Source organism: Acidovorax sp. LjRoot117 (genome assembly GCF_964252695.1).
In the GTDB taxonomy this organism is placed as follows: domain Bacteria; phylum Pseudomonadota; class Gammaproteobacteria; order Burkholderiales; family Burkholderiaceae_C; genus Acidovorax.
Genome location: NZ_CAXUPO020000016.1, coordinates 1 through 56974 on the forward strand (window position 1 = coordinate 1; position 56974 = coordinate 56974).

The window sequence follows — 56974 nt, forward strand, 5'->3', positions numbered from 1 at the left end:
GCGTGATCCAAAGATGGGATGGCTCAGAACCGGTCGATGTTCTGGTGAATTGTTAGACGGTTTCGCCACCAAGCTGCTTTGATGCGCCAAGCGCCAAGCGCCAAGCCGCTTTGCCCTCCTAAGCCGTGGCTTTTGAGCAATACACCGCCTAGCCAGGACTAGATCGACAGCCTTCTACCCTGCTCGAAAACCAGCAGCTCCCCCTTGCCGAACGCTGTCCATTCTTCGTTCGTCGTCAGCGGGCTCGTCACGATCACTGCCACCTCGTCCCGCTCGTCCGTCTCGCGGGAAAAATCCAGTCGCACGTCCTCGTCGCTCAGCTGCGCCTCGCCGAACGGGTGCCGGCGCTCGATGTAATAAAGGCTGGTCGACGCATGGCTCCACAGGGCCTGGCCGTTGGAGAGCAAAAAGTTGAAGGTGCCGTGCGGGCTGATGCGCGCCGCCAGTTCCTTGAGGGTCAGGGTGAGCTCCCGCACGGTGGGAACACTGGCGTGCGACTTGGCGAGCTCCTGCATGATCCAGCAGAAGGCATGTTCACTGTCGGTGTCTCCCACCGGCCGGAAGTGCGAATGCAGCCGGGGCCGAAAATCCTTGAGGTCGCCGTTGTGCGCAAACACCCAGTAGCGGCCCCACAGTTCGCGCACGAAGGGGTGGCAGTTCTGCAGGCTCACCACGCCCTGCGTGGCCTTGCGGATGTGGGCGATGACGTTGCGGCTCTTGATGGGGTAGCGCCGGATCAGCTCGGCCACCGGGGAATCCACGGCGGGCAGGTGGTCCACGAAGTGCCTGAGGCCCTTGTCCTCGAAGAACGCGATCCCCCAGCCGTCGCTGTGGTGGTCGGTCTTGCCGCCGCGCTGTGCGAAACCTGTGAAGCTGAAGGTCACGTCCGTCGGGACGTTGCAGTTCATGCCGAGCAATTGGCACATGACTTGATTTCCATTTCGGCAATGTTCCTGAAAGTGTGGCCGGGCCTACGGAGGCCCGGCACTGTGCCACGCAGGCGGCAGAGGTGGCGTTCCTGCCAGCCACCCCATTTATAGCGCTCCAGGCTGCGCCACGGAGCGTCTGCCCGCTGATCAGGGTTCAAACATGCGTGGGTGGGTGGCGTGCAGCGCCTCGTCCAGACCGCGCACACCCGCTGAAGGGCCAGGGTGGCTGCTACTCCCACGTGGCGCGCCCGCCAGTGTGTTCCCGATGCGATCGACAGGCCGTGGCCGTTCAAACAGCCCCTGCGGAGTCCGGCTTGGCTGGCGCTTCCTTCAATTGCCAGGCAGCGACCAGCGCCAGACCGCACAGCAAGGTCAGCATCAGAAACGTCTCGCCGAATGCCGCGATGCGCGCCGGGTTGCTGACCCCCGCGGCCAGCGCTGCGCCATGCGCGCCGAGCCGCCATTCGAGCACGATGCCGCACAGGCTGACCCCGGCAGCGCCGCCCAGCATGCGCAAAAAGCCGATGGTGCTGGAGCCTTGTGAGATCAGCGATTTGTCTAGGGGCCGCATCGAGCCCAGGTTGAGCGACGGCAGGATGAACCCCAGGCCGATACGCCCCAGAATCGCCAGCGCCACCAGGATCCACAGCGACACCCCCAGGCCCACGAACACCATCAGCCCGAACGACAGGGCCAACAGCGCCAGACCGATGCTCACGAGCAGATGGGTGGGTTGCCGGTCAGCCAGTCGGCCCACGAAGGCAATGGTGGCGGCCAGCACAAAGCCTGCCGGCAGCATCAGCGTGCCCACATGCGATGCCGACAGCTCCAGGCCAAGTTGCATGAACACGGGCAGGAGATAGGTGGAGCCGAAGAGGGCGGTGCCGTAGATGAACGCCACCACGCTGCCCATCGCGAACTGCCGGTATTGGAACAGGCGCAGGTCCATCAACGGCTTTCGACCCTGCTGCAACTGCCGGCGTTGCCACGCGATGAAAAGCCCGACCGACACGGCGGCACCCAGCAGCAGGGCGCCGGCCTCGGCCACGGAGCCGCCGTGCAGCGACACCAGCCCGTTGAGCAGGCACAGCGTGCCCACGGTGCCGAGCAGCAGGCCGCGCCAGTCCAGCGCCTGCCCCTGCCGGTTGGCCTCGACCCCGCCCGGTGCGGTGACGGGCACGTATTTGTAGGCCAGCGCGATGGACGCCAGGCACAGCGGCACCACCATGAAGAAGATGGAGCGCCAGCCGAACCAGTCCACCAGCAGCCCGCCGATGCTGGGCCCGATGGCGGGGGCCAGCACCACGCCCATGCCGAAGATGCCGCTCGCGCGGCCCTGCTCGTGCGGCTTGAAGGCGTACAGGATGATGACGGCCGGGATGGGCTGCACCACGCCGGCCGCCAGGCCCTCGGCCACACGGGCGACCAGCACCAGACCGAAGTCGCGCGCCAGGCCCCCGCCGATGCCGCCGGCCAGCAGCAGCAGCATCGCGCCCACATACGTGGCACGGTAGCCATAGCGCGACAGCAGCCACGGCGTGGTGAGCATGGAGACGGTGGTGGCGACCATGAACCCCGAGGTCACCCACTGCGCCCGCTCCTGGCCCAGCGTGAAGTAGTGGCTCATGTCCGGGATGGCCACGTTCACGATGGTGGACGACATGATCGATGCCATCGTGCCCACCATGACGGACAGCAGCACCAGCCAGCGGTAGCGCTCTCCGTAGCGTTCACGCAGTACGGCCAGGGAACCCGAGGTCTGGGAGTTGTTCATGGGCTGTTCGGTGCAATGAGGCCGGCGGCGCGACGGCGGATGGGCGGACGGCGTGGTGAACGCTAGGAGCGGGCCGGTGATGCGGTCACCGCGCCTGTGGTGTCGCGCGGGCGGCGATCACCGCAGGCACTGGTGGCCGGTGCCCGGCCCGGGCCACGGTGCGTGCAGGCCGGCCAGGGCACGCGGATGCGCTGGCGGGGCACCGCACCGTCAGGCTGCACCCGCGCCGGGTGGTGCGGCGATGCCGCCCGTCCCGTCACGGGTGCGACCCAGCTGCCAACGCAGCCGGATGGCGCCATGTCAGGTCCGCTCGGACCAGAGCTTGCCGCCCGTGGCCCAGTTCTCGCGCTTGATGTCGGTGATCAGGATGTCCACCGATTCGGGCGAGCCGCCCAGCACCTCGACGGAGACGCGGGTGATCTCTTCCACCAGCTTGCGCTTTTGTTCGACCGTGCGGCCTTCCATCATTTCAACGTGGTACGTCGGCATATCTGATTCCTTGTAGGCATTAAAAAGAAGAACTGCTGTTCAACGCTGAGCAGCGGCAAGCGCCAAATCATATCGGCGGGTTGGGCGGTACACCCGGCGCTGCCACGCCATCGGCTGCTGCGGGCGCGCCGCAGGCAGGGCAGATGCAGGCCCGCTCGCGTTGATCGGCCGGCACACGGGCCAACGCTGCACGGTCGATGGTCTGGGCCATGCACCAGCAACTCTCGGGCGCGCGCCCCGCCGCGATGGCGCAGACGTTGGGCTGGCCGCACAAGGGGCAGTGGGAGGTGTCGGGGTCCGAGGGGTGGGGCATGGCAGCGCAGGTGGGCCGCCTGTGGGGCGGCGCCCGCGGGCCAGTGTACGGCGGGTGCCCGCTGTGTGCCCGCGGCGGGTTATCCCGCTGACCGGATCTGGCGCGGGCGCAGCGGGCGTCGCGCATGACCCGTTCTCGCTGCCTGCCAACCCCGCCGCGTGCCTTGTGCGCATTCGCACGGCGGCGGTTTCGAGCAAAAATAGCCGCTATCGCTTGATAGGCAAGCGCTAGAAGCTATATTTTTTGTAGCGCCGGGCTGCGGTGTGTCAGCAGCCGATTGCACGCATCGGATCAGCACAGATCAGTACCGATCAGTACCGATCAGTACAGCCTTCCCAGGTCAGCCAGCCTGCAGAGGGGGCAGCTGCCTCGGGGAGGCCGTCACGCCCGCCCACTCATCAGGCCTGCGCGGCCTTGAGCTTCAGGCGCCAGGCGTGCAGCAGGGGCTCGGTGTAGCCGCTGGGCTGCGCCTGGCCCTGGAAGACCAGGTCGCAAGCCGCCTTGTACGCCATGCTGGTGTCGAAGTGGCCGGCCATCGGCTGGTACAGCGCGTCGCCCGCATTCTGGCCGTCCACCACCGCCGCCATGCGTTCGAAGGTCTCGCGCACCTGCGCTTCGGTCACCACGCCGTGCAGCAGCCAGTTGGCCATGTGCTGGCTGCTGATGCGCAGCGTGGCGCGGTCTTCCATCAGGCCCACGTTGTGGATGTCGGGCACCTTGGAGCAGCCCACGCCCTGGTCCACCCAGCGCACCACGTAGCCCAGGATACCCTGGGCGTTGTTGTCCAGCTCCTGCTGCTTCTCGGCGTCGCTCCAGTTGGGCGCGGCGGCCACGGGCACGGTCAGCAGGCCGGTCAGCAGGTTGTCGCGCTCGGCGTTGGCGTCGGTCTTTTCCAGCTCGATCTGGATGTCGCTCACCTTGACCTGGTGGTAGTGCAGCGCGTGCAGCGTGGCACCCGTCGGGCTGGGCACCCAGGCGGTGTTGGCGCCGGCCTTGGGGTGGGCGATCTTTTGCTTGAGCATCTCGGCCATCAGGTCGGGCATGGCCCACATGCCCTTGCCGATCTGCGCCTTGCCGCGCAGGCCGCACGACAGGCCCACGAGCACGTTGTTCTTCTCGTACGACTGGATCCAGGCGCTGGTCTTCATGTCGCCCTTGCGCACCATGGGGCCGGCGTGCATGGCGGTGTGCATCTCGTCGCCGGTGCGGTCCAGGAAGCCGGTGTTGATGAAGGCCACGCGGGCCGACGCGGCGGCGATGCAGGCCTTCAGGTTGACGGACGTGCGGCGCTCCTCGTCCATGATGCCCAGCTTCACGGTGTTGGCAGGCAGGCCCAGCAGTTGCTCCACGCGGCCGAACAGGTCGCTCGCAAAGCCCACCTCGGCCGGGCCGTGCATCTTGGGCTTGACGATGTAGACGCTGCCCTTGCGGGAGTTGCGGATGCCGTCTTCGCCGTGCCCTTGCAGGTCGTGCAGCGCGATGGCAGTGGTCACGACCGCGTCCATGATGCCTTCGGGGATCTCGCGCACCTGGCCCTGCGCGTCGGTCCACAGGATGGCCGGGTTGGTCATCAGGTGGCCCACGTTGCGCAGGAACATGAGCGAGCGGCCATGCAGGCGCACTTCGCCACCCGCCGGGCCGGTATAGACGCGGTCGGGGTTCAGGCCGCGCGTGATGGTCTTGCCGCCCTTGGCGACCTGCTCGGTCAGCGTGGCCTGGATGATGCCCAGCCAGTTGCTGTAGCCCAGCACCTTGTCCTCGGCGTCCACGGCGGCCACGGAGTCTTCCAGGTCCAGGATGGTGGACAGGGCCGCTTCCAGCACCAGGTCGCTCACGCCCGCGGCATCGGTCTGGCCGATGGGCGTTGCGCGGTCGATCTGGATATCGAGGTGCAGGCCGTTGTGCTGCAGCAGCACCGACTTGGGCGCGGCGGCATCGCCCTGGTAGCCCTTGAACTGCGATGGGTCCTTGAGGCCCGACGTGCTGCCATTGGCAAGAGACACCACCAGCTGGCCGCCTTCGACCTTGTAGCCGGTCGAATCCTTGTGCGAGCCGCTGGCCAGGGGCGCCGTGTCGTCCAGCACCTGGCGCGCGAACGCGATCACCTTGGCGCCGCGCACCGGGTTGTAGCCCTTGCCCTTTTCTGCGCCGCCTTCTTCACTGATGGCGTCCGTGCCGTAGAGCGCGTCGTACAGGCTGCCCCAGCGGGCGTTGGCGGCATTCAGCGCGTAGCGGGCGTTCAGGATGGGCACCACCAGTTGCGGGCCGGCCTGGGTGGCCAGCTCGTCGTCCACGTTGGCCGTGGTGGCCTTGACGTCGGCGGGCTGGGGCACCAGGTAGCCGATCTTTTCCAGGAAGCCGCGGTAGGCCACCATGTCCTTGATGGGGCCGGGGTTGGCCTTGTGCCAGGTGTCGAGCTCGGTCTGCAGGCGGTCGCGCTCGGCCAGCAGGGCGATGTTGCGCGGGGCCAGGTCGGCCACGATGGCGTCAAAACCCTTCCAGAACGCGCCGGCATCGACACCCGTGCCGGGCAGCACCTTGTCGTCGACAAAGCGGTACAGGGAGGTGGCCACTTGCAGGCCGTGGACGGTGGTGCGGTCGGTCATGGGAGAGCCTTGAAGGATGGATGAAATGGGAGGAACAAAAAAAACGGAGCCGCCCGCAGCGCGGGCCATGGGCACACTGTATTGCAAATGTTTGCCCACATAAATATGCAGAAAAGCTGGAAACCAGTGACTTTTACGCAAAGGTGGAGGGCTTGTTCACCCGGGTGCAGAGCGCGCAATTACTATAAAAATAATAGCTGCCAGCGCTGGATAGGTAAGCGACAGGGGCCTCTTTCGGTCATATTTCCGGCCCGGATCCTCCTGCCGACACCCGGGAGGGCGCGCGCCCGTTGTCCCCATAATCACCGCCCATGGACAAACTCAAGGCCTTCGAATCCTTCGTGTCGGTGGCCACGCGCGGCAGCCTCACGGCAGCGGCCAAGGCCGAGGGCGTGGCGCCGGCGATCATGGGGCGGAGGCTCGACGCGCTCGAAGAGCACCTGGGCGTCAAGCTCCTGGTGCGCACCACGCGCCGCATCAGCCTCACGCACGAAGGCAGCGCGTTTCTTGAAGACTGCCAGCGCCTGCTGTCCGACGTGGCCAATGCCGAGGCCAGCGTGTCCGAAGGCGGGGTCAAGGCCACAGGCCACCTGCGCATCACCGCGCCGGCGGGCTTTGGCCGCCGCCACGTCGCGCCGCTGGTGCCGCGGTTTCGCTCGGCGCACCCGGACGTGACGATCTCGCTCAACCTCAGCGACCGTGTGGTGGACCTGGCCGGCGAGGGTTTTGACTGCGCCGTGCGCGTGGGCGACCTGCCCGACTCGTCGCTCGTGAGCGTGCGCATCGCCGACAACCGCCGCCTGTGCGTGGCCACGCCGGAATACCTGGCGCGGCGCGGCACCCCCCGCGCGCCGGCAGAACTCGTGCAGCACGACTGCCTCACGCTGTCGAGCGACGCCTCGCAGACGCGCGGCTGGGCGTTTCGCGTGCCTCTGGGTGACGATGGTGGCACCGAGGTCATGCACCTCAAGCCCGGCGGGCCGCTCGACTGCTCCGACGGCCAGGTGCTGCACGACTGGTGCCTGGGCGGCTGGGGCATCGCCTGGCGCAGCACCTGGGAGGTCGAGGCCGAGATCGTCGCGGGCCGCCTGGTCGCGGTGCTGGAGGACTTCGCCGCGCCGCCCAACGGCATCTACGTGGTGTTCCCCCAGCGCAAACACCTGCCGCTGCGCGTGCGGCTGTGGATCGACTTCCTGAAACACCAGTACGCACAACCTGCGTTCTGGAAAGGCGCATGAGTCCCCCGGAACCGCTGCACGCCGTCCTCCGACGCGAAGCGGCGTGCCTACGGGCGCCAAGCCGGCTCCACGTTGGCGCTGGCCTGGGCGCGCCTCGTTCGTCCGCCCGCTCCGGGCGGCGTTTGGCACTGATGGGCCGCCCCGTGGCAGACTGCGCACTCCATGTCCGACCCCACCCTCCTGGTCGCTGACGACCACCCCCTGTTCCGCGCGGCCGTGCTGCACGTGCTGCGCGAGCGCCTGCCGCAGTTCCGCACGCTCGAGGCGGCCAGCGCGGCCACGCTGGGCACCGCGCTGCAGGAGCACCCCGAGGTGGAGCTGGTGCTGCTGGACCTGAGCATGCCCGGCGCCCGCGGCTTCTCGTCGCTGCTGCATGTGCGCGGCGAGTACCCCGAGCTGCCGGTGGTGATCATCTCCTCCAACGACCACCCGCGCGTCATCCGCCGCGCGCAGCAGTTCGGCGCGGCGGGCTTCATCCCCAAGTCCGCACCGGCCGAGTCCATGGGCGAGGCCATCGAGGCCGTGCTCGACGGCGGCAGCTGGTTCCCGCCCATGTCGGCCGAGCGCTCCGAGGCCGACGCCGAGCTGGCCGCACGGCTGGCGCAGCTCACACCGCAGCAGTTCCGGGTGCTGCTGTGCCTGGCAGACGGGCTGCTCAACAAGCAGATCGCCGCTGCGCTGGGCCTGGCGGAAAACACGGTGAAGGTGCACGTCACGGCCATCCTGAAGAAGCTGGCGTGCTACAGCCGCACGCAGGCGGCGGTGCTGGTCAAAAGCCTGGAGGCGGACGAGGGCGGGGCGGGGTAAAACGGATTGGGCGATGTGCGCTGCGTGGGGGGAGAATGGTCTCTGGCGCTTGCCTGGCAAGCGCTGGCAGCTATCAAATCTGAATATGTGAATGCGCACCGGGGCCATGCATCCGTGCAGACCGGGCCCGCCGAAGCCCGCTGCCTCATGACCCCGCTATTTCTCCCGCAGCCTGAGCAAGGTCTGGCTCACCAACGCCCGCAGCGCCGGCGCCCGCACCGGCTTGGCCAGAAAACCCCATCCCCGTTCCGCCGCCTGCCGGCGCAGCGTGGCGTCGCGCTCGGCGGTGACCAGGATCACGGCGGGGGTCTGGCCCCAGCGTTCGCACAGCTCTGTGTACACATCGGGGCCATGGTGGGTGGCGCCCAGGTGCACGTCCAGCAGCACCAGGTGCGGTGCCTGGCCGCGTTCGGCGTGCGCCAAGGCTTCGGGGGCGCCGCCGGCCAGGGGCACCTGGCAGCCCCAGCGCTCCAGCAGGGCGCGCGTGGCGGCGCAGGTGGGGCCGTCGTCCTCGATCACCCAGGCGGTGCTGCCTTGCAGCGGGGCGTCTTCCTGCGGCTGCTGCTGCACGGTGGCCGGTGCGGCGGCGGGCAACTGGGCGGCGGCGGGGTCGCCCAGCGGCACGCAGACCCAGAACACGCTGCCGCGGCCCAGTTGCGAGCGCAACCCGATCTCGTGGCCCAGCAGGCGGCCCAGGCGCTCGACGATCGCCAGGCCCAGGCCCGCGCCGCGGTCGTCGGCGCGGCCTTCGTCCAGGCGGCGGAACTCCTCGAAGATCTCGCGCTGCAGCGCCTCGGGGATGCCCGGGCCCTGGTCGTGCACCTCGATGCGCAGGTGGGTTCCGCCGGGATGGCCCACGCGCCGGCAGCCCACCACGATGCGCCCGTGCCGGCTGTAGCGGATGGCGTTGGAGACGAAGTTCTGCAGGATGCGGCGCAGCAGGTTTTCGTCGGTGCGCACCACGGCGCGCGTGGGCACGCAACTGAGCTGCAGGCCCTGGCTCTCGGCCAGCACACCGAAGTTGTGCGCCAGCACCTGCAGCAGCGGGCCCAGGGCCACGTCGTGGATGTGCACGTCCAGCTGCCCCGACTCCATGCGCGAGATGTCGAGCAGGCTGCTCAGGATCGCATCCTGCGACGCGAGCGCACCGTCGATGCTGTCCACCGTGCGGCGCTCGGCGTCGTCGTGCAGGTGGCTGCGCAGCAGCGAGGTGAACATGCGCGCGGCGTTCAGCGGCTGCAGCAGGTCGTGCACCGCCGCCGCGACGAAGCGGGTCTTGTAGCGGTTGGCGCGCTCGGCCTCGCGCCGGGCGGCGTCCAGGTCGCGCGTGCGGTCGGCCACGCGCTGCTCCAGCGCATCGGCGAGGGACCGCAGCTCGCGCGCGGCGTTCTTGTAGCTGGTGATGTCGGCGTAGCTCGTCACGAAGCCGCCCTCGGGCAGCGGGTTGCCGCGGATCTCGAGCACCGTGCCATCGCCCTTGGCGCTCTCGTGCAGATGGGGCAGGCCGCTGCGCAGGTGCGACAGGCGCCGCTCGATGGCCTCGTCGGCCGGGCCGGGGCCCAGCAGGCCGCGGCGGGCGTTGTGTCGTAGCAGGTCTTCGATGGGCTGGCCCACGCGCATCAGGTCGGCGGGGTAGCGAAACAGCTGCACGTAGCGCGAGTTCCAGGCCACCAGGTTCAGGTCGGCGTCGATGATGACCACGCCCTGGGGCAGGTGTTCCAGGCTGCGCGACAGGCCCGTGTCGGTCTGCTGCGCGGCCTGCTGCGCCGCCTGCACGATGCCGTCCTGGGCGGTGCGCAGCTCCTGGGCGTGCTGCTGCAGGACGGTCTCCAGCTCCTGGCGGCTGCGCTGGCGCAGGTGGGCCAGGCGTTGCCGCTGGCGCACGAACAGCACCAGCAGGGCCAGCGCCAGCCAGCCGCCGCCACCGGCCGCGGCGGCCCAGCGGCTGTCGGCGATGCTGCTGTGCGTCTCGTGCACCAGGTGCAGCTGCCAGGGCGTGCCGGGCAGCGGCTGGGTCTGCCACAGCACGCGGCCGGGCAGGGGCGGCAGGTCGGACGACAGCATGCGCACCAGGCGGCCGCCGTTGTCCATGTGGTCGTCCACGCGCCAGGCCAGCGGGCGCAGCGGCTGGTTCGAATACTGGCGCGTGGCGTTGAGTTCGCGGCGCTCCTCGTCGCCCAGGGGTTCGAGCAGGCGGTAGCGCCACGCGTCCTGGCTGGCCAGGAACACCACGCCGTGCGCGTCGGAGGCCAGCACGATGTCCGGCGTCTGCAGCCACTCGCGCTCGAGCTCCTGCAGCGCGATCTTGATCGCCACCAGCCCCAGCAGCTGGCCCCCCGCGTCGCGGATGGCCTGCGACAGGAAGTAGCCGGGCTCGCCCGTCGTCACCCCGATGCCGTAGAAGCTGCCGCGCCCCAGCGCCAGGGCCTCCTGTACATACGGCCTGAAGCTGTAGTCCACGCCCACGTTGCTGGTCGCGGTGCGCCAGTTGCTGGCCGCCACGGCCAGGCCTTCGCGGTTGATCAGGGTGAGCGTGGACGACTGGCTCGCGCCGTTGGCCTGCTCAAGCTTGAGGTTGAGCTGCTCCACCTCGGCCGGGCTCAGGGTGCGGGTGAGCGCGTCCTGCAGCTGCGCGTCCAGCGCCAGCACCTCGGGCAGGGTGCGGTAGCGGTCGATGCGCTGGGCCAGCGTCTGGCCGTACAGCGCCAGCTGCCGCTGCACGTTGTCGCTTTCCTCGTACAGCGAGTGCTGCCACGCCCACTGCCCGGCCACGAACATGCTGCCCGCCATGCCGGCGAGCAGGATCAACAGGGTCCAGAATTTACGAAGACGCGGCGTCGTCATGGGGCAGAAAACAGGGTGCCGGGAGGAAGGCCCGGGGCTTCGATGGTGGGGTCCGCGAGTGTGCCTGAGCCCGCCGGAGACTAGGTGTTTTCCCTATGTTGGGGCGTGGGGCGCCCTCTGGCGGTGCGGCCGACTAATACCAATAGGTTATCGGCTGAATCCAGGGGCAGCGGTACAAACGGCACCCTCGACGCACCCCGCTGGTGCAGTCACCGTGATTTCAGGAGACATCCCCATGCAAGCCATCACCGCTCCCACAGCCCACCCCGTGCGGCTGCCTTTCTACCGGCAACTGTACTTCCAGGTGGTGGTCGCCATCATCCTGGGCGTGCTGCTGGGCCACTTCGAGCCGGCCTACGGCGCGGCGCTCAAGCCGCTGGGCGACGCGTTCATCAAACTGATCAAGATGATCATCGCGCCGGTGATCTTTCTGACCATCGTGACCGGCATCGCCGGCATGTCGCAGCTGTCCACCGTGGGCCGCGTGTTCGGCAAGGCCATGGCGTACTTCCTGACCTTCTCCACCCTGGCGCTGGTGGTGGGCCTGGTGGTGGCCAACGTGATGCAGCCGGGCGCCGGCATGCACATCAACCCGGCCGACCTGGACCAGAGGGAAGTCAGCACCTACGTGGCCAAGTCCCACGACATGACGCTGACCGGCTTCGCCATGGACATCATCCCCAAGACGCTGGTGAGCCCCTTCGTGGGCGACAACATCCTGCAGGTGCTGCTGGTGGCCGTGCTCTTCGGCGTGGCGCTGGCGCTGTCTGGCAATGCGGGCAAGCCGGTGCAGGCGTTTCTTGAGTCGCTGACGGTGCCCGTGTTCAAGGTGGTCAACATCGTCATGCGGGCCGCCCCCATCGGCGCGTTCGGGGCCATGGCCTTCACCATCGGCAAGTTCGGCCTGGGCTCGCTGCTCAACCTGGCCGAGCTGGTCGCCACGTTCTACATCACCTCGCTGCTGTTCGTGATCGTCATCCTGGGCGCCGTGGCACGGGCCTGCGGCTTCTCGGTGTTCAAGCTGATCAAGTACCTCAAGGCCGAGCTGCTGCTGGTGCTGGGCACGTCGTCGTCCGAGTCGGCCCTGCCGTCGCTGATGGAAAAGATGGAGCGCGCCGGCTGCAAGAAGTCCGTCGTCGGCCTGGTGGTGCCCACCGGTTACTCGTTCAACCTGGACGGCACCAACATCTACATGACGCTGGCCGCGCTGTTCATCGCGCAGGCCACCGACACCCACCTCACGCTGGGCCACCAGGTGGCGCTCCTGCTCGTGGCCATGCTGTCGTCCAAGGGCGCGGCGGGCGTCACGGGCGCCGGCTTCATCACCCTGGCCGCCACGCTGGCCGTGGTGCCCGAAGTGCCGGTGGCCGGCATGGCGCTGATCCTGGGTGTGGACCGTTTCATGAGCGAATGCCGCTCGCTCACCAACTTCATCGGCAATGCCGTGGCCACGGTGGTGGTCTCGCGCTGGGAAAACGCGCTGGACTATGACCGCCTGAACGCTGCGCTGGACGGCGAGCCCCAGCCTCTCCCCCTGGTGGAAGAAGTGGCGCCGGTGGTGTCGTCTGCCGTGAGGCCCGCCTGATCTGCACGGCGAACTGCCGTTCAATCCCCCAAAAAAAGCGGTGCGGGCCTTCGGGTCTGCACCGCTTTTTGCGTGGGGGCTACTGCGTCGCAAAGCTGGTTCAGCGCGTGTTCATGGGGTGCCGACGCAGGAGTCGAAGGCCTTCGGCGGTTGTGCCCCGCGGTGAACGGGCAGCTTCCTCAAGCACAATGGCCGCCAACCGGTTCCCCAGTGGAGCAGCGCGCCCACAGCGCCGCACACGGAGGCCGCGATGACAAGGAAACCCCCATGACTCTCGAAGCCACCCTGGCCGCCCTGCATCTGGTGGCCATCCTGACCTTTGTGGTCTTTTTGTCGAGCCAGGCGGCCTTGTGCCGCATCGAATGGATGAACGCCGCCGTCGTCGAGCGCCTTGCGCGGCTGGATGCGATCTACGGCGCGGCCGCCATGCTGATGATCGGCAGTGGCCTGGCACGCCTTCTGTGGGGCGTCAAAGGCGCGTCCTGGTACGTGTCGCAGCCGCTGTTCCACATCAAGATCACGCTCGTGGTGGTCCTGGCCCTCCTGTCGATCTGGCCGTCGATCATGTTCCGGCGCTGGCGCCGCAACCTGCGGGCCACGGGTGCCCTGCCGGATGCGCTGGAAGTGAAGAAGGTGCGCCGCCTGGTGATGATGCAGGCGCACGGGCTGCCCGTGGTCGCGGTGATCGCGGTGTTCTGGGCGAGGGGCTGGTAGGGGCGGTTGCCCGACCGCTCGCGTTCAGACGACAAAGCCCGCCGGTGGCTGTCACGGGCGGGCTTTTTTGTGGGCGGGTGGCGCGGCAGCGCCGGGCCGGTGGGGCGTGTCAGCCCTTCAGGCACTCACTCATGAAGGCCTTGCGTTCGTCGCCCTTGAGCGTCTTGGCTTTTTCGTCGGCGTTGCAGGTCTTCATCTTGGTCTGCTGCTTTTCTTGCTTGTTGGCCGACAGGCATTCCTTCATGAACGCCTTGCGTTCGTCGCCCTTGAGCGTCTTGGCCTTTTCGTCGGCGTTGCAGGTGGCCATCTTGGATTGCTGCTTGGTCGGCGCCTTGGCGTCTTCGGCGGCGTGGACGCTGGCGCCCAGGGTCAGGGCCAGGCCGAGTGCAGTCAGGGAAATCAGCTGTTTCATGGAAGCTCCTGGAGTGAATGCGTTGTAGGTGGGTCCCGGCGGAATTGCACCATAGAACGTGCGGGCCTACAACGCGAAACAGTGCGGCACCGACCCCTTCGGCAGCTTATGCGCCGTGCCCCTGGGTCATTGGTTGTTTTTGCGGCGCGACCGCTTGGTGAACGGCTGCGCAGCGTGTGCTGGAGCTGGCTGGTGCCGTCTGGCGCCGTATGCCAGCCGCCCGGGCAACAATGATGTCGCACCGCCGAAGCCAGCGCCACGGCGTCTTGACGATCACTCCCCGCACAGACTTCCTCCGTCCCGCACGCCCTCTGGCGAGAAGCAAAAAAAGCACACATGGTGCCCGTTGCCACAGGGTGCCGGGAGACGGCATGGGACGCCCCGTAAAATCCGCCGATGCTCACTGCAAAAAATGAATTGCTCGCGGCCCTGGCCGGCGAGCTGGAAAAACTGTCGCCCGGCTCTGCGGGGCGGGCTGCCTTCGAATCCCCCAAAGTGGCCGCGCATGGCGATTTCGCCTGCACCGCCGCCATGCAGCTGGCCAAGCCGCTCAAGCTCAACCCGCGCGCGCTGGGTGAGCAGCTCAAGGCGGCGCTGGAGGGCACGCCGGCCTTCACCCGCTGGGTCGACGCCATCGAGATCGCCGGCCCCGGCTTTCTGAACATCCGCTTGAAGCCCGCCGCCAAGCAGGAAGTGGTGCGCGAGGTGCTGGCCGCCGGCGAGCGCTTCGGCTACCAAAAGGACAACGGCCAGCGCGTGCTGGTCGAGTTCGTCTCGGCCAACCCCACCGGGCCCCTGCACGTGGGCCACGGCCGCCAGGCTGCCCTGGGCGACGCGATCTGCAACCTGTTCAGCACCCAGGGCTGGAAGGTGCACCGCGAGTTCTACTACAACGACGCGGGCGTGCAGATCCACACGCTGACCACCAGCACCCAGTTGCGCGCCAAGGGCTTCAAGCCCGGTGACGACTGCTGGCCTACCGACCCGGAGAACCCGGCGTCCAAGGCGTTCTACAACGGCGAGTACATCCAGGAGATCGCCAACGACTTCCTGGCCAAGAAAACCGTCAAGGCCGACGACCGCGAGTTCACCGCCAGCGGCGATGTGGATGATGTGGAATCCATTCGCCAGTTCGCCGTGGCCTACCTGCGCAACGAGCAGGACAAGGACCTGCAGGCCTTCAACCTGAAGTTCGACGAGTACTACCTCGAGTCGAGCCTGTACACCAGCGGCCGCGTGGACGCCACGGTCAACAAGCTGGTCGCCAACGGCAAGACCTACGAGCAGGACGGCGCCCTGTGGCTCAAAAGCACGGACTACGGCGATGACAAGGACCGGGTCATGCGCAAGAAGGACGGCACGTACACCTACTTCGTGCCCGACGTGGCCTACCACATCGCCAAGTGGGAGCGCGGCTTCACCAAGGTCGTCAACATCCAGGGCACGGACCACCACGGCACCATCGCCCGCGTGCGCGCCGGCCTGCAGGCGGCCGATGTGGGCATTCCGCTGGGCTACCCCGACTACGTGCTGCACACCATGGTGCGCGTGGTCAAGGGCGGCGAAGAGGTCAAGATCAGCAAGCGCGCGGGCAGCTACGTCACGCTGCGCGACCTGATCGAGTGGACCAGCAAGGACGCGGTCCGCTTCTTCCTCTTGAGCCGCAAGCCCGACACCGAGTACACCTTCGACGTGGACCTGGCCGTCGCGCAGAACAACGACAACCCGGTGTACTACGTGCAGTACGCCCACGCGCGCATCCAGTCGGTGCTGCGGGCCTGGCAAGAGGCCGGCGGTGGTGACGTGGCGTCGCTGCACGGCGTCGACCTGTCGGCGCTGCAGGGCCCGCAGGCCCAGGCGCTGATGCTGCAGCTGGCCAAGTACCCCGAGATGCTCACGGCCGCCGCCGACGGCGAGGCGCCGCACGACGTCACCTTCTACCTGCGCGACCTGGCCGCCAGCTACCACAGCTACTACGATGCCGAGCGCATCCTGGTCGACGACGAGGCCGTGAAGAAGGCCCGCCTGGCGCTGGTCGCGGCCACCGCACAGGTATTGCACAATGGCCTGGCCGTGCTGGGCGTATCGGCTCCAGCCAGAATGTAAGCAGTCACTATGAAGAAACAACAGACGGGCGGGACGATCATCGGCTTCATCGTGGGGGTCATCGTGGGCCTGGGCGCCGCATTGGCGGTGGCCGTGTTCGTGACCAAGGTGCCGGTACCCTTCCTGAACAAAAGCAATGGCCGCGGTGTCGACCTGGACGCGGCCGAGTCGCAAAAGAACAAGAACTGGGACCCGAACTCGCCGCTGTACGGCAAGAACCCGGCCCGCCCCCCGGTGGCCGCGGCTTCTGCCCCCGCGTCGGCGCCCGCCGCCGCGGCGCCGGCGCCGGATGTGCGGGCTGCGGCCTCCGCACCCAAGCCGGCCGCCAGCAAGCCCGAGGCCGCCAAGGCCGAGAGCAAGCCCGGCGCCGACCCGCTGGGCGACCTGGCCGTGGCCAAGGCTGCTGCCAAGGGCAATGTGGACCCGTTCGACTACTTCGTGCAGGCCGGTGCCTTCCGCACCCAGGCCGACGCGGACGCCCAGCGCGCCAAGCTGGCCATGCTGGGCTGGGAAGCCCGCGTGAGCGAACGCGAGCAGAACGGCCGGCCGGTCTTCCGGGTGCGCGTGGGTCCGTTTGCCAAGCGCGACGACGCCGAGCAGCTCAAGGAAAAGCTGGACGGCACGGGCGTGGAGTCGGCCTTGGTGCGCGTGCAGCGTTGAACGGCGGGCCTGCGGACTGCGCGGGCTGAACTTTTTCCGGGGGCGCGGCTCCCATCCCCCAGACCTGAACTAGGAGAGTCTTTGTCATGAAACGCCGTGAGTTTTCTTTGTCCACTGCTTCGGCAGTCGCCGCCACCGCCCTGACGCTGCCCGTCGCCACGCCCGCGCTGGCCCAGGCCCGCCAGTTCAAGGAGGGCAAGGACTACAAGCGGCTGGACAAGCCCGTGACGCTCGACGCGCCCGCCGGCAAGGTCGATGTGATCGAGTTCTTCTGGTACAGCTGCCCCCACTGCAACGCGTTCGAACCCACGCTCGATGCCTGGGTCAAGGCCGCGCCCAAGGATTTGTCCATCCGCCGCGTGCCCGTGGCGTTCAACGCCAGCTTCGTGCCGCAGCAAAAGCTGTTCTACGCGCTGGAGGGCATGGGCAAGCTCGAAGCCCTGCACGCCAAGGTGTTCCGCGCCATCCATGTCGAGAAAGCCAAGCTCGCCAAGGACGACGAAATCCTGGCCTGGGTGACCCAGCAGGGCGTGGACGCCGCCAAGTTCAAGGAAATCTACAGCTCCTTCACCGTGTCGAACCAGGTGCGCCGCGCATCGCAGCTGCAGGACGCCTACGGCGTCGAAGGCGTGCCCTCAATGGGCGTGGCCGGCAAGTACTACACCGACGGCACCATGGCCGGCAACATGCAGAACGTGCTGCAAGTGGTGGAGTTCCTCACCAAGCAGAAGTAAGCCCGAGCCGCCTGGCCCGGCATGCCCCACGAAAAAGCCCGCGGATGCGGGCTTTTTTCATTGCCGTCCCGCGCCGAGGAAGCGACTCCTTAGGGCCAGAGACCCCACGCGCGTGGAAGCGTGCGGGTCTTTTTCCATGGCGCATGCCTTGGGGTGGCTACAATGAACTGCAAGATTCGTGCCCTATGAAACACAGCATCCTCCCAACCCTCCTGCTCACGGCCCTGGCCTGCATTCATGGCGTTGCCCATGCTGAAAAGGCTGACCGCGCCAAACCCATGAACATCGAGGCCGACGCCCTGCGGCACGATGAGCTCAAGCAAACCAGCGTGTTCACCGGCCGCGTGGTCATGACCAAGGGGTCCATCATCCTGCGCGGTGCGCGGCTGGATGTGCGCCAGGACGCCGAGGGCTACCAGTACGGGGTGGTGACGGCCGAGGCGGGCAAGCGCGCGTTCTTTCGCCAAAAGCGCGACACCGTGCCTGGTGCGCCCGACGAGTTCATCGAGGGCGAGAGCGAGGTCATCGAGTACGACGGCAAGGCCGACAACGTGCGCTTCATCACCCGCGCCGAGCTGCGCCGCTACCGCGGTGCGGTGCTGAGCGACGAGATCACCGGCGCCGTCATCGTCTACAACAACCTGACCGACGTGTTCACCGTGGACGGCCAGCGCAAGCCGTCCACCAGCACCGCAGGCGACACCCCGGCCCCTGGCAGCCGCGTGCGCGCAGTGCTGGCGCCCAAGGACCCGCCACCGGGCGCCGCAGCACCTGCCGCGCCGTCGTCGGCACCGGCGCTGCGCCCCAGCAACACCCTCGGCGGCGGCGCCCAGTGAGCGCGCAGCCTGTCTCGTCCGGCGCACCCTCCGCTGCAGACCCACAGGTCGGCAGCCGGCTGGAGGTGCAGCACCTGGCCAAGTCGTACGGCAGCCGCAAGGTCGTCAAGGATGTGTCGCTCACCGTGCAAAAGGGCGAAGTCGTCGGGCTGCTCGGCCCCAACGGAGCGGGCAAGACGACCTCGTTCTACATGATCGTGGGCCTGGTGCGCAGCGATGCGGGCGACATCCGTATCGACGGCCAGTCGGTCGCCCACATGCCCATCCACCGCCGTTCGCGCCTGGGTTTGTCGTACCTGCCGCAGGAGGCGTCCATCTTCCGCAAGCTGTCGGTCGAGGAAAACGTGCGCGCCGTGCTGGAGCTGCAGCGCGGCGAGAACGGCCAGCCGCTGCCGCGCGAGGCCATCGAAGAGCGCCTCACCGCCCTGCTGCAGGAGCTGCGGGTGGACCACCTGCGGGCCTCGCCCGCCATGGCCCTGTCCGGGGGCGAGCGCCGCCGCGTGGAGATCGCCCGCGCCCTGGCCACGCAGCCACGCTTCATCCTGCTGGATGAGCCCTTCGCCGGCATCGACCCCATCGCGGTGATCGAGATCCAGCGCATCATCGGATTCCTCAAGGCGCGGGGCATCGGCGTGCTCATCACCGACCACAACGTGCGCGAGACGCTGGGCATCTGCGACCACGCGTTCATCATCAGCGACGGCCAGGTGCTGGCGCAGGGAACCCCTTCCGAGATCGTCGACAACGCCGAAGTGCGCCGGGTGTACCTGGGCGAACACTTCCGCATGTAGCAGACCGATGGACCTTACGTTCGACCCCCGCCTCTCCTTTGTGCCGCCCCGCGGGGCGGCGTGCGCCGCGCGCCCTGCAGGCCGCAAGGCGGCTGCCCGATGAAGCCCGGCCTGTCACTGCGCGTATCGCAGCACCTGGCGCTCACGCCGCAGCTGCAGCAGTCCATCCGGCTGCTGCAGTTGTCCACGCTGGAGCTGGGCCAGGAGGTCGAGCAGATGCTCGACGAGAACCCGTTTCTCGAGCGCAATGCCGAGGAGGCACCGCGCGAAGAGTTCGGCCTGGAGGCGGCCGACGTTCCTGCCCAGCCCGACGAGTACAGCGCGGACGACACGCTGTATTCCAACGCCCCCGGCGCCACCACCGCCAGCACGTCCAGCGATACCGCGGCCGACGGCCCGCTGGGTGACTCCGAGCCGGGCAGCAGCGCCAGCGACGAGCCCGACTGGAGCGGCGACGGCACCGTCGAGGTCGCACCGAACGACACCGAATGGGGCGGCGATGCGCCCGCCCGCAACCGCAACGATGCCGAAGGCGACGAGGCCGACGCCACCGAGCTGGCCCGCACGCACGAATCGCTCACTGCCTTTTTGCACCGCCAGGCGCTGTCGCTGCGCCTGTCCGAGGTGGACCGCGCGGCGCTGCGGTTCCTGATCGAATCGCTCAACGACGACGGCTACCTCGAAGACCCGCTCGAAGAGCTGGCCATCAGCCTGGCCGGCCCCGACGACCTGGAGCAGATCGAGGAGCTGGTGCACCGCTTCACGGTGGCGCAGCGCCTGTTGCAAAGCCTGGAGCCCGTGGGCGTGGGCGCGCGCGGGCTGGGCGAGTGCCTGACCTTGCAGCTCAAGGCGCTGGCCGCGGACGAAGACAGCGAGATCGACCCCGACACCGTGCAGACCGCGCTGCGCGTGTGCCAGCAGCCGCTGGAGATGCTGGCGCGCCGCGACATCCGCCGCCTGACGCAGCTGTGCGGCGACGGCGAGGAGCGCACCCGCGCCGCCATGGCCCTGATCGCCCGGCTGGAGCCGCGCCCGGGCCGCAAGTTTGTGGACGTGGAGCGCAACATCATCGTGCCCGACGTCATCGTGCGCAAAGCGGGCCGCGCCAACGGGCGCGACGGGCAGCACAATTTCATCGTCGCACTCAACCCCGACGTGATGCCGCGCCTGCGCGTGCACGACATCTACGCCGGCGCACTGCGCGGCCACAAGGGCGGCGAAGGCCACCAGGGCATGCAGCAGCGCCTGCAGGAGGCGCGCTGGTTCATCAAGAACATCCAGCAGCGCTTCGACACCATCCTGCGCGTCTCGCGCGCCATCGTGGAGCGGCAAAAGAACTTCTTCACGCATGGCGAGCTGGCCATGCGCCCGCTGGTGCTGCGCGACATTGCCGACGAGCTGGGCCTGCACGAGTCCACCATCAGCCGCGTGACCACCGCCAAGTACATGGCCACGCCCATCGGCACCTACGAGCTCAAGTACTTCTTCGGCTCGGGCCTGGGCACCGAGACGGGCGGCAATGCGTCGAGCACCGCCGTGCGCGCGCTGATCAAGCAGTTCGTCGCGGCCGAGAGCCCCACCAAGCCGCTGTCGGACAGCCAGATCGCCGAGATGCTCAAGGAGCAGGGCATCGAGTGCGCACGCCGCACGGTGGCCAAGTACCGCGAAGCGCTCAAGATCGCGCCGGCCAATCTGCGCAAGGCGCTGTAGCTCTGTCAGCGCTGCAGGGCCTGCGCCGGAAGATCGCCGCCCACCCACCGGCCCGCCAACTGCGGTGCGGTGGGGTGCGAGGCCAGGCTACTTGCGCTGGGGCGCGAAAACGGCGTCGTAGGACTGCGCGCTGAAGCCCGACAACCGCTGGCCGTTGGTGAGCAGCACCGGCACACCCCGCCCGCCAATCTGTGCAAAGGCCGCCTTGCCCACCGGCGTATCGACGTCCAGCTCGCGGTAGGCAATGCCCTTTTGCGCCAGGTACGCCTTGGCGGCCTTGCAGTAGCCGCACCAGGTGGCCATGTAGAGCACGACGTCGCCACGGGGTGCTGCGGCGGGGGGCTCGGTCTTGGGGCTGCGGTCGGCCGCGCGGGGCTCTGCACCCGGCACCACGCTGACCGGCAGGTTGTCCAGCTTCATCGCCTTGTCCACACCCACGCCCGTGGGGGGCTTGTCGCTGTAGACGACCCGGCCGTCCGGGCCCACCGTTTTGTAGAGCGTCTGGGCGCCCGCCATCGGTGCCAGCACCAGCGCGGCCATTGCCAGCGTGGCGGCTACGGCCTGGCGGAAAAGGCCGGGGGAGGGGCTCCGGTAAAATCTCATGCCTGCGAGCATAAGAGACACCGGGCGTGCTGTCAGCAAGAAGCTGCCCGGATGTGCCGCACCGCCCCATGGCACCACCCGCCGTGGGCCGCAGGGCCTGTCGCTGCAGAAAATCCCCGGCACCCAGCGGCCCTGCGCAGTACCGCATGCACGCCGCCACCGCGGGTGCCCGCCCGTTGTCCTTGTTCCACGCTTCCACCTCCGCTCCACCCCCACCGCCCAGCCATGGCCCGCATCGTCTTCGACCTTCCCGCGCAGTTCGGTTTTTCCACCGAGATGCAGATCTACATCAGCCATGTGAACCAGGGCGGGCACCTGGACAACGCGCAGCTGCTGAGCCTGGTGTCCGAGGCGCGCGTGCGTTTCTTCCAGTCGCTGGGCTACCCGGAGGCCGACGTGGGCGGGCTGTCCATCGTGGTGGGCGACATCGTGGCGCAGTACAAGTCCGAGGGCTTTCATGGCGAGACCATGTGCGTGGAGATGGCGCCGGTGGATTTCAACCGCTATGGCTTCGACCTCGTGTTCCGCATGACCGAGAAGACCTCGGGGCGCGAGGTGGCCCGCGGCAAGATCGGTATCGTCTTCATCGGCAAGCGCGACCGCAAGGCGGCGGCGATGCCGCCTACGATCCGTGAACTGCTACGGAGCAGTGTGTTGCACCAGGGTTAACCTATTGCACGCTGTCTGGGCAATACGCGAGGGCTCGTCGCCCCAGAAAAAACAACCGGGCCTGTTGCGGGCGGAAGCTCTGCAACCTTGCCCGTGGCGACTGACACGCATTTGTTTGGCGGAAAATTTTCCTTGACTGGGCAGATTCGCTCGCCTATTAGCAGGCTTGCCATGCGAAGGGGCGCGCTTTGCAGTGAGAAGCGGACAGGGTATGTGTGTCATCGATCATGCCCTGTAGCCGTCAAACCGGTCATAGTAGCCCCTATGCATATCCTGCGCCCACCCTGGTGCTAGCTGCCAGACTCAGGCGCCGTGTGGGTTGCTCGCCACGACTGGCTAGGACGGGGTCAATTGCTGGTCGTGGCCCACGGCGATAGCGACCGCCTTGGTGGTCGTGGTAACCGCATTCGCCGGCTGAGCCCGCGTGCCGAGCCTGTTTGCTGACAAGCTCTTCAGCTCTGTTGTTTGAGACATTCAGTCCGATGCGCAGGGCCTCATCATGCGCTTACTGCCTGCAAGGAGAGTCATTGCCCAACGGCCAAGGACCTGCGAAATTTCCGTCTAGTAATCTTCATTCGGCAGTTATAAATATTTTACCCAAAAATAGCAAGTTCCTAATAATTGAGGGTGTTATTTTGTTTGGTTCGGCTGGAGTACATCCCGATAAGTGGGAGGAAGATCGCGAATAATCTGCTGGCGCTCCGATGTAGTGCTTGCAGAAAGCGCCTTTTTATACGAGTCGATCGCTTCTGGAGAAATACGGCTCTGTGCCAACCCGGCCTGCAATCGTGCGGCAAGAAGCCAAGAGCCTGCTTTCAGTTCAGGCCATAAGGTTGCCCGTACAGCAAGCGCCTTTAATGCAGTATCCCAGTCGGAAATTCTAATGGCTGCTCTATAGGTGTAATCGACCAAATAGCGGGCTTCGTCTGGTCGATTGCCGATCTTAACTTTTTCAATCTGAGCCTTGCCCAGATTGGTTGCTTCCAGGAAATCTTCTCTTTTGTAAGCAAGAACGAACTTGGTGATAGGTAGGCACACCGCTTGAGGACGCGCGCGTTCGATACGGCTGAGGATTGCCTCAGCTGCATCGAAGCGTTTTAAATTGGCCTGCATTTGCACTTCTTGACATTGGGCATCTGTCAAATGTGGGATATGAGCGAGGATCTTTTGCAAATAGACAAGAGCTTGATCATACTCATTGAGCTTAACCATAGAGCCAATGGCTGGCATGAGAAGAAGTGTGTGCTCTGGATAAATGCCTAAACCTTTGTCTATGTCTGAAAACGCATGATCTCGTAATTCGGCGAATTTTGGATTGCTACGTAACTGTGGCGATTCCGCCAAGCCTTGTAAAGCACCTACACCTTGACGTACATAGTAGTCAAAGCGGATGGCCTGAATAGAAATTGCAATGCCTGCGGTCAACAGGCACAAGACTGCCAGTCTGGGCACCAGCGCGCCTAGTGAAACCATTTGAGGGAGAGTAAATTTTCGGGTCTTACAGGAGCTTGTGAGCAGTAATCCTAAATATATCGCCAGCAAATAACAAGTGGCTGCTGCGTGAAGTGGCAGTCCGCTCAAACTCGTTACTCCCATCACTATCAAAGATATAACTATGACCATTGGTCGTAGGGCCTGAAACGCCTTCACCCGCGACTCCGAACGCAGTCGCGATAGGTTGCGTGCTGATGCAAATGTCAATAACACACCCGACGACAACAGAGCCATCCAGCCCACAACCCCATACTCCACGACAAGCTGCAAAGGCTCATTGTGCGCCATCCATATGGCTTGGGTGTCCAACTGCTCAGGCATGTACAGTGGACTAACGTTATTCCATCCCCCAGCGCCAATCCCTTGAATGGGGTGCTTTTGAATCATCTGCCAAGCAGCAGACCATCCGGCCCTGCGAATCCCGAAAGAGGAGTCTTCTTCATAGGTGTCGGCCTGGACAAGACTACCAAGTCGTTTTGCCGTTCGCTCAATGGCGGTACGGCCAAATTTCATTTCTATATCGTCGCGTAAAATATCGTCATTAGTGCTCGGGATAGAGCCTAGGCCAAGTACAGTTAGCGATATAAATATAATAGTGGCGAGAAGAACAAGCGGCTTGGAGAGCATGAGGCTCTTGTGCTTGGTATATGCAAGCAGCACAGTCATTGCAATGGTGGCAAAGATGGCGGCGATCAGTGCCGCACGGGTGCCTGTGCTCATTAATGCAACTATAATTATCGAAAAACCCAATGTTGTTCTGAGGTTCGATATGATTGTCTGTCGTCGAAATGACAGCCATAGTGATAGAGGAAAAGTTGCCGCCAGCAGTTCAGCAAAGAAATTGCGATTGCCGAAGGTGGAGCCTGGGGCAGCCCTGGCTGGAAACCATTCGAGGCCAAGCCAGAATTGAGCTAAAGCAAGAACACTTAATGCTACACATGCCCAGTGCATCGCTTGGGCAATACTTTCGAAGTAGTTGCGGCGGGTTGTGTTGAGCGCCAATAGCAAAATTGCGGTAATTAATGCCCATCTGCCTGCCTCAACGAGTGCCGTCCCGGCGGGACTCCACAAGGTCGAAAGAATAGCGTAGAGGCTCAAGCTTATCGGTGCGCATAAAAATGGATGCCATACTATGTCGCGCCTGCTCAATCCAGGCCAAAGCCAGATTGCCAACGCTAATATTATTATTAATGCTCCAGTCGCGCTCTTAAAAATGTCAGGGCCTACGGATTGTTGAGGCGTCGCTATAAGCGCAGTTGCCACCAGCCCTGCCGTCAGTAAGGCGCGAACCATTGTGGTGTTGGAGTCAGTGACTTCGGGTTTGTTCAAGTCTAACAACGTATTTTTCCCACTATAGGCAAGGTAAGATTATTTGGCTGGCCAAAATTTGGATTCCGGCCCAAGCGTCGTTCGCGCAAGTGAACGGATGAATCTGCAAGTGGCGCGGCGTCTAATGAGAGTAAGCATCTCTGGATGCGGTATTACGGTTTTCTAAGTCGGCGCAGATTACGCTCATCAGTAGCTGTATGAATTTTAATGTCCAATCTGCTCGGTGAAGCACCGCCAAGGCTGCGCATGAACAACTTGATAGCTCTTTTCACGAGTGCAACCGGGACCAGATGAGTTGCCCCGATTGGACTGCATCAGGCGCCAAAAATCCACCTTCAGGTGACATACAGCCTGCATGTCACAACACAACGTCCTGGAGACTTACGGTCGCTGAAACCGAGCGCGAAGTGCAATCGAATCTGACAATCGAAGTCAATGGCTCTTGGCTCATTTATCGAACTCACCAGTCGCGATCTCACAGCATGTGGTGACTTGCCGAAGTGTTTTTGGTGGCTGGAAGTGCCGCCCACCTACTTTGAGCGCCAGATAGCGCCTTTAAGGGCAGAAGGCTTATCCTCTGCGCTGATATGAACCAACTCCAACTCTTTCTTCCTTGCGCCGCGGGCGTCGAGGGCTATCTAGCCGACGAGGTGCATGCCATCACCGGCCTCACGGGGCAGGACCTGCTGGTCGGCCGGGGCGGCGTGCTGCTGCGCGCCTCCTGGCGCGAGGCGCTGCTGCTGAACCTGCACAGCCGGCTGGCGCAGCGCGTGCTGGTGCAGCTGGCCCACCGCCCCTACCGGTCCGAGAACGACCTGTACGCCGCCGCGAGCGACGTCGCCTGGGAGATCTGGTTCACCACGCGCCAGACCTTCAAGGTCGAGGTCACGGCCCAGCACAGCCCGCTGCAGAGCCTGAACTTCGCGGGCCTGAAGGTCAAGGACGCGGTGGCCGATCGCTTTCGCGCCAAGAGCGGCGTGCGGCCCGACGTGAACACCCAGTGGCCCGACGTGCGCATCCACCTGCACCTGACCACCGACGAGGCCACGATCTACATCGACACCTCCGGCGAGCCGCTGTTCAAGCGCGGCTGGCGCGAGGACAAGGGCGACGCCCCGCTCAAGGAGACGCTGGCCGCCGCCATGATCGCCGCCAGCGGCTGGGACCCCCTGGGCGACAACCCCGTGCCGCTGTACGACCCCTGCTGCGGCAGCGGCACCATCGCCATCGAGGCCGCGCAGATCGCCTGCCGCATCCCGGCCGGCATGGTGCGGCGCTTTGCGTTCGAAAAACTGCTGCCGTTCCAGGGACATGTGTGGTCTGCTATCAAATCAGAAGCTGAAAGCGCAATCCAGGCGAGCGCTGTGCCGATTTTTGGCAGTGATGTCGCCTTCCGGATGGTCGACTTCGCGGTGCGCAACGCCGAGCGCGCCGGGGTGGCCGACGCGGTGCAGCTGCGCGGCGGCGACGCCCTGCAGCGCATGCCGCCCAGCGAACAGCCGGGCGTGATGCTGCTGAACCCGCCCTACGGCGAGCGGATTGCCGCCGCCGGTGCCGCGGGCCGCAACGCGGGCGAGCGCGCAGCCGACCGGGCCCAGGGCATGGCCGTGGGCCGTGAAGAGGCGCACACCGAGGACGGTGGCGAGTTCTTCAGCCAACTGGCCACGCACTGGAAGAGGAACTACAGCGGCTGGACGGCCTGGATGCTCACGCCCGACCTCAAGCTGCCCGGGAAGATGCGTCTGAAGGAGTCGCGCCGCGTGCCCATGTGGAACGGCCCCATCGAGTGCCGCATGTTCCGCTTCGACATGATCAAGGGCGCGGTGCGCGAGCGCCCCGCCAAGGCCGCCGACACCGGGCCCCGCGATGCGGGTTGAGCTGCACCTGCCCGCCGAGGCAGCGCCGCAAGAGCCCGCACGCCCCGTGGTGGTGGACACCAACGTCGCGCTCGACCTGCTGATCTTCTCGGACCCCGCCACCGTGCCGCTGCGGGCGCTGCTGGCAAAGCGGCGCCTGGACTGGATCGCCACGCAGGTCATGCGCGATGAGCTCGAGCGTGTGCTGGCCTATCCGCACATCGTCTCGCGCATGGACTACTACCAGGTGGATGCCGCGCAGGTGCTGGCCGCCTTCGACGCCCAGGCGCGGCTGGTGGACATCGCCGCGCCCGTGCAGTACGTGTGCAAGGACACGGACGACCAGAAGTTCATCGACCTGGCCGCCGCGCACCGCGCCATCCTGCTGAGCAAGGACAAGGCCGTGATCTGCATGCGAAAGCGCCTGCTGACCCTGGGTGCGCATGTGGCGACCGCCCTGGTGCTGACGCAGCCCGAGGTGGCTACCCCCTGATACTCCCTTAATCTCCAGAAATCCAAAGAACCGTTCCCGCGGAGCCCTTGGACGGGCTCAGGACAGCCATGCCACATGGCCGCGCAGGGCTTCGACGGGCTCCGCCCGAGCGGTATGGAATGATGGAACGCACACCCGTTTGAAGGGTGAAGGCGGCGCTGCGGCTTCCTTGGCTTACGCCGCGAACCGGAAGTCGCCGGCCGCGTGCAGCTGCCAGGCGCCGTCGCCCTTGAGCTCCAGCACATGGGTGTGGTGCTTGAGCACCGCAGGCCGGTGGGCGATGCTGACCAGCGTGGTGCCGCTCTCGCGCAGGCGTTCGTACAGCGCCGCTTCGTTGGCGCTGTCCAGCGCGCTCGTGGCCTCGTCCAGGATCACGATGCGCGGCTGCTTGGCCAGCACGCGGGCAAACGCCAGGCGCTGCTGCTCGCCGGTGGACAGCAGCTTCTCCCAGTCGTGCGAGGCGTCCAGTCCACCCACGCGCTCTGCCAGCGATTCGAGGTGCACCGCCTGCAGCAGCTCCAGCAGCTGCGCGTCGCTCAGCGCTGTCTTGCGCGCGGGGTAGATGATCTGGCTGCGCAGCGTGTCGAGCTGCATGTAGGGGCGCTGCGGCAGGAAGAACATGTCGTCCAGCGACGGGCTTTGCACCGTGCCGCTGCCAGAGCGCCACAGCCCGGCCACGGCGCGCAGCAGCGAGCTCTTGCCGCAGCCGCTCGGGCCGGTGATCAGCAGGGCGTCGCCCGGGTTCAGCGCCACGCACAGGTCCTGCACCAGCAGCCTGCCGAACTGGGGCGTGTGCAGCGTGAGGCCTTCGATGGACAGCGCATCGCCGCTGCGCAGCTCGATCTGCGACGTGAAGTCTTCCGTGGGCACCTGCTGTGCTTCGGCGGGCGGCGCGGCGGGGGGTGCGACGGGCTTTTCTGCCCATGGGGTGGGCGCGGCGGGCGTTTTCAGCGCCACCTGCGACAGCACGTGCAGGCGGTCGATGCCCGCGACGAACCGGCTCAGGCTCTCGAAGTTGTCCACGATCAGCGACACCGCGGCCAGCACGGCCGCAAACGCGCCGGCCGCCTGGATCGCGCGGCCCACCTCCATCTCGCCCGACAGCACGCCGTTGGCCAGGATGATGGCCGGCAGCACCAGCGTGAGCTGGCTGAAAGCACGCTGGTACAGGTTGAGCGAGCGCTGCTTCTTGATGAGGCGGCTGAAGTTGTTGAATGCGGCTTCGAACCGGCGGTTGAGCTGGGCGCGTTCTTGCGGCTCGCCGCGATAGAACGCGATGGACTCGGCGTTCTCGCGCAGGCGCATGAGGCCGAAGCGGAAGTCCGCCTCGCGCCGGATCTGCCAGAAGTTGAGCCGGATGAGCGGCGCACCGAAGAAGTACAGCGCGCCGAACGTGCCCAGCAGCGCATACGCGGCCAGAAACGCCACCAGCGTGTGCGAGATGGACCACAGCACCGCGCTGAACGCCACCAGTTGCATCAGCGACCCGAGAAAGATCAGCAGAAAGTGCGTGGAGCGCCCGGTGAAGGTGTTGATGTCTTCGCTGATGCGCTGGTCGGGGTTGTCGATCTCGTTGCCGGTGCCGATCTCGTAGTACTTGCGCTCGCCCAGGTAGCCGTCGAGAAACCGGTGGGTGAGCCACCGGCGCCAGTGGTTGGAGAACGCATCGCGCATGAAGTAGTAGAACGCGTACACCGGCACGGCGAACGCCAGCACCAGCAGGCTGCCGCGCACCGCGGCCCAGAACCGGTCGGCCTGCTTGGCGGCCAGGGCGGATGTCAGCTCGCCGCTCTTGTCGATCAGCATCACTGCGAGCTGTGTCTCCAGCACCATGAGCCCGATGAGCAGTGCGAGCAGGCCCCAGGCGGTGCGCTTCTTGTCGCCCGTCCAGTAGGGGCGGGCCACGCTCATGAACTGCTTCCAGGCCGACCAGGACAGCGTGGGTGGGCGACGGCGGCGGGGCTTTTTCTTGGCAGGCGGGGGCTTGGCTGAAGAGACAGCGGTCGGGTCAGGCAGGGCAGCGGCGGAAGCAGGATGTGGCATGAGGCAGGGAAGCTGAGGGTCGTGGTGCAAAACACCTGCCTGCACGATAGGTCCCGGGCCCCCGTGGTCCTGTCAGCCAATGCCTACCGGACATTACGGCGGGTTGCGCGACCTGCCGATGGCCGCGCAACCCGCATGGTTGGGGGCTTTGCGCCGATTCCCCTCAAAGCGCCGCGGCATGCCCAGGGGAGGGCGTTGCCACCGTGCCGCCTACGGCACCAGCAGGTCGTACGCGGCCCGCACGCGCTGCAGGTCGCGGCCCAGGCGGCGGCTGGTGGGCAGGTGGCGCATCCAGCGCATGCGGCCGATGCTGGTGGCCAGCACGGCCTGCATATCCGGGGTGCCCTGCGCCACCCACGCCGCCCAGCGGGCGCGGGCCTCGTGCAGCGTGCCGCTGGCGGGCAGGTAGATCGCCGTGGAGTGGGCGTAGCACAGCGCGTCGCGGGCATGGCACAGGGCCAGCGGCAGCACGGCGGCGGGGTCGTCCTCGAAATCGATGCAGGCCACCTCGCCGTCCGGGCAGCGCACCAGGTTGCGCGCGAACGCCTGGCTCAGGCAGGTGCCCTGGCGGTGCACGTGGGCCAGGGTGTTGAGGCCCTGCTGCCACAGCGCCAGCACCGCGGTGGCGTCGCCTGCGCGCACCGCGCCGTCGATCTCGTTGCCCAGCGAATGCGTTTCCTCGCCCACGCGGCCCAGGTGGCGCATGGCGAATCCATCGGTCTGCGCGGCCAGTACCGCCGGCACGCGGATGCCGCGCGCGGCCAGGTCGGTCAGGCGCCGTACCTCGGTCGCAATCGCGGCGGGACCGCCGGGGTTGGGCACGGGGCGCAGCACTGGCAGGCGCAGCAGGCCCGCCAGCAGGGCCATGGCGCGGTAGCGGCCCTGGCCGTGGGGCGCGCCCGCGCGCTTGATCCAGATCTGCTCGCCGCTCAGCACATGGCCCATCACGTTGTGGGGCTGCGCTGCCAGCTGCTGCCGCAGAAAGGCGCTGTAGTCGGTGGGGTGGGGCGCAGCCGTGCCCGCCAGTCGCTCGCCCGTCATGCCGCCACGTCGGCGGCGGCCACCGCCTGCGTCACGGCCACTGCCGCCTGTGCGACCTCCACATGGTGCGGCACCGACGGCTCCAGCTCCGGCTCGCGCGCTGCGAAGCTGTGGGCATTGGCCAGCGGCCAGTACAGCCGGAACACGTTGTGCTGCGCCTCCAGCGGGCCGAGCAGCGCGCCGGGCTGCACGCGCGTGATGAGGTTGGACAGCAGGCGCACCTCGGTGTCGCTGATGCGCCGCACGATGTGGTGCGCGGTGATGTCCTTGGGGTGGGTGAGGCCGGCCGCCTGCACCAGCTCCTGCAGCGCATGCAGCGTGCTGCGGTGGAACTGGGCCACGCGCGTGGCCTTGTCGGGCACCACCAACGCCTGCTGGCGCAGCGGGTCCTGCGTGGTCACGCCGGTGGGGCAGTGGCCGGTGTGGCAGGTCTGCGCCTGGATGCAGCCCAGCGCCATCATGAAGCCGCGCCCCGCGTTGCACCAGTCGGCGCCCAGCGCCATCATGCGCGCGATGTCGAAGGCGCTGATCACCTTGCCCGCGCAGCCGATCTGCACGCGGTCGCGCAGGTTCACGCCCACCAAGGTGTTGTGCACCAGCAGCAGGCCCTCCTGCAGCGGCGCGCCCACGTGGTCGCTGAACTCCACCGGTGCCGCGCCCGTGCCGCCCTCGGCTCCATCGACCACGATGAAGTCCGGCGTGATGCCGGTCACCAGCATGGCCTTGACGATGGCGAACCACTCCCACGGGTGGCCCAGGCAGAACTTGAAGCCCGTGGGCTTGCCACCCGACAGCGTGCGCAGCCTGGCGATGAACTGCATCATCTCCACCGGATTGCGGAACGCGCTGTGGCTGGCCGGCGAGATGCAGGCCTCGCCCTCCATCACGCCGCGCGCCGCTGCGATCTCGGCCGTGACCTTGGCGCCGGGCAGCACGCCGCCGTGGCCCGGCTTGGCGCCCTGGCTGAGCTTGAGCTCGATCATCTTGACCTGTGGGTCGCTGGCATTGGCCGTGAAGCGTTCTTCGCTGAAGGTGCCGTCGCCATTGCGGCAGCCGAAGTAGCCCGAGCCGATCTCCCAGATCAAATCGCCGCCATGCACCCGGTGGTGCTGGCTGATGCTGCCCTCGCCCGTGTCGTGCGCGAAGCCGCCTTTGCGGGCGCCCTGGTTCAGCGCCAGGACGGCATTGGCCGACAGCGCGCCAAAGCTCATGGCCGAGATGTTGAAGATGCTCGCGTGGTAGGGCTGGGTGCAGGGCGAGACGGACTGCGAGGGCTTGTCCGGGCTGCCGCCGATCCACACGCGGAAGTCGTGCGACGGCAGCTCGGTGGGCGCGAGCGAGTGGTTCACCCATTCGTAGCCCTGCGCCCCCACGTCCAGGTGCGTGCCGAAGGGCCGGTTGTCCGGGTCGCCCTTGGCGCGCTGGTACACCAGGGAGCGCTGCGCGCGCGAGAACGGGGCGGCCTCGCTGTCGCTCTCGATGAAATACTGGCGCACCTCCGGCCGGATGTACTCCAGCATGAAGCGCAGGTGCCCGATGACCGGGTAGTTGCGCAAGATGGCATGGCGCGTCTGCTGCAGGTCGTACACGCCCAGCGCCACCAGCGCGGCGCACACCAGCACCACCGGCAGCGCCACGCCGAATGCCACGAAGGCGAACAGCGACAGCAGCAGCGCAAAAATGCTGAGCACAAACGCGGTGTAGCGCACCGGGTACAGGGAGTTGAGCTGGTGGATCATGGGGTGTCCTGGTTCTGCGGAAAGCGGCAGCGGGCTACACTGGCCGCCTTTTTGCACCGTGGCGCACGGCGCCGCCAGCCTGCGGGCGCCGGCCCTGGAGCGCCCGACGCGCTTGCCGCACGCGCATCATAGAAGTAAAAAATTGCGTCCAGGAGCTTTCGGCGCCGCCTTGGCTGCCCATGGGCCCACCGCACCCTGCACCCTGAACACCGACCCGCACCGACGAACGGAGCCCCCCCATGACCCAGCCTGCCACCCCCTCCACCCCAGCCACGGCCGACACCGCCGGCACGGATCTGTCCACGCTGCCCGCCGGCTTCCCCGCAGGCCTCGGCCCGGACGAGCTCGAAGAGATCGACAACATCCTCGACGACCTGCGTTCGCGCGGCGAGGAAATCCCCCAGTGGGAGTTCTGCGACGGCTTCCTGACCGCCGTGATCTGCAGCCGCCGCCCCATTGCCCCGGCCGAATACCTGCCCATGCTGCTGGGCGACGGTGCCGAGCTCGACATCGCCGACGGCGAGCCCCTGCCGCTGCTGTCCGCCTTTGCCGACGCTGCGCAGCAGGCGCGCTTTCTGGAGTTGTGGCAGCGCCGCTGGACCGAGGTGGAGGCACAGCTCGACGCCAAGGTCGAGACGCTGGACGACGAGCGCACCTTCCAGCCCGAGGCCATGGACATGCGTGGCGCCGTCGCCAGCCTGACCGACGAGCAGCGCGCCGAGATGGACAACGACCAGGAAGTGCCGTCCTTCGGCCAGGTGTGGGCGCTGGGCTTCATGTTCGCCGTGGAGAACTGGCCCGAGGACTGGGCCGCCCCGCGCGACAAGGAAGCCGCCCGCTGGCTGGACGATGCGCTGAGCAGCATCGTGGCCCTGACCGAAGACGACACCGGCAAGCCCGAGGTCTGCATGTACAGCGAAGACGGCCCGCCCAGCACCAGCCAGGCGCGCGTGGAAGCCTTCGGCGAAGCCATCTGGGCCGTGTACGACCTGCGCCAGATCTGGAAGAGCATGGGCCCACGCGTCGAGACCCTGCGCAAGGCCCCCGAGCCGGGCCGCAACGACCCCTGCTTTTGCGGCAGCGGCAAGAAGTACAAGAAGTGCCACGGGGCGTGATGGCGCGTGATGGGGCTTGGCGGAGCGTGATCAGCCCTGCCAAACCCTTGTCGTGCCGGACAGACCTTTTGCTATTTATTTGATAGCTACTGCCACTTGCCACAAGAGCGGTAGCAGCCATTTTTGTTTGAAATCCATGTCGCGCGCCCCTTCAGGGCGCGCTGTGTTTTGCGCTGTATGACACCCGCTTATCTCACCCGCCTGCGCGCCGAATGGGCGCCCAGCATTCCGCGCGAGCTGCTGGCAGGCGCTGTCGCCACGTTTGCGCTCATCCCCGAGGTCATCGCGTTCTCGTTCGTGGCGGGGGTCGATCCGTCGGTGGGGCTGTTCGCCTCGTTCGTCATCAGTGTGGTCATCGCCTTCGTGGGCGGCCGGCCGGCCATGGTGTCGGCCGCGGCGGGCTCGGTGGCGCTCGTGGCGGCGCCGCTGGTGCAGTCGCACGGGCTCGGCTATTTGCTGGCGGCGGGCTTGCTGGCGGGGCTGGTGCAGTTGGTGTTCGGCCTGCTCAAGCTCGGCGTGCTGATGCGGTTCGTCTCCAGCTCGGTGCGCACCGGCTTCGTCAACGCGTTGGCGGTGCTGATCTTTGCCGCGCAGCTGCCGCACCTGCAGGGCCAGGGCGTGGCCACCTGGGCCATGCTGGCACTGGGGCTGGCCATCATCTACGGCCTGCCGTGGCTGGGCGGCGTACTGCGGCTGCCGGCGCTCAGCGCCGTGCCGTCGCCGCTGATCTGCGTGGTGGCGCTGACCCTGCTGGCGCAAAGCCTGGGCGTGCATCTGCCCACGGTGGCGGACCTGGGCAAGCTGCCGGACTCGCTGCCCGTTTTCGGCTGGCCCGGCGTGCCGCTGTCGCTCGATACGCTGCGCATCATCCTGCTCCCGGCCCTGGCGATTGCCATGGTGGGCCTGCTCGAATCGGTGCTCACCGCCGCCGTGGTCGATGAGATGACCGACACCCCGAGCGACAAGAACCGCGAGTGCGCGGGCCTGGGTGTGGCCAACATCGCGGCCAGCCTGTTCGGCGGCATCGCGGGCTGCGGAATGATCGGCCAGGCCGTGGGCAACGTGAAATACGGCGGGCGCGGCCGGCTGTCCACGTTGTTCGCCGGCGTGTTCCTGCTCATCCTCATGGTGGCGCTGAAAGACTGGGTCTCCCGGGTGCCGGTGATCGCGCTCGTGGCCATCATGGTGATGGTGTCGGCCTCCACCTTCGACTGGAGGTCGCTCACTGCGCTGGTGCGCCACCCGCGCCTGTCCAGTGCGGTGATGCTGGCCACGGTCGTGGTCACCATCGCCACGCACAACCTGGCGGCGGGCGTGGCCGTGGGCGTGCTGCTCAGCGGCGTGTTCTTTGCGTTCAAGGTGTCGCGCATGCTGGCGGTGCAGGTGCACGACGACGATGCCACCGGCGTGCGCACCTGGCGGGTGACGGGCCAGGTGTTCTTCGCCTCGGCCGACGCGTTCATCGAGGCGTTCGACGTGCTGGGCGCCGAGGGCCGCGCGGTGGTCATCGACGTCACGCACGCCCACTTCTGGGACATCACCGCCGTGGCCGCGCTCGACAAGGTGGCAGAGCGCCTGCGCCACCACGGCTGCACGGTACAGGTGCTGGGGCTGAATGAAGCCAGCGGCGTGCTGATCGACCGCATGGCAGCCGACAAGGGCTGATGGGGTTGCGCAGGCGCTGATCGGGCTGCACCCCGGGGCTGCACCGCGGGCCGGCGAGCCCGGCAGGCGCCGAGGTGGTCAGTGCATCGTGATCACTGCCCCTGGCGCGGTCACGCTGGCAACCACCCCAGCAGCCGCTGCAGCGCATAGCGCAGCGTGGCCGCCCGCACGGTGCCGCGGTCGCCTGCAAAGTGCTGCATTTCGCTGTGCGTCTCGCCGCCCACGCACCAGGCAAACCACACGGTGCCCACCGGCTTCTCGTCGCTGCCGCCCGTGGGGCCGGCCACGCCGGTGACCGCCAGGCTGACCTGGGCCTGCGAGTGGGTGAGCGCGCCGTCGGCCATGGCGCGCGCCACGGCTTCGCTCACTGCGCCGTGCTGCTCGATGAGCGCGGCGGGCACGCCCAGCATGTCGGTCTTGGCGGCGTTGGAGTAGGTGACGAAGCCGCGCTCGAACCATTGGCTGGAGCCCGCCAGGTCAGTGCAGGCCGCGGCGATCATGCCGCCGGTGCAGCTCTCGGCCGTGGCCAGCATGTGGCGGTGCTGCAGCAGGCGCAGCGAAATCTGCGTCAAATTGGCATCCAGCGCTGTACTGTCAAGCGCTATCAGCTCACTTTTTGATAGTGACGTCATGGTCATCGGAGTCTCCGCAGCGCCTGTCGGCAAGTCCACTAGGCTGCCACAAACTGGCGGCGCGGTACAGGTGCAGGGCCGGCGGGCCCCGCGCAGCGGCCTACCAGAAGCGCCACAGCGCAATGACCAGCAGCGTGCAAAACGCCGCCACGAAGTCGTCGAACAAAATGCCCCAGCCCCCGCGCCAGCCAAAGCCTTTGAACAGGCCGTCGGCCCAGCCCACGGGCCCGGGCTTGGCCGCGTCGAAGAAGCGGAACAGCGCAAACGCCGTGAGCTGGCCCCAGAAGCCCATGGGCATGGCCAGCCACAGCACCAGCCAGAAGGCGACGATCTCGTCCCACACGATGCTGCCGGGGTCGGCCACGCGCAGGTGGCGCGCGGCGGTGGTGCAGGCCCACCAGCCCACCAGCGTGCCGCCGGCGATGAGCAGGCCCATGCGCCAGGGCGTCATCCACTGCTGCAGCACCAGGTAGGCGAGCCACGCCCACAGCGTGCCCACGGTGCCCGGCGCCTTGCGCGAGAGGCCCGCGCCAAAGCCGAGCGCGATGAAGTGGGCCGGGTGGGCGAGCAGGAAGCGCACGGTGGGGCGCAGGGCGTCTGGGGCGGAGGGCATGTCGGCAGCAAAAAAAGAAAGGGCAGGCCCGTCGTGGTGCCTGCCCTTGGATTGTCACCCAGCGGCGCCGGTGCGCCCCGGCGGCTGGTTGGATGCCGTGGCCGCCGTATCCGCCGTATCCGCAGCGGCTGCCGCGTTACTGCCGTTCTTGAAGCTGGACGTCCTTGGGGTAGCGGATGGTGTGCTCGGCGCTGAACTGCGCCGTGGCGCCTGCCGCCAGGCTCTGCTGCCAGGCCACGGTGCCGGGCGTGCGGTCCCACGCCAGGTCGGCGGGCTGGGGCTGGTAGCGCGACTCGACCTCGATCTTCTCGTTGCGCGAGACCGGCGCCGCGTGCAGCACCTGCAGCGTGATGGCGGTCTTGTGGCGGTTGTCCACGCTGTAGGCGCGGCGCGTCTTGCGCTCGGTGCGCGAGCCGGTGAAACCCGTGCTGCCGGTCAGGTCCTGCACCGCCTCGGCACGCACGGTGACCAGCTCATCGCGGCCGAACGACAGGCTGGTGCTGCCCGCAGGCGCGCCCGCGCTGGCCGCCGCGAAGTCGATGCGCCCGGTGCCCACGAAGGCACCGTCGCGGTACAGCCCCACCGTGCCCGCCGGCCACACGCCCGCAGGCTGCGCCATCTGTGCGACGAGGTAGGCGGCTTCTTCCACCGCGGGTGCCGTGCGCGTGATCAGCGTGGCGGGGGCCGTCTGGCTGCCCAATGCCAGCGTCACGCGCTGGCCGCTGGACGGCACGGTGATGCGCTGCGGCACGGCGAACTCGGTGGCAAAGCCCTTGTCGATGGAGCTCACGTCGAAGCTGGGCATGGCGTCTTCGGCCATGCGCGCGCGAGCCAGGGGGGCAGGAGCCGCTGGTGGCGCGGGCGCAGCCATCGCCATGACGGGCGCCACAGCACCCACGGGCTGCGGCGGTGGTGCCACATCCAGCGTCCAGGCGCGCGGCAGGCGGCCCTGCGTGGCGCGGCCGGGCTGGCCGGTGGACAGCGTGAGCTGCACGCCCGTCCAGTCCTCGCCGCTGTTTTGCGCCACCAGCGCCTGGCGCTCCAGCAGCACGGTCGACTTGGCGCCATCCAGCGTGGCGCGGTAGGTGGGCTGCCAGCCCGGTCCACGCACCTGGTACGACAGGCGCAGCTCGGCGTCGCGCTCTGCCGCCAGGTTGATGCTCACGGAGACCACGCGTGCGCGCTGGCTGGCCACGCGGTCGCGCTCGGCCACCAGGGGCTTCAAGGCGAGTTCGAGCGCCTCTTGCTTGCGCTTGAGCTGGTGCGTGCGTGCAAACGCGTCCTGCCCGGACTTGCGCAGCACTTCGGCCGTGGCCGTGATCTGGGCGGGCGTGGGGCTGGCGATGCGGGTGTTGGTGGCGGTCGCCGTGGTGGCCGCTGCCGTGGCGTCGTCGCCCGTGACCGCACCACCCACGCCGGCCACGCCGCGCAGGTAGCCGTCCACCAGCTGCAGCGCCGAGGCCTCGGCCTTCACCCCGGCGATCTGGTCCTCCAGCTCGCGGATGCGGCCGTCCAGCGGGCTCGCGCAGGCGGCGGCCACATCGCGGTCTTCGGTCAGCACGTTGAACTCGCCCACGCGCACGGCGGCGTCGGCGCTGATCTGCAGGCTCTGCGCATCGATCGACGCGGGCAGGCAGCCAATGGTCAGGCTGCGCGCGCCGGATGGCACGCGGGCCACGCGCTCCACGGTGGCGCTGCCGGGGTACACGGTGACGCGGGCGATGCGTGATGTGTCGCCGGCCGCGGGGCGTGGCGCGTCCTGCGCCATGGCGACGAAGGGCAGCGCGCCCACCCCGCTGACGATGCAGGCCATCCACCACGCGCGGTGGACGACAAAAGCGCGTGGGCGCAACGCGGTGGGGCTGGGCATCGCAGGCTCCTCGAAGGGGTGTGGATCGGGTGCCGGATGCTAGCAGGCCCGGGGCGGCAGGCAGCGGTGGATTCAGGGGGTTGGCGCCGTCGCTGCAGCCACTTCTTGTAACGATTTTCGGGGAGTGCCCTAGGGGCATGTTCGCCCGCTCCGTTTAAAACGCCAGGGGGCCGCCGTCGCCGCGCGATCCATCCATCCATCCAACCACGAGGAGCACCGAGTGCAGGACAACGACAAGACCGCCTTTGACTCCGCGATCCGGGCGCTGGAGTTCGAGATCGCCAACGCCGGCACGCACCTGACCATCGACGCCACCGCGCGCCAGGCGTATTCGATGCAGATCCAGGCGATGGCCAACGAACTGCGCGGGCAGGTGAGCAGCGGGCGCATGACCTGGGCGCAGGCCGCCCAGCAGGCGCAGGAGGCCCGCAACGCCATCATGGAAGTCATCCGCGGCCGCAGCACCCCGGTGGGCCGCGCGATGGCCGAGCGCCTCAAGCGCGAAGGCAAGACGCTCAACGAACTCATCGCGCGCAAGACGCAGCAACTGCACGGCGCCGGCGCGGACTTTGGCCGGCTCTCCACCACCCAGCAGAACGCGGTGTATGCCGAGATCGTCAAATCCGCCGGCACGTCGAACCCGCGCGTGACCGCCACCATGCGCAACTTCTCGCGCGCTGGGCGGGGCCTGCTGGTGCTGTCGATCGCCCTGTCCGTGTATTCCATCGCCAAGGCCGAAGACAAGGCCGGCGCCGCCCGCCGCGAAGTGGCCGTCACCGGCGCCGGCATTGGCGGCGGCATCGCCGGCGGCGCCCTGGCCGGCCTGGCCTGCGGCCCCGGGGCGCCTGTGTGCGTCACCGTCGGTGCTTTTGTCGGCGGCGCGCTGGCGGCCTTCGGCGTGGACTACTTCTGGTAAGGCGTGGCCCGCATGCACCTGCTCACACCCCAAGAGCTGTCGGTCGAGCGCCTGGCAGGCCGCCCCGACGACGCACCCGCCCACTGCCACATCCTGCGCAACGGCCAGGCCACAGGTCGCCATGTGCCCGGTGCGGTGCTGGAGGCGGCTGCGCAATGGCAAGGCTTCACGCTGCTGCTGACGACCGACGACGTCCCGGCGGAAGAATTTCTGCATATCCACCTGCTCGATGCGGACCTGCAGTGCATCGACACTGCAACGCTGGGGGCGATGTATTCCACGGGCTCGTTCTCGCTGCTTCCGTCGCCCGAGCCGGACACGCTGCGGTTTCGTTTCATCGGCGATACCGACTGGAGCGTGCAGGTGCTGGCGGAGCCTGGCTTTCGGGTTCCGCTGTGGTCGGAGCCGACCGGTGTGAGTCGGCCCGCGGGGTTCTCGCGGCACTTCGTGGTGCGGGGGAATCCGAAGCGGGAGGGGGAGTAGGGTTCTCTTCTTTTTTTTGCGGTTGCTCACCGGCCAACTGGCACGCAGCCACAGGCACAGGCGAAATGACGGAGGGGCGATTTAAGCGGTTGGTAGCATGCTGCTGAATGCCAGGAGCTGACGCATGTCTAGACGTTTTGTCGAACTGGAATTAACCATCGTGGGCCGTGCAAAGATGCCCGTCCTGACCGGTGGCGTTTATCGCCCGCACCTGCGCGTGGAAGGCGGCGAGTACCTCGGCGTCTCATTTGTTGATGGCCCGCACGCGAGCCCTGGATCGACAGTCCGTGCCGTTGCCGCATTGATGTATGACCCCGAAGTCGATTACTGCGCGCTGCTGGTCGGAACCCATTTCGACGTTTTGGAAGGCCCGAAGGTCGTGGGCTCCGGCCGGGTTGTACGAGGGCCGTTCACCCCCTCAATGACTACAAGCGTCCAAAAACGGACATCAGGACACAGGATGAGATCAATCTCCGTTCAAGTTCAACCAGACAGATCGCCTAGCCTGGATATCAAAGAGCTTTCAGCCTTGTTCCAGGAGGTCGCAGACGATCACGCCCTTGTAACGTGCCATAGCTTTGACAGCGGCGATGAAGATGGTCTCTATTTCAATTTCACCTTTGAAACGGACGATGCGGTGGCCTTGTGGAATGACATACGACGACTAGTCTTCGAGACTCCGCGTTTCCAACAGCATCTATCCAGGGCCGCGATGGCGATGTGCTCCAGCGATGATGGCTGGGACTCTTGTGTCCAGCTCCGACATTGGGACACGCAAGTGCCATTGGTTGCAGACAATAACTTTTGAAGGTCTGCTCGCTGCCCCAAGGCGAGGTTGAGAGTTGCCCCGAAGGCGGCTGATCCAGAGTTTCGCAATTGGAGAAACCATGCTGGAAATGTCCGATTGAATTCGCCATCACAGCGATTCAAGCTAGCGGGTCCCAGCGGGCGGTGCGCTTCTCGCAAAAGCAGACAGCTGCGCTCAGCTGTTCATTGCAGCACAGTGCCTTGCTGTATGGCTTTTAGAACTCTTTCTTTAGCCGTTTGCCATGCCCATTGCATGTTCTCCAACATACGTTGGTCACATTGATCGAGCACCCAATGAGCAATCGAGCGCCGAAAGCTCTCAGTCGAATCATTGACTAGCAACTCATAGGTACATGCTGCAACACGATGCTGAATCTCATTGATCTGGCGAAGATGAGTGGGATGCTCCAACTCTTCGCTCTCAGGGATGTAGCTATCACGACCAGCAACAGTCAAACAGTGACCGAGTGCCGTCAGAAAGATAACTTGATGAATCGATGGCAGAGATTCCAGCCATTCCCCCTGAGCTTCAGATTCTGTCATCTTGTTTCTCTTTTTGATCGGTTGCTTCCGACCGAATTCTGCCACCCTCGACCCCTCCACCACTCCTCACGTTTCACGCACTCCACGGCCTCGCCCCACCACCTTCACCCCAACGCCTGCGGCACCTCCCGCGCCAAAAAGTCATACACCGCACGAATCCTTCGGCTCGTGCGGATCTCGCGGTGCACCGTGAGCCAGATGGGCAGTTCGGGCAGAGGCAGCATGGGCAGCACGGGCACGACGTCGGGGTCGGTACGGGCCATGTAGTCGCCGACAAAGCCCACGCCCAAACCAGCGCGCACGGCTTCCCAGCAGGCGATCAAGTCGTCGGTGCGGAAGGCAAAGCGTTGGCGGTCCACCGGGTAGCCCATGGCGGCAAAACCTTGCTGGATGTCTTCGTGCCGGTCGTTGCCGATCAGCTCGTGCTGCAGCAGGTCTGACGGCTGGCGCGGTGTGCCTTTGCGGCGCAGGTAGTCGCGGTGGGCATATGCGCCCAGCTTTACGGCGCCGATGCGCTTGGCCACCAGGCTGGCCTGGTCGGGGCGGACCATGCGCAGGGCGATGTCGGCTTCGCGGCGCAGCAGGTTGGTGACTTCGTTGCTGGACACCAGTTCCACCTGCACCTCAGGCAGCGCCTGCCGCATGCGCGCGAGCACCGGCGGCAGCAGCACGCAGGCCACGGGCTGGCTGGCGGTGATGCGCACGGTGCCGCTCACGCCGGCCTCGGCGCCCGACACGCTGCGCGCCAGCTGGTGCGCGCCGGCCTCCATGGCGCGGGCCGATTCGGCCAGCTGCAGTGCCGTGGCGGTGGGCAGCAGGCCGCGGCCGGTGCGCTCGAACAGCACCACGCCCAGCTGTGATTCCAGCTCGGCGATGTGGCGGCCGATGGTGGGCTGGCTGGCTTTCAGCATGCGGGCCGCGCCCAGCAGGCTGCCCTGGTCCAGCGCGGCCAGGAAGGACTGCACCAGGCTCCAGTCGAAAGTGTGTTTCATGGCGGTAGCGTGCTCCGGGTCGGCGGTGTCTAGCTATTCAAAAATGAATTACTGGTATGGATAGTTAGGCAATTGTGTGGTTGTCGGTGCGTTTTCACAATCGGTCCATTCCTTTCCCGCCGTGGAGATTCCCATGACCGCACCGCTCAACACTCCCTTCGCTCCTGCCGCACCACAGGCAGCACCAGCCGCTCAGCCCACCGTGCTGATCCTGGGCGCGCGCGGCCGCCTGGGGCTGGCTGCCGCACGGGCCTTTGCCCAGGCCGGCTGGCAGGTGCTGGCGCAGGTGCGGCCCGCTGCGAGCGGCCACGCGCTGCCCGCCATGGGCGGTGTGTGGTGGATGCCGGTGGCGGTGCATGACACGGCGGAGCTGTTGCGCCAGGCGCGCGGCGCACAGGTGGTGGTGCATGCGATCAGCCCTGCGTACACGGACAAGGCATGGCGCCTGGAGGCGCTCGGCTTGCTGGACGCTGCCATCGACGTTACGCAGCAGTTGGGCGCCACGCTCATGCTGCCGGGCAACGTCTACAACTTCGGCGAGGGCATGCCCGCCGTGCTGCGCGAAGACACGCCCCAGGCGGCCGCTGGCGGCAAAGGGCTGGTGCGCGTGGCGATGGAGCAGCGCCTCGCAGCCGCCACGCAGGGCGGGCGCATGCGGGCGGTGGTGGTGCGCGCCGGCGACTTCTTTGGCAGCGGCGCCAGCGGCTGGCTCGACCAGTCCATCGCCAAGGACCTGCACCGGGGCCGCGTCACCTGGCCCGGCCCGCTGAACGTGGCCACGCCCTGGGCGTACCTGCCCGACCTGGCGGCCACCTTGGTGCGCGTCGCCGACGAACGCCACCGGCTGGCCGCGTTCGACTGCCTGCATTTCCAGGGCCACACCGTGAGCGCGCAGCCCTGGCTGCTCAGCCTCTCCACCTTGGCCGCAGAGCGCGGCTGGCTGCCCGATGCCGGCACGCTGCGCGTGAAGCGGCTGAACTGGACGCTGCTGCGCGTGGCGGGTGTGTTCATGCCCATGCTCGCGTCGCTGGCCGCCATGCGATATCTGCGCCACGAGCCCCACCGGCTGGACAACACCCGCCTGCGCGCGCTGATCGGCGAGGAGCCCCACACGCCGTTCGAGCAGGCAGCGCGCCAGGCGCTGAACGACCTGGCGCTGGGTGCTGCGCCCGCCCCGCGCGCCGCGCTGGCCTGAAGGCGCGGCGCCCACGGGCCTGTCACCGCTGCACCGCCACACCCAACCCGCCGGCGGTCGCGGCGAGCTGGCGTGCGCGCCTGGCCTCACCACCTTGTCTTCACAGCCTTTTTTGACAGGCACACCGGCCCACACGGCCAGAAGGACCCGCCATGAACCGTCGCAATTTCATCCGCCTGGCAGGCGGTGGCACCGTCGTCGCCGCCACGGCCGGCACCCTGGCCGCCTGTGGCGTGGCCAGCCCGCACTACCCCGCCGAAGCGGTGGAGGCCTGGCAGGGCCCGGTGGGCGAGACCGAGGTGCGCCGCCGCGCCGTGGCCTACGCCATCACCGCCCCCAACCCGCACAACCTGCAGCCCTGGGTGGTGGACCTGCGCGAAGACGGCGTGATCACCCTGCGCACCGACCGCGAGCGCGTGCTGGCGCACACCGACCCGCTGGGGCGCCAGATACTGATCGGCCACGGCGCCTTTCTGGAGCTGCTGGTGCTGGCCCTGGCGCAGCAGGGCGTGGGCAGCGACGTGCTGCTGTGGCCGCAGGGCCCGCTGCCTGCGGCGTTGGCGGACTGGGATGACCGGCCGGTGGCGCGTGTCACCTTGAAGCCCGCGGGCCGGCCCGATGCGCTGTTTGCCCAGGTCCTGCAGCGCCACACGCCTAAGAGCGACTTCGACATGGCCCGCACCGTAACGCCCGATGTGCTGGCCGCGCTGCTGTCCAGCCAGCGGCCCGTGGCGGTGGTGCAGGTGGGTGGCACGGTCGACGCTGCGCGCCTGGAGCCGCTGCGCACGCTGTGCTGGCAGTCCGCGCAGGTCGAGCTGCTGACCCCGCGCACGATGATGGAGAGCATCCACCTCACGCGCGTGGGCCCGGCCGAGATCCTGCGCCACCGCGACGGCATCTCGCTCAACGCACCGTTCGTGCGGGCGGTGGCCGCGCTGGGCATGTTCGACCGGTCCGCGCCACCCGCCGAGGGCAGCGCCGCGTACAAGAGCGCGATGGGCCGCTTCGAGGGCCACAGCCGCACGGCGATGGGCTTTGTGTGGGTCGCCGGCGGCAACACGCGCGGCGACCAGATCGACGCGGGCCGGGCCTATGTGCGCTTGCAGCTGCAGGCCACGGCGCTGGGCGTGGGCATGCACCCCATGAGCCAGGCGCTGCAAGAGTTTGCCGAGATGGCGCCGCATTACGAGCAGGTGCACCAGCTGGTGCTGGGCCGGCCCGCGCCGCGCGCGGCGGAGGATGCCACCGTGCAGATGTTCTGCCGCATCGGCTATCCGCAGGACGAGGTGCCTGCCACGCCGCGCCGGCCCCTGCGGCAGTTCGTGCAGGCGTGAAGCGGGCCGGTTGGGGCGGAGCGGGTTTCAGGCGCCGGGAGTTGACCAGGATCGGCGCTCCAATGCCACAGAGCCGTTCGGGCTGAGCCTGTCGAAGCCTGGTGCAGCGCTTCGACAGGCTCAGCGTGAACGGGTGAGGTTCCACCCGCCCATCGAGACCATCGGAATCAAGCCACGGGCGCCACGAACGCAATCAGCCGCCCCATGCGCCTTATCCATTCGGCCGTGACGATGAACTGGGGCTTGTCCTTCTTCACATACGGCGGCACGTCGGGCGGGTTGTCGGCCGGGTAGGGCGAGGTGTCGTACACATCGCCCACGTGCTTGCTGCGGTAGGCCGTGCCGGTGTACGGCGCGGTGGGGCCGTCGCCCTGGTAGGGGTTCACCACTTCGGGCACGGGCGATGTCCAGTAGTTGCGCGTGCCCAGCTCGGTCAGCAGCGTGGCGACTTCGGATTCGGGCACCGCGGGCGTGGCCATGACTGCACCGGTGAACAGGTCCGGAAAGTCCACCTCGCGGATCGAGAAGTATTTGGGCAGCGCCTTGCCGCCGCCCGCCACCTTCAGCGGCGAGCGCGCGGCCATCTCGGCCACGGCCGCGTCCGTCATGCCGCTGAGCTTGGCGTACGTGGCCTCCAGCCCCGCGATGTCGATGGGCCGGCCGGCCGAGTAGTGGCTCACGGTGTTGGTGTAGTTCTTGTCGTAGTAGTAGGCGCCGTTGTGGATGTTGGAGCCGTAGCGGTGCACGTACAGGCCGTCGTTGGTGCCCAGCTCGACAAACGTGGGGTGGGTGCGGCCGCCGGTGAGCAGCGGGTTCACCGTGGCGGCGTCGGCCGGCAGCGGGCAGCTCTTGAGCCAGGCGATCGCCTCGGGCAGGCGCGCCAGGTACTTGCGGTCGCCGGTGAGCAGGAAGTAGTTGAACATCTGGCGGATGTTGGTCTGCGTGGTGTGCGTGGCCAGCGACCGGGGCTCGTAGCTGCGGGCACCGGCCAGCGACCCGGCAGGGCGGCCGTCCTTGGCGCGCGACAGGTGCTGCAGCCCCCAGCCCGCCTGCTGGCCGGGCTGCTGCATCAGGCGCATGCATTCCATCGCGCGGGTGATGCTGGGCAGCAGGCGCGTCTCGCCCAGCGCCATCACGCACAGGGTGAGGAACTTGATGTTCTCGCCCATCACGTCGTCGTTGAAGGTCACGTGCAGTGTGTAGTCGCCGTCGTCCATGCCGGCCTTGGCACCGGCGGGCAGCTGCGACGCGTTGGGCAGCGGCATGCTGCTGATCGCCCCGGGGAAGTGCGGAAACCGCTGCGGCCAGCCGCCATTGGCCACGCCGTACTCGGGGCCGAACTGCGCGTTCAGCACGAAGTCGATGGCCTTCTGCACGGCGGGCAGGTAGCGGGCGTCGCGCTTTTCGAGGTACATGCGCAGCAGGAACTGCGATGCCACGGCCGTGCCCGCATCGTCGAACGTGGCGTTGCCGTAGTAGTGCTGGAACTCCTCGAGTCGCCACCCGTTCTTGCCGATGGTGTCGTACCACTTTTTCAGCGACGCCTCGCCCGCGAAGTCGTGGATGTAGTTCCACCCGCCCGAGCTGTGCTGCGCGGCCATGATGGCCGTGGCGGTGCGCTCGGCCGCGCGCCAGTGGCGCTCGTCGCCGGTCGCGTGGTAGGCGTCCAGGTACACATGGCCCACCGACGGCGTGCCCGGCGGCTGGATCCAGCACATGGTGCGGTAGGCCTCCATCTCGCCGAAGGTCTGCTTCAGGTCCGGCGAGTACGACCACACGTAGCCGCCCTGGTAGGACACGGTGTCGTCCATGTAATGCGTGGCCCGCTTCAGGGCGTCGGCAGCGTCGGCCTTGGGGCCGGGCGGAAAGGGGGGCGCGGGGTCGTCGCTGCCGCCGCCGCAGGCGCTCAGCAGCAGGGGGGCCAGGGCACTCAGGGTGAAGTCTCTGCGCTTCATGGTCAGCATGGAATGTCTCCTCGTTGGATGGCAGTGGGTCTGAAAGGGGCCGAAGCGGGTGCACCGGCTGCCGCCCCGGTGGCCCGGCCCCAGGCCATACGGCACCATGACAGATGACGTCGTACAACTTGGCGCGAATTCTGGGCGCGGGATTTCCTGCTGCGACTGGCGTTAACCCCAATCGGCCTGTGGCACTTGTCGCTGCAGAATCGGGCGCGAGAACGAGGTGGGTGCGAGCGCGTATGCCTTGAAATCCGCATGGAATCTCAGGTTCGCGGGATTTTCGACGGTCCGCTTCCGCGGCGCACAGTGCGCCGCAGAACGTGCTGACGCCGCGCGATCAAAACACTAAAAATTTGTGATTATTTGTATGACGTCAGATGATGACGTTAACAATGCACACAGAACAACAGGATGGGGGACAAGCATGGTCAAGAGATGGAAAGCCAGTTGTCTGGTGGCGGCAGCATTGCTGTGCGCGGGTGCCGCGTGGGGGCAGACGAAGCTGCGCGCATGGAACATTCACCCTGACGGCTACCCCGTCACCGAGGCCATGAAAAGCTTCGCGCAGCAGGTGGGCAAGGCCACGCAGGGGCGCTACCAGATCGAGGTGTTTTCCAACGCAACCCTTGGCGATCAGCCCAAGGCCGTGCAAATGCTCAAGAGCGGCGAGATCGACATCGCCGAGTTCAGCTCGGGCCCGCTGTCCGACGCCGTGCCCGGCATCAAGGTGCTGAACCTGCCGTTCCTCTTCACCGACTCGGCCCACATGTTCCGCCACCTGGACGGCGCGTTGGGCCAGCGCTTTGCCGCCAACCTGCAGTCGGCCGGCTTCGTGGTGCTGGGCTGGTACGACGGCGGGGGGCGATCGTTCTACTGCGCCAACCGCTCGCCCGCCACGATCCGCGACCTGGCGGGCGCGTCCATCCGCGTGCAGCAGTCGGAGATCTTCACGGAGATGATCCGGCTGCTGGACGCCAAGCCCGTGGCGATGCCCTTCAAGGAGGTGCTGGGCGGTTTCGAGAAAGGCAGCATCGACTGCGCCGAGAACAACATGCCCTCGTACGAATCCACGGGGCACCACAAGCTGGCCAAGAACGTCTACGTGACCAACCACGTGATCTCGCCCGAGGCGCTGGTGGTGTCCGCCGCGCTGTGGGCCAAGCTCTCGGCCGAAGACCGCAAGGCCTTTGCCGACGCGGGTGCCCAGTCGGCTCTGCTGATGCGCGAGCTGTGGAACAAGCGCGTGGCGCAGGCGCTGGAGACCACGGCCAAACAGGGCTCCCAGTTCGTGCGCGTGAAGGATGTCTCGCCCTTCGTGCGGCGCATGGCGCCGCTCTACAACAAATACATGGCCGACCCGACCACGCGGGAAGAGCTGCTGACCATCATTGCGAAGTAGCGCTGCCTTCCGTGATCGCTGCGGCTGCGGTGCTCCTCACGGCGTGCCGGCGCCGGCAGTGGTGCCAGTGGGCAGCAGGTACTCGCGCACCAGGGCTCTGGCGCGGTGCAGCCGGCTCTTGGCCGCCTCGCGCGTGGTGCCCAGGCGCTCAGCCATCTCTTCGATGGTCAGTTCCTCGAAGTCGCGCATCAGCAGCGCATCGCGGTAGATGGGCGGCAGCGAGTCGATGGCCAGGGCCAGGTCGTGGCGCAGTTCGTGGTCGGGCCTGTGGGACCAGGCCAGGTTGTCTTCGACCTGCGCGAGCGGCTCGCCCTTGAGCCAGCCCAGCACCGGTCGCATGCACAGGCGCTGCACGATGCGCACCACCCAGCCGCCAAAGGCCGCCACCTCGCGCAGCGCGCCGACGCGGCGGTACACGATGATCAGCGCCTCCTGCACCACGTCGTCGGTGGCCGTGGTGGCGGCGCAGTGGCGCAGCGCGTAGCGGCGGATGTCCGGGCGCGCCAGCGCCAGCAGTTGCTCCATGGCCCGCGCGTCCCCATCGCGGGCGGCGGGCAGCAGTTGGGCGAGGGTGGGGCGTGGCATGGATGGGATTCTCCGTTTGAAGCGACTCAGGGGGCGTCAGTTCACTCCACCGGCTTGCGGCCGACCAGTGCGCAGGCGGGGCAGTAGCCGAAGGCGCCGCTCAGCACGCTGCCCACTCCGGATGCGGCCAGCACCAGGCCCAGGGGCGATGCGCCTTGCCACCACAGCCCGACGGCGACGAGGGCGATGCCGCCGGCAATGCGCAGCAGGCTTTCGGGGCGGGTGATGTTCTTGCGGTACAACATGGTGAAAAACTCCTGGGAATCGGTGGGATGGATGAGAAGGGACAGCGAGGCGCACTCACTGCGCGCCTCCCCCACCAAGAGCCGCCGGATCCGGCCAAGGATTCATGCGCTGGCAAATATTTTTCGTGTCCGTACTGGGTAGCCTGACCCGCCTGACCCGCCTGACCCGCCTGACCCGCCTGACCCGCCTTGATCCTTCTTGATCCTTCTTGATCCTTCTTGATCCTTCTTGGCCGGCCTGCAGCTGCCACGCCCCTTACCCGAAGTGATCGAACGAGGCGTACCGGTTCTCCACCGGCTGCCCCTGGCCGTCCACCAGGCGCAGGCCCGGCTCGGCAACCACGGTGCCGATGCGGGTCACGGGTGTACCGCTGGCCGCGGCGGCAGCCGCCACGGCGTCGCGCTGCGCAGGCGGCGCGGTGAAGGCCAGCTCGTAGTCGTCGCCGCCCGACAAGGTGCAGCGGCGCAAGACTTCAGCATCAAAAATGCCGATACCGCTTGATGGGTAAGCGCCAGCAGCTATCAAATCAGTAGTGACGTCCACATCGATCACCACGCCCACGCCGGAGGCCTTGAGGATGTGCGACACGTCGCCCACGAGCCCGTCGCTCAGGTCCATGGCGCTGCTGGCAATGCCGCGCAGCTGCAGGCCCAGGGCCACGCGTGGTGTGGGGCGCTCCAGCCGCTGGCGGGCGCGGGCCAGCACGTCGGCGGGCAGCGCGGTGTGGCCCAACAGCGCCTCCAGCGCCAGCCGTGCATCGCCCAGCGTGCCGCTCACATAGAGGTCGTCGCCAGGCCGTGCGCCGCTGCGCAGCAGGGCCTGGCGGGGGGGAACCTCGCCGAACACGGTGATGCAGATGTTGAGCGGGCCCTGCGTGGTGTCGCCGCCCACCAGCTCGCAGCCGTGCGCATCGGCCAGTTGCCACATCCCGCGCGCAAAGCCGGCCAGCCAGTTTTCGTCCACCCGCGGCAGCGACAGCGCCAGCGTGAAGGCCAACGGCCGCGCGCCGCAGGCCGCCAGGTCCGACAGGTTCACCGCCAGCGCCTTGTGGCCCAGCGCCTCGGGGGCCACGTCGGCGAAGAAGTGGCGGCCCTCCACCAGCATGTCGCTGGAGATGGCCAACTGCATGCCGGGAGCGGGTGCCAGCAGCGCGCAGTCGTCGCCCACGCCCAGCGCGGCAGCGCCATCGGGCCTGGCAGCGCGGGTGAAGTAGCGGTGAATCAGTTCGAATTCATTCATGGAAAAGCACAAGTCCCTGATCTTTTTTGGGCGCCGGTCGTGTGGCCAGAGGATTGTCACGGATGGGTCATGCCGGCTTCCTGAGGTGCCGCAGCACGCGCTGCGCTCCGCCACGCATGCGCTGGCTTCACGTCCTTGGCATTGGCACCACCTCACACCGGCAAAAGATCATGATTTCAGATCGCAATGGCCGTTCCACCCATTCTGCGGCCACCACCACGGAGCGGCGCGCCTCACGAAGACCAACGACTTCGGGAATGCGGTCGAGGAAATGGGGGTGGACTACCAAATGGCCTACCAGGGCGGCAACGGCCAGATGCGGCTGAAGGGGTTCGACCTGCCCCACAACACCATCGACGTGCTGTCGTTCTCTCCGTGGGTGGGGTGCACAAGCCCCGCAGCATGCCGGCGCCCGTGCGCCGCAGGCCAGCTGGTCGGGAGAGATCTTCTTGTGGACCGCTGGGTCCACGTGGCCGTCGTCGGCAACCCCGCGAAGGGCGAGACGACGATGTATGGGGAGGGCGCCCCCCGTGCTTCGCAACAGCGCGGACGCGTCGGGCATCGCATCGCCACGGCCGGGGCCACCATGCAGTGGAGGGCGGTGCGGGCTCGTGGAACTGGCGGCGCGCCGACGGCTTCTTCGGCCAGATCGTCGAGATTCGCCTGGCGGCGGAGCCGCTGCCCTCTGCGCCGTGGCGCACGGCGCGCGCGGTGTGACCGGCTGGCGCCGCCTGCCCGCCACGCCGTCTGCGTAAGGGGGCCGCGTCAGGCCAGCGCGCCGCGAAAGCGCTGCGCCGCCTGGCGGCTGACTTCGGCCAGCAACTGCTCTTCGCGCTGGCGCTCGCGCAGCCAGCGCGCATCGTTTTGCCCGGCCTCGACCTCGGTGCGCAGCATGTGCATGGCGCTCGATGAGCCCTGCACGGCCGCGTGGCCGGCGATCTTGTCCATGGTCTTGAGGATGTGCTCGCGCAGCGGCATGTGGTCGCCGGTGGCCGGGTCCACATACACCGCGTCCATGCCGAAGCGGCACGCCTGGAAGCGGTTGTAGGTGTAGACGAGGTAGTCGTCTTCGGTGGGCATGAAGGGCTGGTCCGCCAGGAACCAGGCGCCCAGCGACTGCACGTAGCCCGCGAGCGCCGCGGCGCGCTCGATGGTCAGCGGCGTGTCGAACACGCGGATCTCGATGGTGCCGAACTCGGGCTTGGGACGGATGTCCCAGTAGAAGTCCTTCATGCTCTTGACCACGCCGGTGCGCGTCATCTTGTCGAAGTAGACGGTGAAGTCTTCCCAGGTGAGCGCCAGCGGCGCACGGCCCGAGAGCGGGAACGCGAACACCGAGTTCAGGCGCGCGGAGTCGAACGCCGTGTCCTGCCCCTGCACATAGGGGCTTGATGCCGACAGCGCGATGAAGTGCGGGATGTAGCGCGACATGCGGTGCAGCATGAGCAGCGCGGCATTGGCATCGGGGCAGCCGATGTGCACGTGCTGGCCGAAGATGGTGAACTGCTTGGACAGGTAGCCGTACAGCTCCGACAGCTCGCGAAAGCGCGGCTTGTCGTAGATGCGCCGCTCGTGCCACTGCTGGAACGGGTGCGTGCCGCCGCCCACCACGGCGATGTTGAGCTTGTCCGCGCTTTTGACCAGCGCATCGCGGATGGGCGTGAGCTGGCCCAGCACTTCGCTGCTGGAGTGGCAAATGCCGGTGGAGATCTCGATCATGCTGTTCGTCATCTCCGGCACCACGCTGCCGGGCAGCGGGGTCTTGTGCATGAGGCGCAGCATGTCCTCGGCATAGGGCGCGAGGTCGTAGTCGTTGGTGTTGACGAGCTGCAGCTCCAGCTCGACGCCCAGGGTCAGGGGCTCGGAATGGTTGAAGGCTTCAAGGGACATTAGATGCGTTCCGTGCTGTGCACTGCGGTGCGCGCTGGCGGGTGGCTGGCGCGCGCGGTGCTCATGATTGGGTGTCTCCGTTCTGGCCGCGGGCCGTCAGCGCCGCCCAGGGTTTGGAGCTTTCGCCTGCGCGGTAGATGGCCACGGTGGCGATCACGGCGCCCATCACTTCCATCAGCAAGATGGCGGGCAGGGCCACACCTGCGATCACATGGCCGGTGGAGGGCGAGGCCAGGACGAACTGCGAGGCGATGAGCAGCGCGATGGAGGACATCGGCGTCATCGCGCAGCCCACCCACAGCGCCTGCTTCCAGCTGGCGCCACTGCCCACGTTGCCCAGCGCCACGCCCGTGGCCTTGGCCACCAGGCGCACGGCGATCAGCGCCAGCACCACGCCGGCCACGGGGGCGCTCCAGTCGGCCTGCGCGGCCACGGTGGAGACCAGCACGAACATCAGCATGGTGAGCAGCGACGACGCGTTGCCCAGCTGGCGCGGCCAGGCCCAGGGCCGGGGGTTGAGCTGCTTGAGCAGCATGCCGCCCAGCAGTGCTGCCAGCGGCGCGGAGCCGCCCATGTGCGCGGCCACGGCCGTGCCGGCCGCCACCAGCGCCAGGAACAGCATGGAGGTGTTCTCGCTCGTCGGGCTCATCACGCGCAGCGCCATGCGCAGCACCAGCGCCAGCACGGCAGCCACGACGATGGAGACGCCCAGCACCACCACGACGGGCGACATGGTCTCCATTAAAGTGAGGCCCTGGCGGTTGATGAGCTCGGCCTTGGCGCTGCCCAGCGTCAGCGCATACAGCGTGGACAGGGTGGTGAGCACGATGGCGCGTTCCGTCACCGGGCCGGCAGCGCGGGTGTCGGCCACCACGCGGGTCAGCACCGCGGGCGACGCGGCCAGCGCCACCAGGGCCAGCGGCCCGGCCACCTGCGTGGGCAAGTTCAGCCACACCAGCACCCAGTACACGGCGAAGTAGGTGAACACCGATTCGGCGATGCTCTGCACCAGCACCATGGGATTGTGGCGGAACCAGCGCAGCGGAATGCGGCCGCCGCACTCGAACAGCACGATGGCAATGCCCAGCTCCAGGAGGAACAGGCCGATGCCTTGCAGCGGCCACACGGCGCCGCTGAAGCCGGCCAGGCCCGCGGCGGTGCCGACGAGCGAGTAGCCCAATACCTTGGGCAGACCGGTGTGGCGCTGGGTGAGATAGCCTGCCATGGCCGCCACTGCCAGCAGCAGTGACCACTGGACCGTCGGCAACCCGGCCGAGGGGCGCAGCCACTGCGCCCAGAAGGTCAGGATTTCATTCATGTCTGGAACCTCTGCGTCAGGCGGGGACGGGCCCCGCCGGGAGTGAAGAAGCGGGTGCGCAGAAACCCTGAAAAATCAGGGACGCACCAGCGTTGCCTGAATTTACAGGCCGAAACATCCCGTCCATGTAGGACAGGGGCGGGGCTTGCCGCTGCCGCCGGGCCCGTCTTTCCGGGTCTCTCGTCAGGCTGTGCGGCGGGCGGGCACGAAAAAGCTCAGGGGCGCGGTGCGCAGGCGCACGCGGATCGCTCTGTAGATGTGCGAGCGGTCCACGCCGCTCACGTTCTGCGCCCGCAGCGCCAGGCTGAAGGCGAGGTAGAAACTCACCGTCACGTTGAGCGCACCGAGCAGCGGCAGCGATGCCACCGCCCACCAGAAGGCCGGCATGTGCAACACGCCGATCCCCAGCGTCGCACTGGCCGCAGCCACCTGGCCCGTGGACAGTGTGACATGGCGTACATCCAGGCCCAGCCCGAAAAACCCTGCGAAGGCAGGGACGAGACCGAGCATGAACCCCAGCGAGATGTTGGCCGCGAAGCCCGACAGGTTCTCGCGCAGGAAGCGCGCCCACCGCGCCGCGCGCTCGGCGCCCAGCCAGCGGGTGATGCGCGGGTTGTAGTGCAGCGCGGAGTCCAGCCGGTTGAGCACGAACCAGTTCTCGGCCCAGCCGGCGATGATGCTCGACGCGAACAGCAGCACGCCGGTGAAGGCCGCGAAGAACAGCGACGGCCCGAGCAGGTGCAGGGATTCGAACACATGCAGGGCCTGCTTCTCGCTGATGGCCGGTGCGCCCGTGGCCAGCGCGATGGCCGTGGCCAGCAGCAGCACGGCCGGGAAGACCACCAGCACATTGCCCAGCACGGCGGCCACCTGGGAGCGCACCAGGTGCGTGATCTCGTCGACGAAGGATTCGATGGCACCGCTGGCATCCAGCTCCTTGAGCTTGGCGGCCATGGCGGGTGCGGTCATCGCGGGCTGCTTGGTGGCCACCGTCAGGTGCAACAGCTGGATCAGAACGAAGGTGACGGCGTAGTTCACCCCCGCGATGAAGCCGCCCCAGAAGGCCGACAGCGCCAGGGCATGCAGCCCGAACTTCACCAGCGTGGTGACGGACATCAGCGCGCCGCCGCCTGCGGCCTTGCCCACCATGGACCGGTAGTCGGCCGCGTTGCGGGTGATGTAGTGCTCGCCGGTTTCCGCGCTGCGCTCGGCCACCTTGGCCGCCAGCAGCGACGAGTTGGAGGCCAGCAGCGCGCGCAGGCTGCGCCGCTCCTGCCCCACCATCACCAGGTGGGCCAGCAGGCGCGCCGCGGTGACCGGAGGCTTGGGCGACAGCAGGCAGTCCAGCAGCTCGCGCACGCGCAGGATGCGCTCGCGCAGCTGCCGCAGGCGAAACACCAGGCCCACCGAAATGCCGTTGTCTTCGAAATGTGTGTATACGGTGGAGGCCGCTGCGCGGCACGCTTCGAGCCGCTCGCGCAGGCGCTGGGCGGCATCATTCAGGCGGTCGGGCGTGCGCAGCGCCAGCAAGACCTCTACGCGCAGGCTTTCCACGTCGTGGATCAGCGCATGAAAAGGCTGGGCATCGCGCGCGGATTCGCTCATCCGCAGGCGCAGCTCGGGCGCAAAACCGGTCGACAGGATCTGGCCGGCGCAGTAGGTGATGGCATCGAGCAGCGCCTTGTGCCAGCGCGAGGGCCCGGTGTGGACATCGGGGTCCGCGGGCGCGAGCAAGGCCACCAGGCGGGCGAGCTGCGCTTCGTCCAGCGCCAGCAGCCACTGGGCATCGAACTCGCCGGGCAGCGCCAGCATGAAGAGCTCGGACGCATCGATGGTCTCGGGGCTGCCCGGCAGGAACTTGGTGCGCAGGCGCTCGGAGATCTCGCTGACCAGCGCGGTGCGCGGCGCAAAGCCGAAGTCGGCCAGCAGCGTGGTGACGTCCACCTGGTCCACCAGCGTGGCCCACCAGGCCCGCAGCCGCAGCTGCACGTCCGGCCGCGTTTCGACGGCATCGAGGAAGAGCTGCACCCGGCCCACGGCGGCAGGGATGGAGTCGCTCTTGCCGCGCACCCAGTCCAGCAGGTGGATGAGCCACAGGTGGCGGTGGGCCAGGTCGGCGGCCGGGTCCAGCCGGGCCAGCAGCCCGGGCAGATCGTAGGCGGGATGGGGTTGTTTCTTCATCGCCATGCTCCGCGCAGGGGCGAAGCCCCCACACCGTGGGGAGCGCGAGGGGCTGCGCTCAATGCAGCACCCGACCGGTCAGCGGCTGGCCTGCAGGCCCGTGGCCCAGCGCCTCCAGCATGAACAGCGGGACGGGGGCGTCGAAGGGCTCGCCCTCTTCGCCCACGCAATGGAAGGTGCCATGCATGGTGCCGCTGGCCGTGCGCAGGCGGCATCCGCTGGTGTACTGGAAGGATTCGCCCGGCTTGAGCAGCGGCTGGTGCCCCACCACTCCCAGGCCCTTGACCTCTTCGGTGTGGCCGCGCGAATCGCTGATGATCCAGTGGCGTGCAATGAGCTGGGCCGGCGTGTCGCCGGCATTGGTGATCGTGATCGTGTAGGCGAAGCTGAACACCCCGGTGTCCGGCGCGGACTGCTCGGGCAGGTACTCGGGCAGCACTGTCACGTCAAACTGGTACTTTGGCATGGCGGAATGGTAACCGTGGCGGCCCTTAAAACCCGCGGAAACATCCCGCACATCGCCACAGGCCGCCCGCTTTGAGACAATCGGGGCATGAGCCGCACATTCCAAATCGCCCCCTCGATCCTCTCTGCCGACTTTGCCCGCCTGGGCGAAGAAGTGCGCAACGTCATTGCCGCCGGCGCGGACTGGATCCATTTCGACGTGATGGACAACCATTACGTGCCCAACCTCACCTTCGGCCCGATGATCTGCCAGGCCCTGAAGCCGCATTCCAAGACGGCCGATGGCGTGGCCGTGCCGATCGACGTGCACCTGATGATCCAGCCCGTGGACGCGCTGGCCGCTGCGTTTGCCGATGCGGGCGCCGACTACATCAGCTTTCACCCCGATGCCTCGGGCCATGTGCACCGCAGCATCCAGGCCATCCGCTCCAAAGGCGTGAAGGCCGGCCTCGTGTTCAACCCCGCTGCGCCGCTGGACGTGCTGGACTGGGTGATCGACGACATCGACCTGATTCTGATCATGAGCGTGAACCCCGGCTTTGGCGGCCAGAGCTTCATCGACTCGGCCCTGCGCAAGATCGAGGACGTGCGCCGCCGCATCGACGCGACGGGCAAGGACATTCGGCTGGAAGTGGATGGCGGCATCAAGACCGACAACATCCGCCGCGTGGCGGATGCCGGGGCCGATACCTTCGTGGCTGGCAGCGCCATTTTCGGCAAGCCAGACTACAAGGGTGTCATCGACGCGATGCGTGACGCCTTGGCCAAGCCCTGAGGCGCTGAGCGCCTTCGCCCATGGGGGACACACCCGTTGGCCTGGCATCGCCAGCTCCACGGCTGCGAGGGTCCCGGCGCGCGCCCGCTGCGGCGGGCGTTTGCTATTTTATTGATAGCTGTTGGCGCTGGATGGGCAAGCGGTAGTGCCCATTCTCATTCGGTTTTATGGAGCGCCGGAGCGCTTCTTACTTGGCCGGGATCACCGTGGTGGTGACCGATTCACGCAGCACGCCACCGCCGGACACGGAGCCGCTCACCGACGACGACTGGGTGCGGCGCACGCACTCGGCCTGCTCGGCCGCCGTCTGGAAGGCTTCGCAGCGCTGGGTGGTGTTCTCCGAAGCGGCCGGGCCGGGGTTGCTCAGCTGGCCCTTGCGCGATGCGTCCAGCGCGTTGTTGGCTTCACGCAGGCAGGTCGCCAGCGAATCCTGGGTGTTGTTCGTCATGCACTTTTCGCGCTCTTGCTCGTAGCGGGCACGGGCGTCGCCCGAAGGGGCGGGGGCCTGTGCCATGGCCGTGGCGGAAGCCGCCAGCAGGACAGCGGTGAGGGCGGGGGTGATGAAAGCGAAGCGGGGCATGAGAAGGTCTCCTTGCGCGGTTGTGACAGGGCGCACCAGGGTGCAGTGCAATCCTGCAGCGTAGGGCGCGTGCCTTAGCACCGCTGTCGGACGGCACGCCCCGCCGCCGTGCGCGCAGGTGCCTTCTCTGCCACCGTGGCGGGTGTGCGAAACCGGCCTCAGCCCAGGCGCTGGAAGGTCAATGTGAACGCCACGCCGTCCTCCGTATTGCGCGCATTGACGGTGCCGCCCATCTTGGCCATGTAGGTCTTGGCCACGAACAGGCCCTGGCCCCGGTGCTCCGAGCCGCCCGGCGGTACGGGCAGGCGGGGGTCGGACACGCCCAACTCGAAAATGCGCCCGAGCAAGTCCTCTTCGA

At 67.3% G+C, this 56974-nt stretch carries 49 protein-coding genes (1 of these 49 cut by a window edge); 22 read left to right on the top strand and 27 right to left on the bottom strand.

What is annotated here, in order from left to right; genetic code table 11:
* Positions 1–158: 158 nt before the first annotated feature.
* The 5 genes from ACSQ3D_RS25455 to ACSQ3D_RS25475 all read right to left on the bottom strand — a co-directional run bounded on the left by ACSQ3D_RS25455 (position 159) and on the right by ACSQ3D_RS25475 (position 6111).
* On the bottom strand, positions 159–926 hold the full coding sequence (locus ACSQ3D_RS25455) for a class II glutamine amidotransferase (RefSeq protein WP_056420565.1): 768 nt from the start codon (positions 924–926) through the stop codon (positions 159–161).
* Positions 927–1218: 292 nt separating this feature from the next.
* Positions 1219–2703, bottom strand: a complete 1485-nt coding sequence (locus ACSQ3D_RS25460; RefSeq protein ID WP_436128687.1) for an MFS transporter — start codon at positions 2701–2703, stop codon at positions 1219–1221.
* 300 nt (positions 2704–3003) lie between these two features.
* Positions 3004–3192, bottom strand: a complete 189-nt coding sequence (locus tag ACSQ3D_RS25465; RefSeq protein WP_007850839.1) for a 4-oxalocrotonate tautomerase — start codon at positions 3190–3192, stop codon at positions 3004–3006.
* Between the two features lie 67 nt (positions 3193–3259).
* Positions 3260–3505, bottom strand: coding sequence for a cysteine-rich CWC family protein (locus ACSQ3D_RS25470; RefSeq protein ID WP_436128688.1), 246 nt, complete (start codon positions 3503–3505; stop codon positions 3260–3262).
* A gap of 398 nt (positions 3506–3903) precedes the next feature.
* Positions 3904–6111, bottom strand: coding sequence for a malate synthase G (locus tag ACSQ3D_RS25475; RefSeq protein WP_436128689.1), 2208 nt, complete (start codon positions 6109–6111; stop codon positions 3904–3906).
* 311 nt (positions 6112–6422) lie between these two features.
* Here ACSQ3D_RS25475 and ACSQ3D_RS25480 point away from each other — a divergent pair, with 311 nt between their 5' ends.
* On the top strand, positions 6423–7349 hold the full coding sequence (locus ACSQ3D_RS25480; protein ID WP_436128690.1) for a LysR family transcriptional regulator: 927 nt from the start codon (positions 6423–6425) through the stop codon (positions 7347–7349).
* Between the two features lie 162 nt (positions 7350–7511).
* Positions 7512–8156, top strand: a complete 645-nt coding sequence (locus tag ACSQ3D_RS25485; protein ID WP_436128691.1) for a LuxR C-terminal-related transcriptional regulator — start codon at positions 7512–7514, stop codon at positions 8154–8156.
* 156 nt (positions 8157–8312) lie between these two features.
* Here the strand turns inward: ACSQ3D_RS25485 and ACSQ3D_RS25490 are convergent, their stop codons facing one another.
* A complete protein-coding gene (locus tag ACSQ3D_RS25490; protein WP_436128692.1) occupies positions 8313–11000 on the bottom strand; it encodes a hybrid sensor histidine kinase/response regulator in 2688 nt (895 codons plus the stop codon).
* A gap of 235 nt (positions 11001–11235) precedes the next feature.
* On the opposite strand from ACSQ3D_RS25490, the gene ACSQ3D_RS25495 reads away from it, so the two are divergent.
* Both ACSQ3D_RS25495 and ACSQ3D_RS25500 read left to right on the top strand, forming a co-directional pair.
* Positions 11236–12585 carry a dicarboxylate/amino acid:cation symporter gene (locus ACSQ3D_RS25495; RefSeq protein ID WP_436128693.1) on the top strand — a complete coding sequence of 450 codons (1350 nt, stop codon included), beginning with the start codon at positions 11236–11238 and terminating at the stop codon, positions 12583–12585.
* A gap of 267 nt (positions 12586–12852) precedes the next feature.
* A complete protein-coding gene (locus ACSQ3D_RS25500; RefSeq protein WP_056420657.1) occupies positions 12853–13299 on the top strand; it encodes a DUF2214 family protein in 447 nt (148 codons plus the stop codon).
* Positions 13300–13408: 109 nt separating this feature from the next.
* Here the strand turns inward: ACSQ3D_RS25500 and ACSQ3D_RS25505 are convergent, their stop codons facing one another.
* Positions 13409–13711 carry a PsiF family protein gene (locus ACSQ3D_RS25505; protein ID WP_396504834.1) on the bottom strand — a complete coding sequence of 101 codons (303 nt, stop codon included), beginning with the start codon at positions 13709–13711 and terminating at the stop codon, positions 13409–13411.
* Between the two features lie 396 nt (positions 13712–14107).
* On the opposite strand from ACSQ3D_RS25505, the gene argS reads away from it, so the two are divergent.
* From argS to ACSQ3D_RS25535, 6 genes are all read left to right on the top strand, one after another.
* On the top strand, positions 14108–15817 hold the full coding sequence (gene argS, locus ACSQ3D_RS25510; protein ID WP_436128694.1) for an arginine--tRNA ligase: 1710 nt from the start codon (positions 14108–14110) through the stop codon (positions 15815–15817).
* 9 nt (positions 15818–15826) lie between these two features.
* A complete protein-coding gene (locus tag ACSQ3D_RS25515; protein ID WP_056420539.1) occupies positions 15827–16477 on the top strand; it encodes an SPOR domain-containing protein in 651 nt (216 codons plus the stop codon).
* 86 nt (positions 16478–16563) lie between these two features.
* Positions 16564–17211 (top strand): thiol:disulfide interchange protein DsbA/DsbL, encoded by a 648-nt coding sequence (locus ACSQ3D_RS25520; RefSeq protein ID WP_436128695.1) that lies wholly within the window; start codon positions 16564–16566, stop codon positions 17209–17211.
* A gap of 185 nt (positions 17212–17396) precedes the next feature.
* A complete protein-coding gene (gene lptA / locus ACSQ3D_RS25525; RefSeq protein ID WP_436128696.1) occupies positions 17397–18047 on the top strand; it encodes a lipopolysaccharide transport periplasmic protein LptA in 651 nt (216 codons plus the stop codon).
* Positions 18044–18838 carry an LPS export ABC transporter ATP-binding protein gene (lptB, locus tag ACSQ3D_RS25530; RefSeq protein WP_436128697.1) on the top strand — a complete coding sequence of 265 codons (795 nt, stop codon included), beginning with the start codon at positions 18044–18046 and terminating at the stop codon, positions 18836–18838. Before lptA ends, lptB begins: the two co-directional genes overlap by 4 nt.
* 99 nt (positions 18839–18937) lie before the next feature.
* A complete protein-coding gene (locus ACSQ3D_RS25535) occupies positions 18938–20548 on the top strand; it encodes an RNA polymerase factor sigma-54 (protein WP_436128698.1) in 1611 nt (536 codons plus the stop codon).
* Between the two features lie 87 nt (positions 20549–20635).
* Here ACSQ3D_RS25535 and ACSQ3D_RS25540 read toward each other — a convergent pair whose 3' ends face one another.
* Entirely contained in the window at positions 20636–21151 is a 516-nt protein-coding gene (locus ACSQ3D_RS25540) for a glutaredoxin domain-containing protein (protein WP_162240453.1), read from the bottom strand.
* Between the two features lie 225 nt (positions 21152–21376).
* On the opposite strand from ACSQ3D_RS25540, the gene ACSQ3D_RS25545 reads away from it, so the two are divergent.
* Positions 21377–21820, top strand: coding sequence for an acyl-CoA thioesterase (locus ACSQ3D_RS25545; protein WP_436128699.1), 444 nt, complete (start codon positions 21377–21379; stop codon positions 21818–21820).
* Between the two features lie 630 nt (positions 21821–22450).
* Here the strand turns inward: ACSQ3D_RS25545 and ACSQ3D_RS25550 are convergent.
* Positions 22451–24385, bottom strand: a complete 1935-nt coding sequence (locus ACSQ3D_RS25550; RefSeq protein WP_436128700.1) for an O-antigen ligase family protein — start codon at positions 24383–24385, stop codon at positions 22451–22453.
* An 845-nt stretch (positions 24386–25230) separates the two neighbouring features.
* Here ACSQ3D_RS25550 and ACSQ3D_RS25555 point away from each other — a divergent pair.
* Both ACSQ3D_RS25555 and ACSQ3D_RS25560 read left to right on the top strand, forming a co-directional pair.
* Complete coding sequence (locus tag ACSQ3D_RS25555; protein ID WP_436128701.1) at positions 25231–26520, top strand: THUMP domain-containing class I SAM-dependent RNA methyltransferase; 1290 nt, start codon at positions 25231–25233, stop codon at positions 26518–26520.
* Complete coding sequence (locus ACSQ3D_RS25560) at positions 26510–26992, top strand: putative toxin-antitoxin system toxin component, PIN family (RefSeq protein WP_436128702.1); 483 nt, start codon at positions 26510–26512, stop codon at positions 26990–26992. Before ACSQ3D_RS25555 ends, ACSQ3D_RS25560 begins: the two co-directional genes overlap by 11 nt.
* A 174-nt stretch (positions 26993–27166) precedes the next feature.
* Here the strand turns inward: ACSQ3D_RS25560 and ACSQ3D_RS25565 are convergent, their stop codons facing one another.
* The 3 genes from ACSQ3D_RS25565 to ACSQ3D_RS25575 all read right to left on the bottom strand — a co-directional run bounded on the left by ACSQ3D_RS25565 (position 27167) and on the right by ACSQ3D_RS25575 (position 31815).
* Positions 27167–28903, bottom strand: a complete 1737-nt coding sequence (locus tag ACSQ3D_RS25565; RefSeq protein WP_436128703.1) for an ABC transporter ATP-binding protein/permease — start codon at positions 28901–28903, stop codon at positions 27167–27169.
* A 342-nt stretch (positions 28904–29245) separates the two neighbouring features.
* Positions 29246–30076, bottom strand: a complete 831-nt coding sequence (locus ACSQ3D_RS25570; RefSeq protein WP_436128704.1) for a hypothetical protein — start codon at positions 30074–30076, stop codon at positions 29246–29248.
* The gene (locus tag ACSQ3D_RS25575) at positions 30073–31815 is read right to left on the bottom strand and encodes an FMN-binding glutamate synthase family protein (RefSeq protein ID WP_436128705.1); all 1743 of its coding nucleotides are present in this window, start codon (positions 31813–31815) and stop codon (positions 30073–30075) included. Before ACSQ3D_RS25575 ends, ACSQ3D_RS25570 begins: the two co-directional genes overlap by 4 nt.
* 239 nt (positions 31816–32054) lie before the next feature.
* Between ACSQ3D_RS25575 and ACSQ3D_RS25580 the strand changes: the two genes are divergently transcribed.
* Positions 32055–32930: a UPF0149 family protein gene (locus tag ACSQ3D_RS25580; protein WP_056420509.1), complete on the top strand. Its 876-nt coding sequence runs from the start codon at positions 32055–32057 to the stop codon at positions 32928–32930.
* Between the two features lie 177 nt (positions 32931–33107).
* Complete coding sequence (locus tag ACSQ3D_RS25585) at positions 33108–34595, top strand: SulP family inorganic anion transporter (protein WP_396504852.1); 1488 nt, start codon at positions 33108–33110, stop codon at positions 34593–34595.
* A gap of 110 nt (positions 34596–34705) precedes the next feature.
* On the opposite strand, the gene ACSQ3D_RS25590 is transcribed toward ACSQ3D_RS25585, so the two are convergent.
* The 3 genes from ACSQ3D_RS25590 to ACSQ3D_RS25600 form a co-directional block, all read right to left on the bottom strand.
* Entirely contained in the window at positions 34706–35227 is a 522-nt protein-coding gene (locus ACSQ3D_RS25590) for a CinA family protein (protein WP_436128759.1), read from the bottom strand.
* A 100-nt stretch (positions 35228–35327) separates the two neighbouring features.
* Positions 35328–35840, bottom strand: a complete 513-nt coding sequence (locus ACSQ3D_RS25595) for a phosphatidylglycerophosphatase A family protein (protein WP_056420500.1) — start codon at positions 35838–35840, stop codon at positions 35328–35330.
* Between the two features lie 136 nt (positions 35841–35976).
* Complete coding sequence (locus ACSQ3D_RS25600; protein WP_436128760.1) at positions 35977–37653, bottom strand: DUF4139 domain-containing protein; 1677 nt, start codon at positions 37651–37653, stop codon at positions 35977–35979.
* A 277-nt stretch (positions 37654–37930) separates the two neighbouring features.
* On the opposite strand from ACSQ3D_RS25600, the gene ACSQ3D_RS25605 reads away from it, so the two are divergent.
* The 3 genes from ACSQ3D_RS25605 to ACSQ3D_RS25615 all read left to right on the top strand — a co-directional run bounded on the left by ACSQ3D_RS25605 (position 37931) and on the right by ACSQ3D_RS25615 (position 39917).
* Positions 37931–38626 carry a hypothetical protein gene (locus tag ACSQ3D_RS25605; protein ID WP_436128706.1) on the top strand — a complete coding sequence of 232 codons (696 nt, stop codon included), beginning with the start codon at positions 37931–37933 and terminating at the stop codon, positions 38624–38626.
* 12 nt (positions 38627–38638) lie between these two features.
* Complete coding sequence (locus ACSQ3D_RS25610; protein ID WP_436128707.1) at positions 38639–39109, top strand: hypothetical protein; 471 nt, start codon at positions 38639–38641, stop codon at positions 39107–39109.
* A 124-nt stretch (positions 39110–39233) separates the two neighbouring features.
* Complete coding sequence (locus tag ACSQ3D_RS25615; protein WP_436128708.1) at positions 39234–39917, top strand: hypothetical protein; 684 nt, start codon at positions 39234–39236, stop codon at positions 39915–39917.
* A 182-nt stretch (positions 39918–40099) separates the two neighbouring features.
* Here ACSQ3D_RS25615 and ACSQ3D_RS25620 read toward each other — a convergent pair whose 3' ends face one another.
* Entirely contained in the window at positions 40100–40459 is a 360-nt protein-coding gene (locus ACSQ3D_RS25620; protein WP_436128709.1) for a hypothetical protein, read from the bottom strand.
* A 104-nt stretch (positions 40460–40563) separates the two neighbouring features.
* Positions 40564–41451 carry a LysR family transcriptional regulator gene (locus ACSQ3D_RS25625; protein WP_436128710.1) on the bottom strand — a complete coding sequence of 296 codons (888 nt, stop codon included), beginning with the start codon at positions 41449–41451 and terminating at the stop codon, positions 40564–40566.
* 133 nt (positions 41452–41584) lie between these two features.
* On the opposite strand from ACSQ3D_RS25625, the gene ACSQ3D_RS25630 reads away from it, so the two are divergent.
* Complete coding sequence (locus ACSQ3D_RS25630; RefSeq protein ID WP_436128711.1) at positions 41585–42646, top strand: NAD-dependent epimerase/dehydratase family protein; 1062 nt, start codon at positions 41585–41587, stop codon at positions 42644–42646.
* 152 nt (positions 42647–42798) lie between these two features.
* Positions 42799–43980 (top strand): Acg family FMN-binding oxidoreductase, encoded by a 1182-nt coding sequence (locus ACSQ3D_RS25635; protein ID WP_436128712.1) that lies wholly within the window; start codon positions 42799–42801, stop codon positions 43978–43980.
* A gap of 167 nt (positions 43981–44147) precedes the next feature.
* Here ACSQ3D_RS25635 and ACSQ3D_RS25640 read toward each other — a convergent pair whose 3' ends face one another.
* On the bottom strand, positions 44148–45944 hold the full coding sequence (locus tag ACSQ3D_RS25640) for a pectate lyase (protein WP_436128713.1): 1797 nt from the start codon (positions 45942–45944) through the stop codon (positions 44148–44150).
* A 418-nt stretch (positions 45945–46362) separates the two neighbouring features.
* Here ACSQ3D_RS25640 and ACSQ3D_RS25645 point away from each other — a divergent pair, with 418 nt between their 5' ends.
* The gene (locus tag ACSQ3D_RS25645; RefSeq protein ID WP_436128714.1) at positions 46363–47337 is read left to right on the top strand and encodes a TRAP transporter substrate-binding protein; all 975 of its coding nucleotides are present in this window, start codon (positions 46363–46365) and stop codon (positions 47335–47337) included.
* 36 nt (positions 47338–47373) lie between these two features.
* Here ACSQ3D_RS25645 and ACSQ3D_RS25650 read toward each other — a convergent pair whose 3' ends face one another.
* From ACSQ3D_RS25650 to apaG, 7 genes are all read right to left on the bottom strand, one after another.
* A complete protein-coding gene (locus tag ACSQ3D_RS25650) occupies positions 47374–47922 on the bottom strand; it encodes an RNA polymerase sigma factor (RefSeq protein ID WP_436128715.1) in 549 nt (182 codons plus the stop codon).
* A 41-nt stretch (positions 47923–47963) separates the two neighbouring features.
* On the bottom strand, positions 47964–48167 hold the full coding sequence (locus ACSQ3D_RS25655; RefSeq protein ID WP_396504869.1) for a DUF2892 domain-containing protein: 204 nt from the start codon (positions 48165–48167) through the stop codon (positions 47964–47966).
* Between the two features lie 256 nt (positions 48168–48423).
* Complete coding sequence (gene thiL, locus ACSQ3D_RS25660) at positions 48424–49407, bottom strand: thiamine-phosphate kinase (protein WP_436128716.1); 984 nt, start codon at positions 49405–49407, stop codon at positions 48424–48426.
* A 765-nt stretch (positions 49408–50172) separates the two neighbouring features.
* Positions 50173–51297 (bottom strand): YbdK family carboxylate-amine ligase, encoded by a 1125-nt coding sequence (locus tag ACSQ3D_RS25665; protein ID WP_056420470.1) that lies wholly within the window; start codon positions 51295–51297, stop codon positions 50173–50175.
* 61 nt (positions 51298–51358) lie between these two features.
* A complete protein-coding gene (locus ACSQ3D_RS25670) occupies positions 51359–52615 on the bottom strand; it encodes a cation:proton antiporter (protein ID WP_056420467.1) in 1257 nt (418 codons plus the stop codon).
* A gap of 183 nt (positions 52616–52798) precedes the next feature.
* A complete protein-coding gene (locus ACSQ3D_RS25675) occupies positions 52799–54796 on the bottom strand; it encodes a site-specific recombinase (protein WP_436128717.1) in 1998 nt (665 codons plus the stop codon).
* A 58-nt stretch (positions 54797–54854) separates the two neighbouring features.
* On the bottom strand, positions 54855–55262 hold the full coding sequence (apaG, locus tag ACSQ3D_RS25680; RefSeq protein ID WP_436128718.1) for a Co2+/Mg2+ efflux protein ApaG: 408 nt from the start codon (positions 55260–55262) through the stop codon (positions 54855–54857).
* An 87-nt stretch (positions 55263–55349) separates the two neighbouring features.
* Here apaG and rpe point away from each other — a divergent pair, with 87 nt between their 5' ends.
* Positions 55350–56036, top strand: coding sequence for a ribulose-phosphate 3-epimerase (gene rpe / locus ACSQ3D_RS25685; protein WP_056420457.1), 687 nt, complete (start codon positions 55350–55352; stop codon positions 56034–56036).
* Between the two features lie 187 nt (positions 56037–56223).
* Here the strand turns inward: rpe and ACSQ3D_RS25690 are convergent, their stop codons facing one another.
* A complete protein-coding gene (locus ACSQ3D_RS25690; protein WP_056420454.1) occupies positions 56224–56616 on the bottom strand; it encodes a hypothetical protein in 393 nt (130 codons plus the stop codon).
* 158 nt (positions 56617–56774) lie between these two features.
* Positions 56775–56974, bottom strand: partial view of a sensor histidine kinase gene (locus ACSQ3D_RS25695; RefSeq protein WP_436128719.1) — the 3' end only. It continues 1969 nt past the right edge of the window; only the last 200 of its 2169 coding nucleotides appear in the window; its start codon lies off the right edge, out of view; it ends in the stop codon at positions 56775–56777.

Coding starts and splice junctions, on each gene's coding strand:
- ACSQ3D_RS25455 (WP_056420565.1), bottom strand. CDS start 926: ATGTGCCAATTGCTCGGCATGAACTGCAACGTCCCGACGGACGTGACC.
- ACSQ3D_RS25460 (WP_436128687.1), bottom strand. CDS start 2,703: ATGAACAACTCCCAGACCTCGGGTTCCCTGGCCGTACTGCGTGAACGC.
- ACSQ3D_RS25465 (WP_007850839.1), bottom strand. CDS start 3,192: ATGCCGACGTACCACGTTGAAATGATGGAAGGCCGCACGGTCGAACAA.
- ACSQ3D_RS25470 (WP_436128688.1), bottom strand. CDS start 3,505: ATGCCCCACCCCTCGGACCCCGACACCTCCCACTGCCCCTTGTGCGGC.
- ACSQ3D_RS25475 (WP_436128689.1), bottom strand. CDS start 6,111: ATGACCGACCGCACCACCGTCCACGGCCTGCAAGTGGCCACCTCCCTG.
- ACSQ3D_RS25480 (WP_436128690.1), top strand. CDS start 6,423: ATGGACAAACTCAAGGCCTTCGAATCCTTCGTGTCGGTGGCCACGCGC.
- ACSQ3D_RS25485 (WP_436128691.1), top strand. CDS start 7,512: ATGTCCGACCCCACCCTCCTGGTCGCTGACGACCACCCCCTGTTCCGC.
- ACSQ3D_RS25490 (WP_436128692.1), bottom strand. CDS start 11,000: ATGACGACGCCGCGTCTTCGTAAATTCTGGACCCTGTTGATCCTGCTC.
- ACSQ3D_RS25495 (WP_436128693.1), top strand. CDS start 11,236: ATGCAAGCCATCACCGCTCCCACAGCCCACCCCGTGCGGCTGCCTTTC.
- ACSQ3D_RS25500 (WP_056420657.1), top strand. CDS start 12,853: ATGACTCTCGAAGCCACCCTGGCCGCCCTGCATCTGGTGGCCATCCTG.
- ACSQ3D_RS25505 (WP_396504834.1), bottom strand. CDS start 13,711: ATGAAACAGCTGATTTCCCTGACTGCACTCGGCCTGGCCCTGACCCTG.
- argS (WP_436128694.1), top strand. CDS start 14,108: ATGCTCACTGCAAAAAATGAATTGCTCGCGGCCCTGGCCGGCGAGCTG.
- ACSQ3D_RS25515 (WP_056420539.1), top strand. CDS start 15,827: ATGAAGAAACAACAGACGGGCGGGACGATCATCGGCTTCATCGTGGGG.
- ACSQ3D_RS25520 (WP_436128695.1), top strand. CDS start 16,564: ATGAAACGCCGTGAGTTTTCTTTGTCCACTGCTTCGGCAGTCGCCGCC.
- lptA (WP_436128696.1), top strand. CDS start 17,397: ATGAAACACAGCATCCTCCCAACCCTCCTGCTCACGGCCCTGGCCTGC.
- ACSQ3D_RS25535 (WP_436128698.1), top strand. CDS start 18,938: ATGAAGCCCGGCCTGTCACTGCGCGTATCGCAGCACCTGGCGCTCACG.
- ACSQ3D_RS25540 (WP_162240453.1), bottom strand. CDS start 21,151: ATGAGATTTTACCGGAGCCCCTCCCCCGGCCTTTTCCGCCAGGCCGTA.
- ACSQ3D_RS25545 (WP_436128699.1), top strand. CDS start 21,377: ATGGCCCGCATCGTCTTCGACCTTCCCGCGCAGTTCGGTTTTTCCACC.
- ACSQ3D_RS25555 (WP_436128701.1), top strand. CDS start 25,231: ATGAACCAACTCCAACTCTTTCTTCCTTGCGCCGCGGGCGTCGAGGGC.
- ACSQ3D_RS25560 (WP_436128702.1), top strand. CDS start 26,510: ATGCGGGTTGAGCTGCACCTGCCCGCCGAGGCAGCGCCGCAAGAGCCC.
- ACSQ3D_RS25565 (WP_436128703.1), bottom strand. CDS start 28,903: ATGAGCGTGGCCCGCCCCTACTGGACGGGCGACAAGAAGCGCACCGCC.
- ACSQ3D_RS25570 (WP_436128704.1), bottom strand. CDS start 30,076: ATGACGGGCGAGCGACTGGCGGGCACGGCTGCGCCCCACCCCACCGAC.
- ACSQ3D_RS25575 (WP_436128705.1), bottom strand. CDS start 31,815: ATGATCCACCAGCTCAACTCCCTGTACCCGGTGCGCTACACCGCGTTT.
- ACSQ3D_RS25580 (WP_056420509.1), top strand. CDS start 32,055: ATGACCCAGCCTGCCACCCCCTCCACCCCAGCCACGGCCGACACCGCC.
- ACSQ3D_RS25585 (WP_396504852.1), top strand. CDS start 33,108: ATGACACCCGCTTATCTCACCCGCCTGCGCGCCGAATGGGCGCCCAGC.
- ACSQ3D_RS25590 (WP_436128759.1), bottom strand. CDS start 35,227: ATGACGTCACTATCAAAAAGTGAGCTGATAGCGCTTGACAGTACAGCG.
- ACSQ3D_RS25595 (WP_056420500.1), bottom strand. CDS start 35,840: ATGCCCTCCGCCCCAGACGCCCTGCGCCCCACCGTGCGCTTCCTGCTC.
- ACSQ3D_RS25600 (WP_436128760.1), bottom strand. CDS start 37,653: ATGGCCTGCATCGTCAGCGGGGTGGGCGCGCTGCCCTTCGTCGCCATG.
- ACSQ3D_RS25610 (WP_436128707.1), top strand. CDS start 38,639: ATGCACCTGCTCACACCCCAAGAGCTGTCGGTCGAGCGCCTGGCAGGC.
- ACSQ3D_RS25615 (WP_436128708.1), top strand. CDS start 39,234: ATGTCTAGACGTTTTGTCGAACTGGAATTAACCATCGTGGGCCGTGCA.
- ACSQ3D_RS25620 (WP_436128709.1), bottom strand. CDS start 40,459: ATGACAGAATCTGAAGCTCAGGGGGAATGGCTGGAATCTCTGCCATCG.
- ACSQ3D_RS25625 (WP_436128710.1), bottom strand. CDS start 41,451: ATGAAACACACTTTCGACTGGAGCCTGGTGCAGTCCTTCCTGGCCGCG.
- ACSQ3D_RS25630 (WP_436128711.1), top strand. CDS start 41,585: ATGACCGCACCGCTCAACACTCCCTTCGCTCCTGCCGCACCACAGGCA.
- ACSQ3D_RS25635 (WP_436128712.1), top strand. CDS start 42,799: ATGAACCGTCGCAATTTCATCCGCCTGGCAGGCGGTGGCACCGTCGTC.
- ACSQ3D_RS25640 (WP_436128713.1), bottom strand. CDS start 45,944: ATGCTGACCATGAAGCGCAGAGACTTCACCCTGAGTGCCCTGGCCCCC.
- ACSQ3D_RS25645 (WP_436128714.1), top strand. CDS start 46,363: ATGGTCAAGAGATGGAAAGCCAGTTGTCTGGTGGCGGCAGCATTGCTG.
- ACSQ3D_RS25650 (WP_436128715.1), bottom strand. CDS start 47,922: ATGCCACGCCCCACCCTCGCCCAACTGCTGCCCGCCGCCCGCGATGGG.
- ACSQ3D_RS25655 (WP_396504869.1), bottom strand. CDS start 48,167: ATGTTGTACCGCAAGAACATCACCCGCCCCGAAAGCCTGCTGCGCATT.
- thiL (WP_436128716.1), bottom strand. CDS start 49,407: ATGAATGAATTCGAACTGATTCACCGCTACTTCACCCGCGCTGCCAGG.
- ACSQ3D_RS25665 (WP_056420470.1), bottom strand. CDS start 51,297: ATGTCCCTTGAAGCCTTCAACCATTCCGAGCCCCTGACCCTGGGCGTC.
- ACSQ3D_RS25670 (WP_056420467.1), bottom strand. CDS start 52,615: ATGAATGAAATCCTGACCTTCTGGGCGCAGTGGCTGCGCCCCTCGGCC.
- ACSQ3D_RS25675 (WP_436128717.1), bottom strand. CDS start 54,796: ATGAAGAAACAACCCCATCCCGCCTACGATCTGCCCGGGCTGCTGGCC.
- apaG (WP_436128718.1), bottom strand. CDS start 55,262: ATGCCAAAGTACCAGTTTGACGTGACAGTGCTGCCCGAGTACCTGCCC.
- rpe (WP_056420457.1), top strand. CDS start 55,350: ATGAGCCGCACATTCCAAATCGCCCCCTCGATCCTCTCTGCCGACTTT.
- ACSQ3D_RS25690 (WP_056420454.1), bottom strand. CDS start 56,616: ATGCCCCGCTTCGCTTTCATCACCCCCGCCCTCACCGCTGTCCTGCTG.